At 71.3% G+C, this 57,671-nt stretch carries 57 protein-coding genes (2 of these 57 cut by a window edge); 6 read left to right on the forward strand and 51 right to left on the reverse strand.

Translation table 11 applies throughout. The annotated features are described in order from the left end of the window. The 12 genes from trpC to OE229_RS12340 form a co-directional block, all read right to left on the reverse strand. Positions 1 to 357, reverse strand: the beginning of a protein-coding gene (trpC, locus tag OE229_RS12285) for an indole-3-glycerol phosphate synthase TrpC (RefSeq protein WP_259578230.1). The gene continues 429 nt to the left of window position 1, outside the view; 357 of the gene's 786 nt are visible here — the first part of the coding sequence; its start codon is at positions 355 to 357; the stop codon falls past the left edge of the window. A 19-nt stretch (positions 358 to 376) separates the two neighbouring features. Beyond that, the gene (locus OE229_RS12290) at positions 377 to 616 is read right to left on the reverse strand and encodes an HGxxPAAW family protein (RefSeq protein WP_017887200.1); all 240 of its coding nucleotides are present in this window, start codon (positions 614 to 616) and stop codon (positions 377 to 379) included. Then, positions 613 to 1,311, reverse strand: a complete 699-nt coding sequence (locus OE229_RS12295; RefSeq protein WP_259577959.1) for a Trp biosynthesis-associated membrane protein — start codon at positions 1,309 to 1,311, stop codon at positions 613 to 615. Before OE229_RS12295 ends, OE229_RS12290 begins: the two co-directional genes overlap by 4 nt. Continuing rightward, a complete protein-coding gene (locus OE229_RS12300; protein WP_182066402.1) occupies positions 1,308 to 2,852 on the reverse strand; it encodes an anthranilate synthase component I in 1,545 nt (514 codons plus the stop codon). The genes OE229_RS12295 and OE229_RS12300 overlap by 4 nt, the downstream gene beginning before the upstream one ends. Next, complete coding sequence (gene hisI, locus OE229_RS12305; protein WP_027465725.1) at positions 2,849 to 3,247, reverse strand: phosphoribosyl-AMP cyclohydrolase; 399 nt, start codon at positions 3,245 to 3,247, stop codon at positions 2,849 to 2,851. The genes OE229_RS12300 and hisI overlap by 4 nt, the downstream gene beginning before the upstream one ends. Positions 3,248 to 3,272: 25 nt before the next feature. Beyond that, on the reverse strand, positions 3,273 to 4,043 hold the full coding sequence (gene hisF, locus OE229_RS12310; protein ID WP_071244758.1) for an imidazole glycerol phosphate synthase subunit HisF: 771 nt from the start codon (positions 4,041 to 4,043) through the stop codon (positions 3,273 to 3,275). Further along, the gene (gene hisG / locus OE229_RS12315; RefSeq protein WP_027465727.1) at positions 4,040 to 4,879 is read right to left on the reverse strand and encodes an ATP phosphoribosyltransferase; all 840 of its coding nucleotides are present in this window, start codon (positions 4,877 to 4,879) and stop codon (positions 4,040 to 4,042) included. Before hisG ends, hisF begins: the two co-directional genes overlap by 4 nt. 46 nt (positions 4,880 to 4,925) lie before the next feature. After that, entirely contained in the window at positions 4,926 to 5,189 is a 264-nt protein-coding gene (locus OE229_RS12320; RefSeq protein WP_027465728.1) for a phosphoribosyl-ATP diphosphatase, read from the reverse strand. Positions 5,190 to 5,290: 101 nt separating this feature from the next. Continuing rightward, on the reverse strand, positions 5,291 to 5,950 hold the full coding sequence (gene rpe, locus OE229_RS12325) for a ribulose-phosphate 3-epimerase (RefSeq protein WP_111029262.1): 660 nt from the start codon (positions 5,948 to 5,950) through the stop codon (positions 5,291 to 5,293). A 37-nt stretch (positions 5,951 to 5,987) separates the two neighbouring features. Further along, entirely contained in the window at positions 5,988 to 6,890 is a 903-nt protein-coding gene (locus tag OE229_RS12330; RefSeq protein ID WP_262138237.1) for an Abi family protein, read from the reverse strand. Positions 6,891 to 6,991: 101 nt separating this feature from the next. Continuing rightward, positions 6,992 to 8,560, reverse strand: coding sequence for an RsmB/NOP family class I SAM-dependent RNA methyltransferase (locus OE229_RS12335; RefSeq protein ID WP_259362894.1), 1,569 nt, complete (start codon positions 8,558 to 8,560; stop codon positions 6,992 to 6,994). After that, a complete protein-coding gene (locus tag OE229_RS12340; protein ID WP_262138239.1) occupies positions 8,557 to 9,492 on the reverse strand; it encodes a methionyl-tRNA formyltransferase in 936 nt (311 codons plus the stop codon). The genes OE229_RS12335 and OE229_RS12340 overlap by 4 nt, the downstream gene beginning before the upstream one ends. Positions 9,493 to 9,626: 134 nt before the next feature. Between OE229_RS12340 and OE229_RS12345 the strand changes: the two genes are divergently transcribed. Beyond that, positions 9,627 to 10,082, forward strand: a complete 456-nt coding sequence (locus OE229_RS12345; RefSeq protein WP_027465734.1) for a DUF4383 domain-containing protein — start codon at positions 9,627 to 9,629, stop codon at positions 10,080 to 10,082. A 122-nt stretch (positions 10,083 to 10,204) separates the two neighbouring features. Here the strand turns inward: OE229_RS12345 and OE229_RS12350 are convergent, their stop codons facing one another. The 14 genes from OE229_RS12350 to OE229_RS12415 all read right to left on the reverse strand — a co-directional run bounded on the left by OE229_RS12350 (position 10,205) and on the right by OE229_RS12415 (position 26,374). Further along, entirely contained in the window at positions 10,205 to 12,187 is a 1,983-nt protein-coding gene (locus tag OE229_RS12350) for a primosomal protein N' family DNA-binding protein (RefSeq protein ID WP_262138241.1), read from the reverse strand. An 8-nt stretch (positions 12,188 to 12,195) separates the two neighbouring features. Continuing rightward, positions 12,196 to 13,407, reverse strand: a complete 1,212-nt coding sequence (metK, locus tag OE229_RS12355; protein WP_262138243.1) for a methionine adenosyltransferase — start codon at positions 13,405 to 13,407, stop codon at positions 12,196 to 12,198. Between the two features lie 5 nt (positions 13,408 to 13,412). After that, positions 13,413 to 13,676, reverse strand: coding sequence for a DNA-directed RNA polymerase subunit omega (gene rpoZ, locus OE229_RS12360; RefSeq protein ID WP_017887186.1), 264 nt, complete (start codon positions 13,674 to 13,676; stop codon positions 13,413 to 13,415). A 27-nt stretch (positions 13,677 to 13,703) separates the two neighbouring features. Further along, positions 13,704 to 14,627 (reverse strand): guanylate kinase, encoded by a 924-nt coding sequence (gene gmk / locus OE229_RS12365; protein WP_259577967.1) that lies wholly within the window; start codon positions 14,625 to 14,627, stop codon positions 13,704 to 13,706. Further along, a complete protein-coding gene (gene pyrF, locus OE229_RS12370; RefSeq protein ID WP_259577968.1) occupies positions 14,624 to 15,508 on the reverse strand; it encodes an orotidine-5'-phosphate decarboxylase in 885 nt (294 codons plus the stop codon). Before pyrF ends, gmk begins: the two co-directional genes overlap by 4 nt. An 11-nt stretch (positions 15,509 to 15,519) precedes the next feature. After that, positions 15,520 to 18,798 carry a carbamoyl-phosphate synthase large subunit gene (carB, locus tag OE229_RS12375; protein WP_262138246.1) on the reverse strand — a complete coding sequence of 1,093 codons (3,279 nt, stop codon included), beginning with the start codon at positions 18,796 to 18,798 and terminating at the stop codon, positions 15,520 to 15,522. Beyond that, on the reverse strand, positions 18,798 to 19,997 hold the full coding sequence (carA, locus tag OE229_RS12380) for a glutamine-hydrolyzing carbamoyl-phosphate synthase small subunit (RefSeq protein WP_262138248.1): 1,200 nt from the start codon (positions 19,995 to 19,997) through the stop codon (positions 18,798 to 18,800). The genes carB and carA overlap by 1 nt, the downstream gene beginning before the upstream one ends. Beyond that, positions 19,994 to 20,557: a PH-like domain-containing protein gene (locus tag OE229_RS12385; protein WP_051596738.1), complete on the reverse strand. Its 564-nt coding sequence runs from the start codon at positions 20,555 to 20,557 to the stop codon at positions 19,994 to 19,996. Before OE229_RS12385 ends, carA begins: the two co-directional genes overlap by 4 nt. Then, positions 20,554 to 21,912, reverse strand: a complete 1,359-nt coding sequence (locus tag OE229_RS12390) for a dihydroorotase (RefSeq protein WP_262138249.1) — start codon at positions 21,910 to 21,912, stop codon at positions 20,554 to 20,556. Before OE229_RS12390 ends, OE229_RS12385 begins: the two co-directional genes overlap by 4 nt. Beyond that, positions 21,909 to 22,883 (reverse strand): aspartate carbamoyltransferase catalytic subunit, encoded by a 975-nt coding sequence (locus tag OE229_RS12395; RefSeq protein WP_110864574.1) that lies wholly within the window; start codon positions 22,881 to 22,883, stop codon positions 21,909 to 21,911. Before OE229_RS12395 ends, OE229_RS12390 begins: the two co-directional genes overlap by 4 nt. Beyond that, on the reverse strand, positions 22,883 to 23,482 hold the full coding sequence (gene pyrR / locus OE229_RS12400) for a bifunctional pyr operon transcriptional regulator/uracil phosphoribosyltransferase PyrR (protein ID WP_017887177.1): 600 nt from the start codon (positions 23,480 to 23,482) through the stop codon (positions 22,883 to 22,885). Before pyrR ends, OE229_RS12395 begins: the two co-directional genes overlap by 1 nt. A 24-nt stretch (positions 23,483 to 23,506) precedes the next feature. Next, a complete protein-coding gene (gene nusB / locus OE229_RS12405) occupies positions 23,507 to 23,959 on the reverse strand; it encodes a transcription antitermination factor NusB (RefSeq protein ID WP_182067095.1) in 453 nt (150 codons plus the stop codon). 11 nt (positions 23,960 to 23,970) lie between these two features. Next, complete coding sequence (gene efp, locus OE229_RS12410) at positions 23,971 to 24,534, reverse strand: elongation factor P (protein WP_027465745.1); 564 nt, start codon at positions 24,532 to 24,534, stop codon at positions 23,971 to 23,973. 148 nt (positions 24,535 to 24,682) lie between these two features. Next, positions 24,683 to 26,374 carry an ABC1 kinase family protein gene (locus tag OE229_RS12415; protein ID WP_262138253.1) on the reverse strand — a complete coding sequence of 564 codons (1,692 nt, stop codon included), beginning with the start codon at positions 26,372 to 26,374 and terminating at the stop codon, positions 24,683 to 24,685. Between the two features lie 154 nt (positions 26,375 to 26,528). Here OE229_RS12415 and OE229_RS12420 point away from each other — a divergent pair, with 154 nt between their 5' ends. Both OE229_RS12420 and OE229_RS12425 read left to right on the forward strand, forming a co-directional pair. Continuing rightward, a complete protein-coding gene (locus OE229_RS12420) occupies positions 26,529 to 26,819 on the forward strand; it encodes a hypothetical protein (RefSeq protein ID WP_259577974.1) in 291 nt (96 codons plus the stop codon). Then, on the forward strand, positions 26,819 to 27,013 hold the full coding sequence (locus OE229_RS12425) for a hypothetical protein (RefSeq protein ID WP_182067100.1): 195 nt from the start codon (positions 26,819 to 26,821) through the stop codon (positions 27,011 to 27,013). The genes OE229_RS12420 and OE229_RS12425 overlap by 1 nt, the downstream gene beginning before the upstream one ends. 9 nt (positions 27,014 to 27,022) lie before the next feature. Here OE229_RS12425 and aroB read toward each other — a convergent pair whose 3' ends face one another. The 9 genes from aroB to OE229_RS12470 all read right to left on the reverse strand — a co-directional run bounded on the left by aroB (position 27,023) and on the right by OE229_RS12470 (position 37,383). Next, complete coding sequence (gene aroB / locus OE229_RS12430) at positions 27,023 to 28,120, reverse strand: 3-dehydroquinate synthase (RefSeq protein ID WP_259577977.1); 1,098 nt, start codon at positions 28,118 to 28,120, stop codon at positions 27,023 to 27,025. Beyond that, positions 28,117 to 28,776: a shikimate kinase gene (locus tag OE229_RS12435; protein WP_262138255.1), complete on the reverse strand. Its 660-nt coding sequence runs from the start codon at positions 28,774 to 28,776 to the stop codon at positions 28,117 to 28,119. The genes aroB and OE229_RS12435 overlap by 4 nt, the downstream gene beginning before the upstream one ends. Continuing rightward, entirely contained in the window at positions 28,773 to 29,993 is a 1,221-nt protein-coding gene (gene aroC / locus OE229_RS12440) for a chorismate synthase (RefSeq protein ID WP_262138257.1), read from the reverse strand. The genes OE229_RS12435 and aroC overlap by 4 nt, the downstream gene beginning before the upstream one ends. A gap of 42 nt (positions 29,994 to 30,035) precedes the next feature. Continuing rightward, entirely contained in the window at positions 30,036 to 31,598 is a 1,563-nt protein-coding gene (gene mltG / locus OE229_RS12445; RefSeq protein ID WP_262138259.1) for an endolytic transglycosylase MltG, read from the reverse strand. A gap of 93 nt (positions 31,599 to 31,691) precedes the next feature. Further along, entirely contained in the window at positions 31,692 to 32,135 is a 444-nt protein-coding gene (gene ruvX / locus OE229_RS12450; protein ID WP_171907752.1) for a Holliday junction resolvase RuvX, read from the reverse strand. A gap of 8 nt (positions 32,136 to 32,143) precedes the next feature. Continuing rightward, positions 32,144 to 34,801, reverse strand: coding sequence for an alanine--tRNA ligase (alaS, locus tag OE229_RS12455; protein ID WP_262138261.1), 2,658 nt, complete (start codon positions 34,799 to 34,801; stop codon positions 32,144 to 32,146). 59 nt (positions 34,802 to 34,860) lie between these two features. Further along, positions 34,861 to 35,043, reverse strand: coding sequence for a hypothetical protein (locus tag OE229_RS12460; RefSeq protein WP_262138263.1), 183 nt, complete (start codon positions 35,041 to 35,043; stop codon positions 34,861 to 34,863). Positions 35,044 to 35,166: 123 nt separating this feature from the next. Then, on the reverse strand, positions 35,167 to 35,796 hold the full coding sequence (gene rpsD / locus OE229_RS12465) for a 30S ribosomal protein S4 (protein WP_017887166.1): 630 nt from the start codon (positions 35,794 to 35,796) through the stop codon (positions 35,167 to 35,169). Between the two features lie 234 nt (positions 35,797 to 36,030). After that, entirely contained in the window at positions 36,031 to 37,383 is a 1,353-nt protein-coding gene (locus OE229_RS12470) for a replication-associated recombination protein A (RefSeq protein WP_110891562.1), read from the reverse strand. Between the two features lie 129 nt (positions 37,384 to 37,512). On the opposite strand from OE229_RS12470, the gene OE229_RS12475 reads away from it, so the two are divergent. Together OE229_RS12475 and OE229_RS12480 are read left to right on the forward strand one after the other, a co-directional pair. Beyond that, positions 37,513 to 38,325: a peptidylprolyl isomerase gene (locus OE229_RS12475; RefSeq protein WP_182067173.1), complete on the forward strand. Its 813-nt coding sequence runs from the start codon at positions 37,513 to 37,515 to the stop codon at positions 38,323 to 38,325. 113 nt (positions 38,326 to 38,438) lie between these two features. Beyond that, positions 38,439 to 39,671 (forward strand): DUF349 domain-containing protein, encoded by a 1,233-nt coding sequence (locus tag OE229_RS12480; protein WP_262138265.1) that lies wholly within the window; start codon positions 38,439 to 38,441, stop codon positions 39,669 to 39,671. 98 nt (positions 39,672 to 39,769) lie between these two features. Here the strand turns inward: OE229_RS12480 and OE229_RS12485 are convergent, their stop codons facing one another. Genes OE229_RS12485 through OE229_RS12505 form a run of 5 tightly spaced genes read right to left on the reverse strand, consistent with a single transcriptional unit; the run spans position 39,770 to position 43,035 of the window. Beyond that, positions 39,770 to 40,732, reverse strand: a complete 963-nt coding sequence (locus OE229_RS12485; RefSeq protein WP_259577987.1) for a bifunctional riboflavin kinase/FAD synthetase — start codon at positions 40,730 to 40,732, stop codon at positions 39,770 to 39,772. An 8-nt stretch (positions 40,733 to 40,740) separates the two neighbouring features. Beyond that, positions 40,741 to 41,196 carry a hypothetical protein gene (locus OE229_RS12490; RefSeq protein WP_209134317.1) on the reverse strand — a complete coding sequence of 152 codons (456 nt, stop codon included), beginning with the start codon at positions 41,194 to 41,196 and terminating at the stop codon, positions 40,741 to 40,743. A 45-nt stretch (positions 41,197 to 41,241) separates the two neighbouring features. After that, the gene (locus tag OE229_RS12495) at positions 41,242 to 41,607 is read right to left on the reverse strand and encodes a hypothetical protein (protein WP_017887160.1); all 366 of its coding nucleotides are present in this window, start codon (positions 41,605 to 41,607) and stop codon (positions 41,242 to 41,244) included. After that, positions 41,604 to 42,566, reverse strand: a complete 963-nt coding sequence (gene truB / locus OE229_RS12500; protein WP_262138267.1) for a tRNA pseudouridine(55) synthase TruB — start codon at positions 42,564 to 42,566, stop codon at positions 41,604 to 41,606. The genes OE229_RS12495 and truB overlap by 4 nt, the downstream gene beginning before the upstream one ends. Before the next feature lie 22 nt (positions 42,567 to 42,588). Next, on the reverse strand, positions 42,589 to 43,035 hold the full coding sequence (locus OE229_RS12505; protein ID WP_051596740.1) for a hypothetical protein: 447 nt from the start codon (positions 43,033 to 43,035) through the stop codon (positions 42,589 to 42,591). 52 nt (positions 43,036 to 43,087) lie between these two features. Here OE229_RS12505 and OE229_RS12510 point away from each other — a divergent pair, with 52 nt between their 5' ends. Further along, a complete protein-coding gene (locus tag OE229_RS12510; protein WP_410007315.1) occupies positions 43,088 to 44,014 on the forward strand; it encodes an HhH-GPD family protein in 927 nt (308 codons plus the stop codon). On the opposite strand, the gene rbfA is transcribed toward OE229_RS12510, so the two are convergent. The 11 genes from rbfA to OE229_RS12565 form a co-directional block, all read right to left on the reverse strand. Beyond that, complete coding sequence (gene rbfA, locus OE229_RS12515) at positions 44,011 to 44,478, reverse strand: 30S ribosome-binding factor RbfA (protein WP_209134315.1); 468 nt, start codon at positions 44,476 to 44,478, stop codon at positions 44,011 to 44,013. The genes OE229_RS12510 and rbfA overlap by 4 nt on opposite strands. Before the next feature lie 113 nt (positions 44,479 to 44,591). Then, a complete protein-coding gene (infB, locus tag OE229_RS12520) occupies positions 44,592 to 47,444 on the reverse strand; it encodes a translation initiation factor IF-2 (RefSeq protein WP_209134314.1) in 2,853 nt (950 codons plus the stop codon). Positions 47,445 to 47,518: 74 nt separating this feature from the next. Continuing rightward, complete coding sequence (locus tag OE229_RS12525) at positions 47,519 to 47,830, reverse strand: YlxR family protein (RefSeq protein ID WP_182065805.1); 312 nt, start codon at positions 47,828 to 47,830, stop codon at positions 47,519 to 47,521. 68 nt (positions 47,831 to 47,898) lie between these two features. Then, complete coding sequence (gene nusA, locus OE229_RS12530; protein ID WP_031259736.1) at positions 47,899 to 48,894, reverse strand: transcription termination factor NusA; 996 nt, start codon at positions 48,892 to 48,894, stop codon at positions 47,899 to 47,901. Positions 48,895 to 49,037: 143 nt separating this feature from the next. Then, positions 49,038 to 50,789: a proline--tRNA ligase gene (locus OE229_RS12535; protein ID WP_262138274.1), complete on the reverse strand. Its 1,752-nt coding sequence runs from the start codon at positions 50,787 to 50,789 to the stop codon at positions 49,038 to 49,040. Positions 50,790 to 51,071: 282 nt separating this feature from the next. Beyond that, on the reverse strand, positions 51,072 to 52,226 hold the full coding sequence (gene ispG / locus OE229_RS12540; RefSeq protein WP_171907786.1) for a flavodoxin-dependent (E)-4-hydroxy-3-methylbut-2-enyl-diphosphate synthase: 1,155 nt from the start codon (positions 52,224 to 52,226) through the stop codon (positions 51,072 to 51,074). A 56-nt stretch (positions 52,227 to 52,282) separates the two neighbouring features. Beyond that, complete coding sequence (locus OE229_RS12545) at positions 52,283 to 52,843, reverse strand: cysteine hydrolase family protein (protein WP_259577999.1); 561 nt, start codon at positions 52,841 to 52,843, stop codon at positions 52,283 to 52,285. Further along, positions 52,840 to 54,318 (reverse strand): purine-cytosine permease family protein, encoded by a 1,479-nt coding sequence (locus OE229_RS12550; protein ID WP_182065802.1) that lies wholly within the window; start codon positions 54,316 to 54,318, stop codon positions 52,840 to 52,842. Before OE229_RS12550 ends, OE229_RS12545 begins: the two co-directional genes overlap by 4 nt. 24 nt (positions 54,319 to 54,342) lie before the next feature. Beyond that, complete coding sequence (locus tag OE229_RS12555) at positions 54,343 to 55,677, reverse strand: M50 family metallopeptidase (RefSeq protein WP_262138276.1); 1,335 nt, start codon at positions 55,675 to 55,677, stop codon at positions 54,343 to 54,345. A gap of 124 nt (positions 55,678 to 55,801) precedes the next feature. Then, positions 55,802 to 56,914: a 1-deoxy-D-xylulose-5-phosphate reductoisomerase gene (gene dxr / locus OE229_RS12560; protein ID WP_262138277.1), complete on the reverse strand. Its 1,113-nt coding sequence runs from the start codon at positions 56,912 to 56,914 to the stop codon at positions 55,802 to 55,804. Between the two features lie 2 nt (positions 56,915 to 56,916). Next, a protein-coding gene (locus OE229_RS12565) for an FKBP-type peptidyl-prolyl cis-trans isomerase (RefSeq protein ID WP_071404621.1) crosses the window boundary here: on the reverse strand, positions 56,917 to 57,671 show its 3' portion. 217 nt of this gene lie beyond the right edge of the window; only the last 755 of its 972 coding nucleotides appear in the window; the start codon falls outside the window, past its right edge; the stop codon is at positions 56,917 to 56,919.

A 57,671-nucleotide genomic window follows, 5' to 3' on the forward strand; every position in this document is an offset into this window, starting at 1 on the left:
GGCGATGAAGTCCTTGCGGAGCACGGGCACCCCGACACGAGCCTTCACGGCTTCGAGGTCGGCGAGGCTGCCGAGGAACTTGCGCCCCTCGGTCAGGACGCTGATCGTCGAGGCCCCGCCACGCTCGTAGTCGGCGGCCAGGGCTGCAGGATCGGCGATCGCGGCCATCGACCCGCGGGACGGGCTGGCTCGCTTGACCTCGGCGATGATCTTCACCCGGTCGCCCGGGCTGAGGAACGCGAGGGCGTCGAGCGGCGACGCCACCCGGTCGACGTCGCGTTCGACGTCCGAGTACGGACGGTCGACACGACGGGCGGCGGCGTCCTCGAGCGCGCCCGCGACGAGGGTCTCGAGCACGTTCGGCATCGGGAGGCCCCTACTCGCCGTGGTGCTTGGGGACGAACTTCGGACCGTCGACGCCGTAGCCGGCCTTCTTCATCACGCCACCGACGATGAGGCCGATGAGGACGACGCCAGCGGAGGCCCAGACGCCCCACGGCTGGTCGAACCAGAAGAACAGCGTGCCTGCCGCGAATCCGATCAGCATGATCACGACGGCGGTCCAGGCGGCCGGCGAGTGGCCTTCGCCGAGTTCTGCGGGCTCAGTGTTGCTCACGGTGCTCCTCGTTCTGCTCCGGCGTCGTCGGTCGAGCGACGCCCTGTCGATCCTACCGCGTCGTCACTCGGCACCCCCGCGCCCGCGCCGTCGGCGGTGGTCGGGTCCACGCCCGCGCTCAGGTCGTCCCAGTCGACGACCGCGTCGCGCTGGACAGGTGCTGCTGCGCGTGCCGCCGCGGCGGCTCCGGCGGTCGCGGCGCCGTACTTCCGGCTCGGGCCGGGCCAGGCGCGCTGGACCACGATGACGACCACGCCGAGCAGCACGGCGAGCACGCCGCCCGCGATCCCGACGGCGGGCCACGGGCTCACGGAGACGCTCGACACGACGCCGCGGACGGCGCCGAGGTCGCTGACCCCAGCGACCTCGCCGACGGCCCCGCGTGCAGCGGCGATCGGGTCACGGAGTGTGGTGATCCCACTGACGACCACGCCGAGGCCGAGCAGGATCTCGACGGCGGCGAGCACGATGCGCAGCACCCGTCCGGCGATGGTCATCGCCAGGAAGAGCGCGAGGCTCGCGATCGCCAGCGCGGTGTACTGCGGCACGACCGCAGCGCCGTCGGCCGAGACCGTCGAGGTGACGGCAGCGCCCGCGTGCAGGCGCACGGTGAACCAGGTCTGGGTCCAGGCGAGCATGACGACGCCAGCGACCAGGAGCCCGGCGACGACCACGATCGGACGCGAGCGCTTCACGAGCGGACCTCGCGCATCCGGTTGGCCGTGGCGACGGCACGCAACGGGGCGGCGGCCTTGTTGACCGCCTCGACGTGCTCGGTCTCCGGGTCGGAGTCCGCGACGAGTCCGGCACCGGCCTGCACGCGGGCGACGCCGTCCTTGATCAGGGCGGTACGGATCGCGATCGCCAGGTCGGCGTCACCGGCGAAGTCGAAGTACCCGACGACACCGGCGTACGCACCGCGCTTCGCCGGCTCGAGCTCGTCGATGATCTCGAGCGCACGCGGCTTTGGCGCGCCCGAGAGCGTGCCGGCCGGGAACGTCGCCCGGAACACGTCGATCGCCGAGGCGTCGGGACGCACCCGCCCCTCGACGCTCGACACCAGGTGCATGATGTGGCTGAACCGCTCGACGGTCATGAACTCGGTGACGCTGACGGTGCCCGGCTCGCACACCTTCTGCAGGTCGTTGCGGGCGAGGTCGACGAGCATCAGGTGCTCGGCGCGCTCCTTCGGGTCGCCGAGCAGGTCCTCGCCGAGGTGGACGTCCGCTTCGGGCGTCGCACCGCGCGGGCGGGATCCCGCGATCGGGTGTGTGATGGCCCGGTCGCCCTGCACCTTCACCAGGGCCTCGGGCGAGGCGCCGACGATCCAGAACCGCTCGTCGGCGGTGTCCGCGAGGGCGAGGAAGTACATGTACGGGCTCGGGTTCAGCGTCCGGAGCACCCGGTAGACGTCGAGCGGGTCGGCCGTGACCTCGTGGTCGAACCGCTGCGAGACGACGACCTGGAACACGTCACCGTCGCGGATGAAGCCCTTCGAACGCTCGACGGCCGCCATGTAGTCGGCCGGGCTCGTGCGGTGCGTCGGGGTCGGCTCCGCGATCTCGAAGGCCTCGGCGACGGTCGCGACGCTCGGCTGGACCAGGTCGCCCTGCATGCGGTCGAGGCGCTGCTGCGCGTCCGCCCAGAGGGTGTCAGCGTCGTCGGTGCCGTCGTTCAGGACGCTCGCGACGAGCAGCACGAGACCGGTGCGGTGGTCGAGCGCGGCGAGTTCGGAGACGAACGACAACGCCTGGCCGGGCACGTCGAAGTCGGCCGGCGGCACGTTCGGCAGGTGCTCGAGCTGCCGCACGGCCTCCCAACCGATGAAGCCGACGGTGCCGCCGACGAGCGGCGGCGAGCCGGGCACGCGGGGCGTGGCCCAGCGCTCGTGCAGCCGCGCGAGGACCTCGAGCGGGGCACCATCGAGCGACCCGACGGCGCGCTCGGCGTCGATGCCGGTGTCGATCCACGCCGCGCGGTCGCCGTCCTGCGTCAGGACGCCGAAGCTCCGCACGCCGACGAACGACCAGCGGGACCACAGGCCGCCCTGACCGGCGGACTCGAGCAGGAATGACCCGGGGCGGCCGTCGGCGAGCTTGCGGTAGACGCCGACCGGCGTCTCGCTGTCGCCGTACAGCGCGCGGACGACCGGCAGGACGCGGTGGTCGCCGAGCAGGCCGTCGAACTCGGGTCGGGACGTCGTGTGCGGGGTCTCGGAGATCGTCGCGGTGGTCATCGGGTCGGCTCCACGGCCGTGTCCGCCGGGGCGGACATGGTCACGGGCGCGAGCGGGTCCACGTCGAAGCACCGGTGCGCACCGGTGTGGCACGCCGCCCCGACCTGCTGCACGGTGACGAGGAGCGTGTCGTCGTCGCAGTCCAGCGCAGCGCCCCGGACGTACTGGGCGTGGCCCGACGTGTCGCCCTTCCGCCAGTACTCGTTCCGCGACCGCGACCAGAAGGTCACACGGCCTTCGGTGAGGGTGCGGCGGAGGGCTTCCCGGTCCATGTAGCCGAGCATGAGGACGTCCTTCGACGATTCCTCCTGCACGATGGCGGGGAGCAGGCCGTCCGCACCGAAGCGTGCGCGGTCGAGGACCGCCTCGGTGTCGGTGCTGGTGCTGTCGGTCATGAGGCTCCTAGCCTACGGCGGCGGATCAGCGGACGGCGTGGCCGGTCGCGCGGAGCGCGGCCTTGACGTCCCCCACGGTCATCTCGCCACGGTGGAAGACGCTGGCGGCGAGGACTGCATCCGCACCCGCGTCGACGGCGGGGGCGAAGTGCTCGACACGCCCCGCGCCTCCCGAGGCGATCACCGGGACGGACGAGACGGCGCGTACCGCGGCCACGAGTTCGAGGTCGAACCCGTTCTTCGTGCCGTCGGCGTCGATGGAGTTGACGAGCAGTTCCCCGGCGCCTCGCTCGACGGCCTCGCGTGCCCACGCGATGGCGTCGAGGTCGGACTCGGTCCGCCCGCCGTGGGTGGTGACCACGAAGCCCGACGGCATCCGGTCGGACCGCTTGACGTCGAGCGACAGCACGACGGCCTGGGCACCGAACCGGTCGGCGATCTCGCCGATGAGCTCGTGCCGGGCGATCGCTGCGCTGTTCACGCCGATCTTGTCGGCGCCGCACTGCTGCAGCCGCGAGACGTCGTCGACGCTGCGCACCCCGCCGCCGACGGTGAGCGGGATGAAGACCTGCTCGGCGGTCCGGGTCACGGTGTCGTACATCGTCGCCCGGTTCTCGACCGTGGCACCGACGTCGAGGAAGGTCAGCTCGTCAGCACCCTGCTCGTAGTACCGGGCCGCGAGCTCGACGGGGTCACCGGCGTCCTGGAGGTCCAGGAAGTTGACGCCCTTGACGACGCGCCCGCCCTTGACGTCGAGGCACGGGATGACCCGGACCGACACGCCCCCGGCGGTCACAGGCGTGCGGCGTGGATCGGGCTGACGAGGATCGCCCGGGCGCCGAGGTCGTAGAGCGCGTCCATGATGAGGTTCGCGTCGTCGCGCGGGATCATCACGCGGACCGCCGCCCAGTCGCGATCGTGCAGCGGTGAGACCGTGGGCGACTCGATGCCGGACGCCACCGCCGTCGCCTGCTCGAGCAGCGCCGTGGGGACGTCGTAGTCGAGCATCACGTAGCCACGGGCGACGAGCACGCCCTGCAGGCGTCGGCGGAGCACGTCGATACCGGGGATGGTCTCGTCGGTGCTGACGAGCACCGCGGTCGACTCGAGGATCACCGGGCCGAAGATCTCGAGGCCCGCCTGCCGGAGTGTGCTCCCCGTCGACACGACGTCGGCCACGGCGTCGGCGACCCCGAGCCGCACGGCGCTCTCGACCGCGCCGTCGAGCTTCACGAGCGTGGAGCTGACCCCGTGCTCGGCGAGGAACGCACCGACCAGGCCGGGGTAGCTCGTCGCGACCCGGACGCCGTCGAGGTCCTGCAGCGAAGCGAACCGACCGGGCGTGCCAGCGAACCGGAAGGTGGAGTCGGCGAAGCCGAGCGCGTCGACCTCGTGGGCCTCGGACCCGGAGTCGAGCAGCAGGTCACGGCCGGTGATGCCGACGTCGAGCGCGCCGGACCCCACGTACGTGGCGATGTCCCGGGGGCGGAGGAAGAAGAACTCGACGCCGTTGCGCTCGTCGAGCAGGTGCAGCGCCTTCGGATCGCGGCGGCCGGCGTACCCGGCCTCTCGCAGCATGTCGGACGCGGTCTCGGACAGGGAGCCCTTGTTGGGCACGGCGATGCGGAGCATCAGGGAGTCTGCTTTCTGGGAGGGGTGTCGGCGGCTGATCAGCGGATCAGAGATGTCGCCAGACGTCCGCCGGGGTGAGCCCCTTGGCGACCATGAGCACCTGGAGGTGGTAGATCAGCTGCGAGATCTCCTCCGAGGTGCGCTCGTCGCCCTCGTACTCGGCCGCCATCCAGACCTCGGCGGCTTCCTCCACGATCTTCTTGCCGATCTGGTGCACGCCGGCGTCCAGTTCAGCGACGGTGCCGGAACCCTCGGGGCGCGTGCGCGCCTTCTCGGTGAGCTCCTGGAACAGGTCGTCGAACGTCTTCACGGGGTCCAGGCTACCGGTCTCCGCTGACGCTCCCGACGCACCGTCCGGACGGGAGGCGGTGGTCGCCTCGGTGGTGCCGGTGCCGTCCCGCGCTCCCCCGGTCACGAGCGTGCTCGAGCGGCGGCTTCGCGCAGGTCGGCGATGCGCGCGGCGGGCTCGCCGCCGTACACGGCGGAGCCCGCGACCAGCGTGTCGGCACCGCTCCGCACGGCTTCGGGCACGGTGTCGACCGCGATCCCGCCGTCCACCTCGAGCCAGACGTCGAGGCCCGAGGCGTCGACCGCGGCGCGGGCGTCGGCGAGCTTCGGCATCACGGACGGCATGAAGGACTGACCGCCGAACCCGGGCTCGACGGTCATCAGCAGGATCATGTCGTAGGCGTCGAGGTGGTGCAGCACCTGCGTGATCGGGGTGCCGGGCTTCACGGCGACGGCGGCGCGGGCACCGTTCGACCGGATCGCGGCAGCGGTCGCCACCGGGTCGTCGGCTGCCTCGAAGTGGAACGTGACGCTCGAGGCACCGGTCTCGGCGTACTTCGGCGCGTTGCGGTCGGCGTCGGTGACCATCAGGTGCACGTCGAGCGGCACCGGCGACACCTGCTGCAGGCGCTGCACGATCGGCAGCCCGAGCGTCAGGTTCGGGACGAAGTGGTTGTCCATCACGTCGACGTGCACCAGGTCGGCGGTCTCGATGCGCTGGAGTTCGCGCTCGAGGTTCGCGAAGTCGGCGGACAGGATGCTCGGCGAGATGCGGATCGTCACCGGGCAAGCCTACCGGCGTGCCGCTGGAGGCCCGCGGTCATGCCCACAGCGACGTCGCGTTCCAGTCCGCTGGCGCCCCCGTCTGTTCGAAGGGGACCAGCGCGATCGGCGGGTAGGCGGCCAGCGTTCCGGCGAGCAGCCGGGATGGCCCGATGCCGCTGGCTTGGCGGAGGTACTGCACCAGCGTCAGCTGGCCGTAGGTCCGGTTCATCGCGTGGGCGGCGAGGTCGAGTCCGTCGTGCGTCCCTCCGCGCGGCAGGCGGGGGCGTTTCGGGTACACCCGGTTGAACAACCGCCCGTGGTGGGCACAGGCGTTGCGGACGACGTTCAGCGCACGGAGCCACGAGGAGAATTGCGGCGGCCTCAGCCCGAACGCTCCGGCGACCTCGGTCTGCACCATCGGCGGGGCGAACCCGAAGAGCCGGCTCAGACTCCCCCAGTCCATGAGCTCGACGGCGGCCCACACGGGCAGGGTCCCGCCGTACGCGAGCGGGTGGTGCTCCACGAAGTCCTCTCGGGACCGCCCGACCTCACGGTCGTGGCGACGGCGCCAGTCGGCGTACTGGTCACCCGACCGGGCGAGCACGCCGAGCAGCGCCGGTTCCAGGTGGGCACACGGATCGAGCCGCCCCAGTTCATGGCCGAGTGCGGCTCGGACGGCGAGTTCGATCGGCGCGATCGCGTCGAAGACCGTGGTCCGGAGGCGGGCGTCGAAGTCGGACAGGGAGACCACGTCAGCCAGGCGCGTGCCCGCCGCGAAGTCGTCGCTCCGGCGCCCGGACCGCAGCTGACGGAACGAGTACCAGTACCCGCTGAGGCGGTAGTAGCTGACCCGCCGCAGCAGTTCGACCGCGACGTCGTGGTCCCCGACGTCCATCCCGCGGGCCTCGAGCAACGCGACCTGTTGTGTGGTCGACCGGAACGCCTTGACCTCGCTCAACGCACCCCCACACGAAGAGGACCGGCCCTGGACCTGCTTTCGCAGGCGGAACCGGTCTTGTGGAACCAACATATCAGAAGCGTTCCAGTGGGGCAACCTCCTCAGTCGACGCGACGGAACAGCGCGATGAACATCGCGTCCGTCCCCACGCGGTGCGGCCAGAGCTGCACGGTGTCGCCGTCCGCCACCCGGGGGTCGCGAGCGGCGACGCCCCGGACGACCGACGCGGTGTCGAGCTGTTCGAGCAGGTCGCCGTGCCGCCGCATGAGCGCGTCGACCTGCCCCCGGGTCTCGGCCAGGTGCGGCGAGCAGGTCACGTACGCCAACGTCCCGCCCGGTGCGAGCACCCGGACGGCGGCGTCGAGCAGTTCGGTCTGCAGCCCGGCGAGCTCCTCGACGTCCTCGGGGAGCTTCCGCCAGCGTGCCTCCGGTCGGCGACGCAGCGCGCCGAGCCCGGTGCACGGTGCGTCGAGCAGGATGCGGTCGAAGGTCATCCCGGTGCCGTCGCGTCCGTACCGACGGGCGTCGCCCTCGACGACCCGCACGTGGTCGCCGAACACCTCGAGCGCGTTCCGCACGAGGCCGGCACGCGCCGGCACGAGTTCGTTGGCGACCAGGGTCGCCCCACCCTGCTGTGCCTCGGCGGCGAGGAGCGCCGCCTTCCCGCCGGGGCCGGCGCACATGTCGAGCCACCGCTCCCCCGCGCGCACGGCCGATGAGCGGCTCAGCGCCAGCGCCGCGAGCTGCGAGCCCTCGTCCTGGACGCGCAGGCGTCCCGCGGCGACGCCCGGCACGCGCGCCGGGTCGCCGCTGATGCCGCGGATGCCGACGGGCGACACCGGTGCGGCGTCCGCCTCCACGACGGGCTCGCCGGCCCGGACGGGAGGCACGGTCCCGGTTGCGCCGTCGGCCTCCGGTTCGTCGTCGGCGGGCACCAGGGCCGCGGGCACGTCGTCCGCACCGGTCGCGTCGGCGAACGCGGCGTCGGTGTCGTCGTCCGGGGCGGTGCGGGCGGTCGCGGTGGCGATGTCCTCGTCGGTGGCGAGTCCGGGCAGGGCCGCGAGCTGCACCCTGGGTGCGGCGTTGTCGGCAGCGAGCAGGGCGGCGAGCTCGTCGCGGGAGCGTTCGGCGGCCAGGGCGTCGCGGAGCGCCGAGACGACCCAGACCGGGTGCGACCAGCGGGTGGCGAGCAGGGCGTCCCCGGCGCGGCCCTCGGTGATCAGCGCATCCCACTCCTGATCGGTGCGGGCGGCGATCTTGCGCATCACGGCGTTCACGAACCCGGTCGCGCGGCGGGCTCCGACCTCGCGGGCGAGCTCGACCGTGGCGTCGACGGCGGCGTGCGTCGGGGTCCGCATCGCGAGCAGCTGGTGCGCGCCGAGGCGCAGGACGTCGAGCACGTCGGCCTCGATGTTCTCCGCTCGACGGCCGGACGCGAGGGCGATGACGACGTCGTAGCGACCGAGCATCCGGATCGACCCGTAGGTGAGCTCGGTCGCGAACCCGGCGTCGCGGGCGGAGAGGCCGGCGCGGCGGATGCGCGTCGGCAGCAGCAGGTTCGCGTAGGCGTCGTCGACCTGCACGGCGCGGAGGACGTCGAAGGCGACGCGACGGGCGTTCGCCGGACGGGGGCCGCGGCGGGCCCCCTGGTGCTTCGTCGGCTGGCTCATGCGAGGACCTTCCCGTCCAGTGCACCGAGGCCACGGGCCCAGGCGGCGGCGTCCATCGCCTTCTTGCCCGCGGGCTGCACCTCGAGCAGCACCAGCGGGGTGTCGGCGGTCCCGACCAGCAGCCGACCGCCGTGGAGTGCGAGGGCGCCGGGCGCGAGCTGCGGGGCGGGGTCCCCCGTGCCTCCCGACAGGCGGGTGCTGCGGAGCAGCTTCACGCGGGTCTCGCCCAGGTGGGCGAACGCGCCGGGCTCGGGCGTGACCCCGCGCAGCCGCGCGTGCACGGCGGTGGCCGGCGCTGCGAAGTCGATGCGGCCGTCGTCGATCGTGAGCTTCGGGGCGACCGTTGGCTCGCCGGACTGCTCGGTCGCGACGGCCGTGCCGGCGGCGATGCCGTCGACGACGTCCGCCACCACGTCGGCGCCGACATCGGCCATCGCGCCGAGGACCTCGCCCGAGGTCGCCTCGGGGTCGATCTCGAAGGGCAGGGCTGCGTAGACCGGGCCGGCGTCGAGCGCCTCGACCAGCTGGAACACCGTCGCGGCGGTGCGGGTGTCACCCGCCATCACGGCGCGCTGCACCGGAGCGGCGCCGCGGTACGCCGGCAGGTCGGAGAAGTGCAGGTTGATCCACCCGTGCCGCGGGGCGTCGAGGGCCGGGCGGCGGAGCAGTGCGCCGTAGGCGACGATCACGCCGAGGTCGACATCGAGGTCCGCGATCCGGGCGGTGACCGCGTCGTCGACGCGCGAGGCCTCGATGACCGGCAGCCCGAGCTCCTCGGCGACGACAGCCACCGGGGTGGGCGTCAGGACACGCTTCCGGCCCTGGGGCGTCGCCGGCCGCGTCAGGACCGCGGCGATCTCGTGGTCGGACGCCGCCAGACGGCGGAGGGTGGGGACGGCCGCAGCGGGGCTGCCGGCGACGACGAGACGCATGGGTTCGATCCTCCCACGGGCGAGCCGGTGCGCCTTGCCCGGTCGACACCGACCTGGTGCGCGTTCCGGCTCACCTTGGAGACAGCAGGGCAGCACCTGCGTACCGTCTCCATCACATCAGGAAAGGAACTCCCATGAGCGACGTCACCACCGCCACCAACCGCTACGCCGGTTCGTCCGTCCAGAAGGCCGCCCTCGTCGTCGGCATCGTGTTCCTGCTCGTCGGGATCGCCGGGTTCATCCCCGGCATCACGACCGGTGACCTGGCCGGGGCCGGACACGAGTCGATGGGCATGCTGCTCGGCATCTTCCAGGTGTCCGTGCTCCACAACATCGTGCACCTGCTGTTCGGCGTCGTCGGACTGCTCGCCGCCAACCGTGCCTCCGGCTCGCGGATGTACCTGGTGATCGGCGGGATCGTCTACTTCGTGCTGTGGATCTACGGCCTGTTCACCGCCGGCCACAGCTCGGGCGCGAACTTCGTGCCGCTGAACAACGCCGACAACTGGCTGCACCTGGTGCTCGCCATCGGCATGGTCGCCCTCGGCGTGGTGCTGCCGCGCGAGCGTCGCCGGCCCGCCAACGCCTGACCGGTCCACATCGGCCCGTCGCGGCAGCGCGGCGGACCCCGAACGACACCGCCGACGTCCGACGACGTCGGCGGTGTCGTGCTTCGTCGTGCAGCGGTCGGGCCCGGGCAGGCCTGCCCGGGTCAGACCTCGGAGAACGGTTCGGCGTCGTCCAACCGCACCCGCAGCGTCGGAGCCGCCCGTCGGCGGTTCCCGCCCTTGAGCACCCGCCGGGTCGACGAGCGCCGGATCACCTCGGCCTTGAGCGTCGCGGCGACCTCGGCCCCGTGCGCGTACGGGAACCGCACGATCGCCCGGACCGTGCCGGGCAGGGCGTCGTCCTCGACCGGGACCGGGCCGAGCACCGGACCGACGACGGCGTCGCCGAGCGCTTCGACCGCCGCCGTGACGGCTTCGTCGGTGCCGGTCATCGTCGCCACCCGGACGGCCGGTGGGAAGTGGAGTTCGCGGCGGTCGGTCAGCTCGTCGTGCGCGGGTCCGTCGAGTCGCCAGAGGGCCATCGCCGACGCCAGCCGGCCGCCGATCCCGACCAGGTACACCTCGGCACCGGGGGCTGATTTCGCCGCCGCGTTCGTCCAGAAGCGCAGGACGTCCTCCTGCACGCGGAGCCCCTCGCGGGCGAGCATCTTCTCGCCGTCGAGCAGCAGCACGCATGCGTAGCCGCCGGGCACCGACGGCTCGGCCCCGCGGGTGGCGACGACGACGGACGGGCGGGCGGGGACCTCGTCGAGCGGGCGTGAGCCGTCGGCGACGATGATCCGGGTACCGGGGAACGCCCGCCCGAGTTCCTCCGCTGTGCGCTGGGCCCCCTGGCCGACCGGCTTGACGGTGCCGTTGCCGCACGTCGGGCAGCGGAACCCGACGGCCAGTGCGCCGCAGAACCGGCACTGCGGCGTGGCGCCACGGTGCGGGCTCCCGAGCGGCCCACCGCAGACGCGGCAGTGCGCGCGTTCGCCGCACTCGGCGCAGACCAGCCCCGTGCCGAAGCCCGGGCTCGCGACCTGCACCAGGACGGCTCCGTGCTGGCTCGCCTCGCGCGCGGCACGCCAGGCGGAACTCGGGATGCGAGCCTGTGCGGCGAACCCCTCGGCCCCGGTCTGCTGCACGGTGGGGATGACCTTCGGGGTCTTCACGCGGTAGGGCACGACGTCCTGCAGCCAGTGCAGCTCCACCAGGCGCTGCACGTCGGTGCTGCGCGCGTGCGAGACGAACAGCAGGGCGGCACCCGACTGGGCGGCCCGCACCAGGGCGACGTCGCGCGTGTGGACGTAGGGCGCCCGCTGCTCGATGAACGAGGCGTCGCCGTCGTCCCACATCGCGATCAGCCCGAGCTCGGTCGCCGGCGCGTACATCGCCGTACGGTTGCCGATCGCGACCACCGGGTGCGTGCGGGCCTGCAGCAGTGCCTTCGCCCGCTGCCCGTTCGTCTGCTTGGCGTCGAACCGCACCACCCGCTCCGGTGGCAGCACGGCGAGCAGGGCACGCTCGAGGTCGACGACGTCGCGGAAGTCCGGCACGGCGATCACCGCGGACTGCTCGGCCGCCAGCGTGTGCGCGGCGGCCTGCGCGAGCGTCGCGGCCCACCCCGGCACCCAGACCGGTGCGTCCGCGTCACCCAACGCCACGGGCTGGGGCACGGCGGCGACCGCGGCGCGTCCGTGCTCCGTCACCACGGCCTCCAGGACGCCGTCGGCGTAGCCGGTGACGGGCGGGGCGATCACCGGCGGGGGCGACCACGCGGTGTCCCGGGCGAGCCAGGCCTTCTCGGCGCGCACCTGCCGCGGCGGCACGGCGAGGCGCAGCACGTCGGAGGCGACACCCGCGGCCCGGTCGGCGACGGCGCGCGCGAGGGTCCAGATCTCCGGCGCCAGGACGGGCACCGGGGACAGGACCGCCTCGACCTGGCTGAGCTCGCCCGGGTACTCACCCTCGCTGACGATCTCGACCACGTACCCGTCCGACATCCGGGCTCCGGTGCGCAGCGGCACCTTGACGCGGACCCCCGCGACGCAGTCGTCCTCGAGCTCGGCCGGCACCCGGTAGTCGAACAGACGGTCCAACTGCGGGAGCGGCGAGTCGAGGACGACGCGCGCGACGGTGGTCACGCGGTGCTTCAGACGGTCGCGGCGACGAGTCCTGCGGCGGCGCGGAGTTCCTCGACGCGGTCGAGCCGCTCCCACGTGAACCCGGGGAGCTCACGGCCGAAGTGGCCGTAGGTCGCGGTCTGCGCGTAGATCGGTCGGAGCAGGTCGAGGTCGCGGATGATCGCGGCCGGACGCAGGTCGAACACCTGGCGGATGGCTGCTTCGATCGTGGCGTCGTCCACGTGTCCGGTGCCGAACGTCTCGACGTAGAGCCCGACGGGCTTCGCACGGCCGATCGCGTAGGCGACCTGCACCTCGAGCCGGTCGGCCAGCCCTGCGGCGACCGCGTTCTTGGCGACCCAACGCAGCGCGTACGCCGCCGAACGGTCGACCTTCGACGGGTCCTTGCCGCTGAACGCACCCCCGCCGTGACGGGAGGCCCCGCCGTAGGTGTCGACGATGACCTTGCGGCCGGTGAGCCCGGCGTCGCCCTGGGGGCCACCGATCTCGAAGCGACCGGTCGGGTTCACGATGACGTCGACGTGCGACGAGTCGAGGTCGACCAAGTCGAGGACCGGACGGATCACGTGCTCGGTGATCGCCGCGGTGAGTTCGTCGAGCGTGACGCTCGGCGAGTGCTGCGTGGAGAGCACGACGGTCTCGACGGTCTTCGGCACGACGCCGTCGTACCCGATGGTGACCTGGGTCTTGCCGTCCGGACGCAGGAACGACAGCTCGCCCGACTTGCGGACCGCGGCGAGGCGCTCGGCCAGGCGGTGCGCCAGCCAGATCGCGACCGGCATGTACTCGGGGGTCTCGTTCGTCGCGAAGCCGAACATGATGCCCTGGTCGCCGGCACCCTGACGGTCCAGCGGGTCGACCGCACCGGTGCGGGAGTCGAGCGACTCGTCCACACCCTGCGCGATGTCGGGCGACTGGGCGCCGATCGAGACCTCGACACCACAGGTGGCGCCGTCGAACGAGACGTCCGACGAGTTGTAGCCGATCCCGGTGATGATGTCACGGACGAGCTTGGGGATCTCGACGTAGCCGGAGGTCGTGACCTCGCCGGCAACGTGCACGAGCCCGGTGGTCACCATCGTCTCGACGGCGACGCGCGCGTTCGGGTCGACCGTCAGCAGTGCGTCGAGGATGCTGTCCGAGATCTGGTCGCAGATCTTGTCAGGGTGCCCCTCGGTCACCGACTCGGACGTGAAGAGGCGGAGAGCAGCTGCAGTCACCGGGATCAGTCGGTGGGCTGCTGCTGCTTGGTGACGGTGAGCTTGTCCTCGTTGATCTCGTGGAGCGCGACGGACAGCGGCTTGTCGTCGATCGTCGAGTCGACCAGCGGTCCGACGTTGTCGAAGAGCGAGCCCTCGTGCAGGTCGGCGTAGTAGTCGTTGATCTGGCGGGCGCGCTTCGACGCGAAGATGACGAGCGCGTACTTCGACTCGACCTTGCTGAGCAGGTCGTCGATGGGCGGGTCGATGATGCCCTGGGGGTTGGCCATGGTGTCTCCTCGAAGTCAGTGCACCCGTCAGGGCGCAGAGAACAAGTCTACGACCTCACGTGCCGCGGTGCCGACATCGGAGTTCACGATCCGCACGTCGAACTCGTCCTGGGCGGCCAGCTCGACCTTCGCGGTCTCGAGGCGACGGGCCTGTTCCTCGGCGGATTCGGTCCCGCGGCCGATGAGCCGGCGCACCAGTTCCTCCCACGTCGGGGGCAACAGGAACACGAGCACCGCCTCGGGCATGGCGTCGCGGACCTGCCGGGCGCCCTGCAGGTCGATCTCGAGCATGACCTTCTCGCCCGCGTCGAGCGCACGGTCGATCGGCGGGCGCGGGGTGCCGTAGCGGTACGAGTTGTGGACGGTCGCCCACTCGAGCAGCTCGCGGTCGCGGATCATGCGGTCGAACTCGTCGTCGTCCACGAAGTAGTAGTGCACGCCGTCGACCTCGCCGGGGCGCGGCGTCCGGGTGGTGGCGGAGACGCTGAGGTTGACGTCCGGGTAGTGCTGTCGGATGTGCGCGCTGACCGTGCCCTTGCCGACCGCGGTGGGTCCGGCGAGCACGACGAGCTTCGAGGCACCACGCTTGCGACCGCGGGCGGCGAGCCAGTCGGCCAGGGCTGCGCGCTGCCGGGTCCCCAGGCCACCGAGACGCTTCGACGGTGCGATCCGCAGGGAACCCATGATCGCCTCCGCTCGCGCGGGGCCGATGCCAGGCAGGCTCACCAGCAGGTCACGGACCCGCAGCGAGCGTTCCGCCGAGGTCGTCTCGACCAGCGAGTCGTCCCACGCGGCACGGGCGACGTCGAGCGCGGAGCGCTCCCCCGACGCGATCGCGGCCTTCACTGCGGCCCGGGCGCGTCGCGCGGCGACGGCGGCCTTCGCCGCGGCGACGCGGTCGACCTCTGGCGGGGTGCGGTGGGCGGGCAGGCCCTCGTGGTCGTCGGTCACGCTGCCGCCGCCAGTGCGGTGCGGATGCGGTCGGCGCGGTCGGCGACGAGCGCCGCGACGCCGTCCGGACCGTCGGTCAGCAGGCCGCGCGACTCGCTCACTAGCACCTGCTCGGCACGCGCTCCGTACAGCGCACGGAGGTCCTCGATGCGGGCGCCCTGGGCACCGAAGCCCGGTGCGAGGACCGGCGCGGTGCCGATCGCGTCCGCATCGATGCCGAAGTCGTCGAGGTGAAGGGTCGCGCCGAGCACGAGCCCGACGTCGCCGAGGGCCTGATCACCCACGGACCGGTTGTCGTCTGCCACGTCCAAGACGATACCGGCCGCGACCGTCCGGCCGGTACGCGGTCCCTCGGCGAGCACCGCGGTCTGCAGCACCCGGGCCTCGGGGTTGCTCGTCGCCGCGAGCACGAAGACCCCGGCACCGTTCCGGCGCGCGACGTCGATCGTGCCCCGGAGCGAGCCGTACCCGAGGTACGGCGACACCGTCATCGCGTCGGCCGCGAACGGTCCGTCGCGCTCCAGCCACGCCAGCGCGTAGTCGTCACCGGTGGTCCCGATGTCGCCCCGCTTCACGTCGGCGACGACCAGGAGGCCCGCATCGCGTGCCCGGCGGATCGTCGCGTCGAGCGCACGGTAGCCCGCCACCCCCGCCGCCTCGAAGAAGGCGACCTGCGGCTTCACGATCGCCGCGCGGCCGGCGGCCGCGTCGACCAGGGTCGCGCCGAACGCCGTCAGGCCCTGCTCGTCGCGGGCGAGCCCCCACGCCGCCAGGGTGGCGGCGTGGGGGTCGATCCCGACGCAGAGCGGTGAACGCTCCCCCATGGCTGCCGCGAGGCGGACGCCGAAGGAGGCCGGGCCTCCCGACCGGGTCGTACCCACGCTGGCAGCCGTCACCAGGTCGCGCGCTCGAGCGCGTAGTCCTGCAGGCTGCGGACGTTGAGCGGCGAGCCGATCGTCTCGATCGCCGCGACGGCCGCACCGATCTGTGCGATCGTCGTGAACAGCGGCTTGTCCGCCGCCACCGTGGCCGCGCGGATCTCGTACCCGTCGGCACGACCGGCGGCACCCGACGGCGTGTTGATGACGATGTCGACCTCGCCCGTCGCGAGCAGGTCGACGACGCTCTCGCCGCCCTGGCTGTACTTGCCGACGATCCCGACCTCGATGCCGTTGCGGCGGAGGATCTCCGCCGTGCCCTCGGTCGCGATGATCGTGAAGCCGAGCTGCTGCAGACGGTGCACCGGCAGCACGATCGCGCGCTTGTCGGTGTCGGCGACGCTCACGAAGACCGTGCCGCTGGTCGGCAGGCCGCCGTACGCGGCGTCCTGCGACTTGAGGAACGCCCGCGGGAAGTCGCGGTCGATGCCCATGACCTCGCCGGTGGAACGCATCTCGGGGCTGAGCACCGAGTCGACGACCTGGCCCTCGCGGGTGCGGAAGCGACGGAAGGGCAGCACGGCTTCCTTGACGGCGACCGGGGACTGCGCGGGCACGAACGCCCCGTCACGCTCGGGCAGCATGCCCTCGGCGACGAGCTCGGCGACCGTGGTGCCGGTCATGATGCGGGACGCGGCCTTGGCCAGCGGGATGCCGAGCGCCTTCGAGACGAAGGGCACCGTGCGGCTGGCGCGCGGGTTCGCCTCGAGGACGTAGAGCACGCCGGCGCCGATGGCGAACTGGACGTTGAGCAGGCCCTGCACGCCGATGCCGCGGGCGATCTTCTCGGTCGCGTCGACGACGCCCTGGATCTCCGCGCGGCCGAGGCCGACCGGGGGCAGGGTGCAGGCCGAGTCGCCGGAGTGGATGCCGGCCTCCTCGAGGTGCTCCATGATGCCGCCGATGTAGAGCCGCTCGCCGTCGAAGAGCGCGTCGACGTCGATCTCCACGGCGTCGTCGAGGAACCGGTCGACCAGGAGCGGGAGCTCCGGGCCGATGATGGCCTGGTCGGCCATCCGGTCGAAGTAGTCCGCGAGCGACGGGGAGTCGTAGAGGATCTCCATGCCGCGGCCGCCGAGCACGAACGACGGGCGGACGAGGACGGGGTACCCGATCTCCTCGGCCACCGTGGTCGCGCTCGTCAGGTCGTGGGCCGTGCCGTTCCGTGGTGCGAGCAGACCGGCGGCGTCGAGGATGGCGGAGAACTGCCCGCGCTCCTCGGCCGAGTCGATCGCGGTCGGGCTGGTGCCGAGGATCGGGATGCCCGCAGCCTCGAGCGGCTTCGCCAGGCCCAGGGCGGTCTGGCCGCCGAGCTGCACGACGACGCCGACGAGCTCGCCGGACGCGGCCTCGGCCTCGATGACCTCGAGGACGTCCTCGGCGGTCAGCGGTTCGAAGTACAGGCGGTCCGAGGTGTCGTAGTCGGTCGACACGGTCTCGGGGTTGCAGTTGATCATGATCGTCTCGAACCCGGCCGCGCTCAGCGCGAACGACGCGTGCACGCAGGAGTAGTCGAACTCGACGCCCTGTCCGATGCGGTTCGGGCCGGAACCGAGGATGACGACCTTCTTGCGGTCGCTCGGCGTGATCTCGGTCTCGGTGTCGTACGACGAGTAGTGGTACGGCGTCAGGGCGGGGAACTCACCCGCGCAGGTGTCGACCGTCTTGAAGACGGGCCGGATGCCCTGCTCGTGGCGGGTCGCCCGGACCTCGGCCTCGGTGGAGCCGCGCAGGCTCGCGATCTGGGAGTCGCTGAAGCCGTGCTCCTTCGCCCAGCGCATCGTGTCGGCGTCGAGCGTCCCGGCGGCCCGGACCTCGTCCGCGACCTCGTTGATGAGCACGATCTGGTCGATGAACCAGGGGTCGATCTTGGTGGCCTCGAAGACCTCGTCCGCGGTGGCACCCGCGACGAGGGCCTGCTGGACCGTGACGATGCGGCCGTCGGTCGGGATCGACGACTTCGCCAGCAGGGCGTCCTTGTCGAGCTCGGCCGCCGGGGTGTCCCAGTGGAAGCTCGATCCGCGCTTCTCCAGCGAGCGCAGCGACTTCTGCAGTGCCGTGGCGTAGTTCCGGCCGATGGCCATCGCCTCGCCGACGCTCTTCATCGTCGTGGTGAGCGTGGCGTCGGCGGCCGGGAACTTCTCGAACGCGAACCGCGGGGTCTTCACGACCACGTAGTCGAGCGTCGGCTCGAAGCTCGCCGGGGTGACCTTCGTGATGTCGTTCTCGATCTCGTCGAGCCGGTAGCCGATGGCGAGCTTCGCGGCGATCTTGGCGATCGGGAAGCCCGTGGCCTTCGAGGCGAGGGCCGACGAGCGGGACACGCGGGGGTTCATCTCGATGACGATGACGCGGCCGTTGGACGGGTCGACGGCGAACTGGATGTTGCAGCCACCGGTGTCGACGCCGACGCGACGGATGATGTCGATGCCGACGTTCCGCATGTTCTGGTACTCGCGGTCGGTCAGGGTCAGCGCGGGCGCGACCGTGATCGAGTCACCGGTGTGGACGCCGACCGGGTCGACGTTCTCGATGGAGCAGATGACGACGGTGTTGTCGTAGTTGTCGCGCATCAGCTCGAGCTCGTACTCCTTCCAGCCGAGGATGGACTCCTCGAGCAGGACCTCGGTCGTCGGGCTGGACTGCAGCCCGTCGCCGACGAAGCGGACGAGTTCGGCCTCGTCGTAGGCGAAGCCCGAGCCGAGGCCGCCCATGGTGAAGGACGGGCGGACGACCAGCGGGTACCCGAGGTCCTTCGCGAACTCCTTCGCCTCCTCCAGGGTGTGCGCGATGTGGCTGCGGGCGACGTCGGCACCGGACTCGAGCACGAGCTCCTTGAAGAGCTGGCGGTCCTCGCCGCGCTGGATCGCCTCGACCTTGGCACCGATGAGCTCGACGCCGTACTTGGCCAGGATGCCGGCCTCGTCGAGCGCGATGGCCGCGTTCAGGGCCGTCTGACCGCCGAGGGTCGGCAGGACGGCGTCCGGCTTCTCGATGCGGATGATCTCCTCGAGCGACGCGTTCGTGATCGGCTCGATGTAGGTCGCGTCGGCGAAGTCGGGGTCGGTCATGATCGTCGCCGGGTTCGGGTTGACCAGGATGACCCGGACGCCCTCGGCCCGGAGGACGCGGCACGCCTGGGTGCCGGAGTAGTCGAACTCGGCGGCCTGACCGATGACGATCGGGCCGGACCCGATGACGAGGACGGAGTTGATGTCTGCGCGCTTGGGCATCAGTTCGCTTCCTTGGTGATGTCTGCTGCGGGGGTCGTGGCATCGGCGGTGGCCGCGTCGAGCGGCTCCCCGTCGCGACGCTCACGCACCATGTCCGCGAACCGGTCGAAGAGGTACATGCTGTCGTGCGGTCCGGCGGCGGCCTCGGGGTGGTACTGCACGCTGAACGCCGGCACGTCGAGCGCGCGGAGGCCCTCGACCACGTTGTCGTTCAGCGAGTAGTGCGAGACCTCGACCCGACCGAACCCGGCCGGCGACTCGAGCACCTCGCCGAGGGGCGCGTCGACCGCGAAGCCGTGGTTCTGGCTCGTGATCTCGACCTTGCCCGTGGTCGTGTCGAGCACCGGCTGGTTGATCCCGCGGTGACCGAAGGGCAGCTTGTAGGTGCCGAAGCCGAGGGCGCGGCCGAGCAACTGGTTGCCGAAGCAGATGCCGAAGAACGGCCGGCCGGTGCGCAGGCTGTCCTGCAGCAGTTCCACCTGCGCGTCCGACGCGGCGGGGTCGCCGGGGCCGTTCGAGTAGAAGAGCGCGTCCGGTGCGAGGGCTTCCAGCTCCGGCGCGGAGATGTCCTGCGGCACCACGTGCACCTCGAAGCCGCGGGCGGCGAGGTACCGGGTGGTCGAGGCCTTCACGCCGAGGTCGAGCACGGCCAGGGTGCCGATCTGCTCGCCGACGGCCGGGACGACGTAGGTCTCCGGGGTGGACACGACCGACGAGAAGCTCGCCCCGGCCATGCCGGCCTGGTCACGCACGAGCTGCTCCTGCTCGGGCGCCGGCAGCGCCGCGTCCGCACCGCTGAAGACGCCGCCCTTCATGGCGCCGGCGTCACGGATGCGACGGGTGAGTGCGCGGGTGTCGATGCCGGAGATGCCGACGATGCCGTCGCGCACCAGGTGGTCGTCGAGCGTGGCGTTCGCGCGGTGGTTCGACACCACGCGGCTGGGGTCGCGCACCACGTACCCGGCGACCCAGATCCGACGGGACTCGGGGTCCTCGTCGTTCACCCCGGTGTTCCCGATGTGCGGCGCGGTCTGCACCACGATCTGTCCGGCGTAGGAGGGGTCGGTCAGCGTCTCCTGGTAGCCGGTCATGCCGGTCGCGAAGACCACCTCGCCGAGCGTGCGCCCACGGGCGCCGTAGGCCCAGCCGTCGTACCGGGTGCCGTCTTCGAGGACCAGGACGGCCCGTTCGCGTGTCATGCTTTCTTCCCTTCGCCCGCGGTTCGCGGAGCATCGGCCGCAGTTGCCTGCGGCCCGGTCTCGGTCAGTCCCTGCAGGGCGTGCAGCGCGGCTGCGTCGCCCTCCGGGAACCGGAAGTAGGTGTCCAGGTCCGTCGCACCTGCGGCGCCGGTCGCCGTCCATCGCAGACGGACCAGTCCCCCGGGTTCGACCACTCGGTCGATCGCCCACGTGGAGCGGTCGGCGCCGCGGACCGCGTCACGCGCGATCCAGCGGTCGTCGGTACCGGCGAGGCGCATCACCACGCCGGTCGCGTGGACCGTCACCCCGCCACGGCCGCGGAACCCGAGGCCGCCTGCGGTGATGCGTTCCAACGGCTGGTCAGCGCGGGTCGTCGCGACGGTGAACCCGTCCCACGACCCGACCGCCGGTGCGAGGTCGGCCGGCACCCGGACCGGAGGCACGGCTTCCGCCTGCTTCCTGGTCCGCGTCCGCCAGGTGCGCGCCATCGCCACGAACAGGGCGGCGACCGCGAGCAGGATCACCGCGCCGAGGAGCCACCGCTGGGCGTCGCCGCTCATGCGCGCGCCCCCGTCCGGAGCGCCGCGGCGTGCGCCGCGATCGTGTCCGCGTCGACGACCCGGCCGTCGAGCACCGTCGCGTACCCCTGGTGGAAGGTCGCGACGACCCGGCCCGGCAGGGTCATGCCGAGGTACGGCGAGTTCTGCGACTGCCCGGCGAGGTCGGTGACCGCGAACGCACGGCTGGCCGACGGGTCGTAGAGCGTGATCTCGGCGGGTGCTCCCTCGGCGATGCGCTGCCCGTGCCCCTCGACCTGACCGATCCGCGCCGGCGCCTCGGACAGCACCCGGGCGACGTCGGCCCAGTCGAGCCGGCCGTCGTCGACCACGGCCGCCTGCACGACGCTCAGCGCGGATTCGAGGCCGACCATGCCGTTCGCGGCGGCGGGCCACTCGCAGCACTTCGCCTCGGCGGTGTGCGGTGCGTGGTCGGTCGCGACGATGTCGATGGTGCCGTCGGCCAGGGCCGCACGGAGTGCCTCGACGTCCTCGCGGGCGCGGAGCGGCGGGTTCACCTTGTAGCGGGCGTCGTAGCCGGGCGCACCGTCGTTGCCGGCGATGAGGTCCTCGGTGAGCACGAGGTGGTGCGGGGTGACCTCGGCCGTGACGTCGATGCCACGGGACTTCGCCCACCGGATCACCTCGACGCTGCCGGCCGTCGAGACGTGGCAGACGTGCAGGCGTGCCCCGACGTGGTCGGCGAGCAGGACGTCGCGGGCGATGATCGCCTCTTCCGCGACGGCGGGCCAGCCGGCGAGGCCGAGCTCCGAGGACAGCCGGCCCTCGTTCATCTGCGCGCCGATGGTCAACCGGGGCTCCTGGGCGTGCTGCGCGAGCACCCCGCCGAAGCCCTTGATGTACTCGAGTGCGCGGCGCATGAGCAGCGGGTCGGCGACGCACGAGCCGTCGTCCGAGAACACCCGGACCTTCGCCCGCGACGTTGCCATCGCACCGATCTCGGACAGGTGGGTGCCCTGCAGCCCCTGCGACACGGCACCGATCGGGCGGACCGTGACGTAGCCGGCGTCGTCACCGAGCGCTTGGACCTGCTCGACGACCCCGGCGGTGTCGGCGACGGGACTCGAGTTCGCCATGGCGTTCACGGCGGTGAACCCGCCGGCAGCCGCGGCACGCGAGCCGGTGAGGACGGTCTCGGACTCCTCGTGACCGGGCTCACGCAGGTGCGTGTGGAGGTCCACGAGGCCGGGCAGGGCGATGAGGCCGTCCGCGTCCACGGTCGTGGCGCCGGCCGTGTCGAGACCGGACCCGACCGCGGTGATGCGCCCACCCTCCGTTCGGATGTCGGCGCGCGAGCCGTCGACCAGCTGCGCGCCACGGATCAGGTGAGCGGTCATGCGGCGGACTCCTTCGCGTCGGTGCCGGTGCCGGCACTGCCCGTCAGGGCGAGGTAGAGGACGGCCATCCGGACCGAGACGCCGTTCTCGACCTGCTCGACGACGGTCGAACGGGGGTCGTCGGCGGCGACGCCGGCGATCTCGAGCCCGCGGTTCATCGGACCGGGGTGCATGATCAGCGTGCGCTCGGACAGTCGCCCGAAGCGGGCCGCCGTCAGGCCCCAGTGCCGCGTGTACTCGCGCGGGTTCGGGAAGAAGGCGTCGTTCATGCGTTCCTGCTGGATGCGGAGCGTCATGACGACGTCCGGGTCCTCGGCCAGGGCGGTGTCGAGGTCGTGGTGCACCGCGGCGCCGAACGGGGTCGGGGTGGCGGGCAGCAGCGTCGGCGGCGCGGCGAAGGTCACGCTCGCCCCGAGGGTGCGGAGCAGCCACGCGTTCGACCGGGCGACCCGGCTGTGCAGCACGTCGCCGATGATCAGGACGCGCACGCCGTCGAGGCCCTGGCCGCGCGAACCGGCACCGTGCAGGCGGCGACGCATGGTGAAGGCGTCGAGCAGTGCCTGCGTCGGGTGTTCGTGGGTGCCGTCACCGGCGTTGACCACCGGCACGTCGATCCAGTCGGCATCGGCGAGCACCCGCGGGGCGCCCGATGCACCGTGGCGCATGACGATGCCGTCGATGCCCATCGCGCCCAGGGTCTGCACGGTGTCCTTCAGGGATTCGCCCTTCGAGACGCTCGAGCCCTTCGCGGCGAAGTTCAGGACGTCGGCGGACAGGCGCTTCGCTGCGGCCTCGAACGAGATGCGCGTGCGCGTGGAGTCCTCGAAGAACAGGTTCACCACGGTCTTGCCGCGCAGGGCCGGGAGCTTCCGGACCTCGCGCGTGTTGACCTCAGCCATCTCCTCCGCGACGTCGAGGATGTGCACGGCCTGGTCGCGGGACAGGTCGGCGGTGGAGAGCAGGTGCCGCATCACGCCACCCCCTGCTCGATGAACACGGTGTCGTCGCCGTCGGTCTCGGCCAGGTGCAGGGTGACCCGCTCGTCGGACGCGGTCGGCAGGTTCTTGCCCACGTGGTCCGCGCGGATCGGCAGCTCGCGGTGGCCGCGGTCGACGAGCACGGCGAGCCGGACGGCACGCGGCCGGCCGATGCCCTGCAGCGCGTCGAGCGCGGCGCGGACCGTGCGACCGGAGTACAGCACGTCGTCGACGAGCACGACGACCTTGCCGTCGATGCCGCCGGCGGGGATCACCGTCCGGTGCGGCGCGCGGCCGATGCCGTGGCCGAGGTCGTCGCGGTGCATGGTCACGTCGAGCGTGCCGACACGCTCCGTCCCGATGCCGCCGGCTGCGGAGGACCACTCCGGCTCGATGCCGGCCAGGATCCGGCCGAGGCGTTCCGCCAGGACGGCGCCGCGGGTCGGGATGCCGAGGAGCACGAGGTCCGAGCCCCCGTGGTTGGCTTCGAGGATCTCGTGCGCGATGCGTGTCAGGGCACGCGTGATGTCGGGCTGTTGCAGGACCGTTCTGGTTCCCACGTCGACCCCCTTCCCCGCCTCACTGGACGGCATTAAAGGATGCTGACGTGGTCAACCCTACCGGGACTCCTGGTCTCCTGCGACCGTCCGACCGGACGGTGCGCGACCACCAGCGACGGCCCCGAGCACGCCGTTGACGAAGCCCGCGGAGTCCTCGGTGGACAGCGACTGCGCGAGCTCGACCGCCTCGGCGATGGCGACGGCGTCGGGGACCTCCGGGTTGAACCGGAGCTCCCAGACAGCCATCCGCAGGATGCAGCGGTCGAGGACCGGCATCCGGGCGATCGACCAGCCCTGGGCGTGGTCGACGATGACGGAGTCGATCTCGTGACGAGCTTCGTCGACACCGGTGACGATCTGGCGCGCGTAGTCCCAGCTCGAGGCACGCTCCGGCTGGTCCAGGTGCCGGACCGTCTCGGTGGCGAGCACGTCCGCGATCGGCAGGTCGCGCACCTCGGCCACGTACAGCATGTCGAGGGCGCGCTTGCGGGCTTTCGAACGAGCACTCATACGGTCAGCACCTAGGAGTTGACGCGGCCGAGGAAGCTGCCGTCGCGCGTGTCGATCTTCACCAGGGTTCCGCTCTCCAGGTACAGCGGGACCTGGATGCGGTGGCCGGTCGCGATGATGGTCGCGTCCTTGGTGCCGCCGGAGGAACGGTCGCCCTGCAGGCCGGGCTCGGTCTCGACCTCGGTGACGATCGACGTCGGGAGCTCGACGTACAGCGGGTTGCCCTCGTTCATCGCGATGGTGACCATCGCGGACTCGAGCAGGTAGTTCTTGGCGTCGCCGACCACGGTCGCGGAGACCGGGATCTGGTCGTACGTGTCGGTGTCCATGAACACGTAGGAGTCGCCGTCCTCGTAGAGGAACTGGTAGTCACGACGGTCGACGGTCGCGGTGTCGATCTTCGCGCCGGCGTTGAACGTGCGGTCGACGACCTTGCCGGAGACGACGTTCTTGAGCTTCGTGCGGACGAACGCGCCGCCCTTGCCCGGCTTGACGTGCTGGAACTCGACGACCGACCACAGCTGGCCGTCGATGATGAGAACGGCGCCGTTCTTGATGTCTGTGGTACTGGCCATGAGTCGTCGGTGTCCCGTTCGGTCGTGTTGTGAAGTGTCCTCGGGCCGCGGACGGCCCCGGACGAGTGTAGCGGACGCCCGCCCGGCGGCCGGAGCGGTGCTCGTGCGTGCCGGACGCATCGGTCCCGGGCGAGCGTCCGGCTCGCGGTCAGCGCCGCCGTCGAGCGAGCCAGGCGTCGATCGCTGCCCAGGCGAGCAGCACCACCGCCGCTCCCCCGAGCAACCCGCCCGCCACCCCGGTGGACAGGGCCGCCGTCGGTCGCGCCGGCAACGACAGGTAGACGATCGCCAGGATCCCCGCCCCCGCACCGAGCAGCACGAGCAGGATGCGCCGGATCATGCCGGACACGAGCTGCCGGTCGCGGCTGTCCGCGAAGAGCCGGATGTTCACGGTGAACCGGCCGGTCTCGATCGCCTCGCCGATGCGGTCCACCCGTCGGGGCAGCCGACGGGCAGCGGACACGACGCCGAGCAGTTCCTTCGCCGCGAGGTCCCGGAGCTTGCCCGGCCGGAGCTGGTCGGTGATCTGCTCCCGGGCCAGTCCGCGGGACTCCTCGAGCAGGTCGAACGACGGCGCGAGCGTCCGGAGCGTGCCCTCGAAGATGGCCAGGGCGCGGGCCGCGGCGACGAAGTCCGGCGGCGGCTTCAGCCGGTACCGCCCGAAGACCTCGACCGCGTCGTCCACGGTGTCGACACCGATGCGCGCACCAGGGCCGAGCTCGTCCGCGACGAAGCGGGCGATGTCCCGACGGAAGTCGGGCTCGTCGTGCGCATCGCGCACGGGTGCCATCCGCAGGACCGCATCGGCGATCCGCGACGTGTCGTCCTGCAGGTAGGCGGCCAACAGGTCCTGGACCGTGTCCCGGAGACCCGGGTCGAGCCTCCCGACCGATCCGAAGTCGATCAACGCGGGCCGCCCGTCGGGCAGCACCAGGACGTTCCCCGGGTGCAGGTCCGCGTGGTACAGGCCGTCGAAGACGACCTGGCGCAGGAACGCGCGGAGGATCGCGCGCATCGGCGCGTCGAGGTCACGCTCGGAACGCTCGGCGCGGATCGCGCTGAGCGTGTCGCCCTCCAGGAACTCCATCACGAGCACGCGCCGGCCCGACAGGTCCGGGTAGGGATCCGGGAACCGGACCTCGTCCGGTCGCGCGCTGCGGGCCTGGGCCGCTCGCAGCGCCGTGAGGTTGCGGAGCTCGGAGACGAAGTCGACCTGCCTGATCAGGTCGTCCGCGTACTGGCCCGCGATGTCCTGCACGCCGACCTGTCGCGCCTCGGTCGACCACCGGGCCATGAACCGGACGACCCGCAGTGCGATGTCCACGTCGCGGCGCACCGCGGCGTCGATCCCCGGCCGCTGCACCTTGACGGCGACCGCGGTGCCGTCGGGCAGCCGGGCGCGGTGCACCTGCGCGATGGACGCCGCTGCGACGGGCACCGGGTCGAAGGTCGCGAAGACCTGGTCGACCGGGGCGCCGAGCTCCCGCTCGAGGAGCGCACGGACCTCGTCCGCCGGTGCCGCCGTGACGTTCCGCTGCAGGTGTGCGAGTCCCTCGGTCCACTCCTCGGGCAACAGGTCGTCTCGGGTGGAGAGCAGCTGGCCCATCTTCACGAACCCGCCACCGGCTTCCTCGAGCGCCCGGCGCAGGTGCTCGGCCTGGTCGCGACGCAGCACCGCGGTGGCCGGGTCGTGCGAGAAGTCGAGACGACGGAACGGCACCAGGTGGTGGCGGCGGGCGATCGAGAGGAGTTCGGTGAAGCGCCGACCACGGGAGCGCAGGGTGCCGGTGTCGGCGTCGCGCGGGCCGGAGAGGTCGCTCAGTCGGGGTGGGGTGGGCACGCCCGCCAGTCTGCTCCCCGGTGCTGTGGCCCCGCTCCCGGCCGGCTGCGTCGCGTCGTCCTCCTGTTCCTCCACAGCCTGGAGGCGCGGTGCGGCCTCCACAGGTCGGCCGGCGCCCGGCCACCGGGCGCGTTCCCTGCGCCACGCTGCCGGCATGGAGACAGCACTGGTCGCGGCGTGCATCGCCGCAGGGGCGGCGATCGTGGCGGCCGTGGTCAGCTGGTTCGGGGCGTTCCAGAACCGCCGCGCCGCGGACCGCGACCAGGCCCGGAGGCGACTCACCTGGGCGCCGCGGGCCGATCGCTCCCAGGCGGAACACAACATTTCAAGAGCTGTCCTCGAACGGCTCATGACCGTACGGTGGGCGTCGAAGTCCGACCAGGACCTCGCACGTCGCGCCCTGCGTCGACACGTCCGCTCCGACCCCAGGATGGAGGATCCCTGATGCACCTGTTCGCACCGCTGCCGGACCGGCCGGCCTGCAAGATCGACGGCACACCCGAAGACGACGCCGCAGTCGACGCGTGGTCGGAGGGCGCGACGGTCGACGAATGGCTCGAGTCCGAACGGACGGGCGTCGTCACCCTGTCGATGCGCGTGAAGTGGTGGTGGCGCCGGACCAGGCGGGTCCTGCGCTGACCCGTCGGGTCAGACGCCGACCTCCTGGTAGGCGGTGAAGAGCAGGTGGTCCTCAGGGCCCTCGAGCACGACGGGCTTGCCGACGCCGTCCAGGATGATGAACCGCAGCATGCCGGCACGCGCCTTCTTGTCGCGACGCATCGTGGCGAGCAGCCCCTGCCACCGTCCGACACCGTACGAGGTCGGCAGGTCGAGCGACTCGAGGATTGCCCGGTGCCGGTCGACCGTGGCGTCGTCCAGGTGCCCGGTGAGTCGGGCGAGTTCGGCGGCGAACACCATGCCGACCGACACCGCCGCCCCGTGGCGCCACTGGTACCGCTCGGCGTGCTCGATCGCGTGCCCGAGGGTGTGCCCGTAGTTCAGGATCTCGCGTCGGCCCTGCTCCGTGAAGTCGTCCGAGACGACCTCGGCCTTGAGCGCGATGGCGAGCTCGACGACCCGGCGGAACTCCGGCGTCGTCGGGTCGGTGACCCGGTCGACGTCCGCCTCGACGATGTCCAGGATCTCGGGCACGGCGATGAACCCGGCCTTCACGATCTCCGCGAACCCGGTCAGGATCTCGTTGCGGGGCAGCGTCCGGGCGAGGTCGAGGTCCACGACGACGGCGCGGGGGGCGAAGAAGGCGCCGACCAGGTTCTTGCCCTCGTTCGTGTTGATGCCCGTCTTCCCGCCGACGCTGGCGTCCACCATGCCGAGCACGCTCGTCGGGACGGCCACGTACGGCACACCGCGCAGCCAGGTCGCGGCGACGAAGCCGGCCAGGTCGGTGACGGCACCGCCACCGAGGCCGATGACCGCGTCGGTGCGGGTGAAGTCGGCCTGCCCCATGATCTGCCAGCAGAACGCCGCGACCTCGACGCGCTTGGCGCCCTCGGCGTCGGGGACCTCGGCGATCAGGGCCTCGAGCCCGGCCTCGACCAGCAGCGCACGGAGCTCGTTCGCCCGGGCACCGAGCGTCGGCGAGTGCACGATGAGGACCTTGGCGACACGCGGGCCCAGGATCGCGGGCAGGGCACCGAGCAGGCCCGTGCCGACGGCCACCGTGTAGCCGTCGTCACCGCCGACCCGGATCTCGGTGGTCCCGGCGGGCAGGGTCGACTCGGTCACGGTGCTCCTTCGGTGCTGGTGGTCGTGCTGCCGGGCGCGGTGGTGCTGCCGGGCGCGGTGGTGCTGCCGGGCGCGGCGGTGCCGCCGCGCTCGGTGGTGCCGCCGCGCTCGGTGGTGCCGCCGCGCTCGCTGGTGCCGGCATCGCTGCGCAGCCACGTGACGACCTCGTCGACCACGCGGGACATCGGCCGGCGCGACGTGTCGACCACGACGTGCGCGAGTTCCGCGTAGGTCGCCGCCCGCTCGTCCATGATCGTCTGCCAGGCGTCGATCCCGCCGTTCGCCAACAGTGGCCGGTCGGACCCGGCGATCCGGTCGGCGACGGCTTCGGGCGAGACGGTGAGCAGGACGATGCGCGCCCCGCCCAGGGCCTGCCGGGTGTCCGCGTGGGTGACGGCTCCCCCGCCCACGGCGATCACGCCGCCGGTGGCCAGCGCTGCTCGGACCGCCTGGGCCTCGAGCGCACGGAACGCCGGCTCACCGCGGTCGGCGAAGATCCCGGGGATCGGCCCGTGCTCGCGCACGATGACCCGGTCGGTGTCCGTGAACGGGACGCCGAGGGCCTTCGCCACCCGCTTGCCGACGCTCGACTTGCCGGCGCCCATCGGGCCGATGACGACCACGGGCGCGTCGGCGCGTCGGACGTCGGTGCTCACAGGTCGGTCGACGTCGCCGACGGCTCGGTCCGGCGCGTGCGCAGGGTCTCCGGGATCGCCGCGAGGTAGGCGTCGAGGTTGCGCTTCGTCTCGTTGACGTTGTCGCCGCCGAACTTCTCGAGCACCGCGTCGGCGAGCACCAGGGCCACCATCGCCTCGGCCACGACACCCGCAGCCGGTACGGCGCAGACGTCCGAGCGCTGGTGGTGCGCCGAGGCGTCCTCGCCGGAGACGACGTCCACCGTGTGCAGGGCGTGCGGGATGGTCGCGATCGGCTTCATCCCGGCGCGGACCCGCAGCACGGTGCCCGTGGATATCCCGCCCTCGGTCCCGCCGGCGCGGTCGCTCGTGCGGTAGATCTCGCCGTCCTCGCGGTACAGCTCGTCGTGCGCGGCGGAGCCCCGGCGTCCGGCGGTCGCGAAGCCGTCACCGACCTCGACCCCCTTGATGGCCTGGATCCCCATGATCGCCGCGGCGAGGCGAGCGTCGAGCCGGCGGTCCCAGTGGACGTGCGAGCCGAGGCCCGGCGGGACGCCGTAGAACAGCACCTCGACGACGCCGCCGAGGGTGTCGCCGTCCTTCTTCGCGGCCTCGACCTCGGTGACCATGCGTGCGGAGGTCTCGGCGTCGAAGCACCGCAGCTGGTCCTCGTCGAGGCGGTCGACGTCGTCGGGCAGCGGCAGGTCCGTTCCGTCGGGGACCCGGACGGTCCCGACCTGCAGCGTGTGCGCCACCGAGCGGATGCCGAGTTCGGCCAGGAACGACTTGGCGACGGCGCCGAGCGCCACGCGTGCGGCGGTCTCGCGGGCGCTCGCACGCTCCAGGATCGGGCGCGCTTCGTCGAAGCCGTACTTCTGCATGCCGACCAGGTCGGCGTGCCCCGGTCGCGGTCGGGTGAGCGGGGCGCTCCGACCGCGGGACATCTCGGTGGACTCGATGGGCTCGGGGTTCATGACCTCGACCCACTTCGGCCACTCGGTGTTGCCGATGCGGATCGCGATCGGGCTGCCGAGCGAGTAGCCGTGCCGGACACCGCCGGACACGTGCAGCTCGTCCTGCTCGAACTTCATCCGCGAGCCACGGCCGTAGCCGAGCTTGCGGCGCGCGAGATCGGCACGGATGGACTCGAACGACACCGGGACGCCCGCGGGCAGGCCCTCGAGCATGGCGATCAGTTCGGGTCCGTGGGACTCACCAGCAGTCAACCAACGAAGCATGCCGCAATCCTCCCACAGCGTTCGTCCGTGCGACGTCGTCGCCTACTGGTAGTCGGGGTGCGCCCGCAGCCAGGACCGGAACTGCTCGACCGCCACCAGGTGCTGGTCGTAGGTGTCCGAGAAGACCGTCTTGCCCGACTCCAGGTCGACCGTCACGAAGTACAGCCACTTGCCGGTGGCCGGAGCCGTGACCGCCTTGATCGCGATGTCACCCGGGTTGGAGATCGGTGCCGGCGGCAGCCCCTCGTGCACGTAGGTGTTGTACTCGTTCGACGCGTCCGCTCGCTCGGCGTCCGTGGTCGTCACGGTGTGCGTGTTGCCCGTGCCGTAGGCGACCGTGGCGTCGGACTGCAGCTTCATGCCCTGGTCGAGGCGGTTCTGGAACACGCGCGCGACCTTGGGGTAGTCGGCCGCGAGACCGGCTTCCTTCTGCACCAGCGACGCGAAGACGATCGTGCGCTCCTGGTCGGCCTCCTTGACGCCGGCGGCGGCCAGGTGCTCCTTCATGGTGTCGACCATCGACCCGAAGTACTGCTCTGCGGTCCAGCCCGGGTTGATCGGGTAGGTCGCGGGGAAGAGCCAGCCCTCGAGCGTCGTGACACCGGACGGCAGGTCGTACGCGGACAGGTCCTTCGCGGCCGCGTCGACCTGCTTCTCGGTCAGGCCGGCCTTCGAGACCATCCCGGCCTTGATGTCGGCGAGTGCGGTGCCCTCCGGGATGACGATCGACGCCTGGACCCGGTTGTCCTTGTCCTGCAGGGCCGCGAGCGCGGACTTCGAACTCATCTGCTTCTTCAGGGCGTACGAGCCGGGCTGGAACTGCACGTCCGGCGAGGCCAGCAGGAGCTTGTAGAACACCTTCGAGTCCTTGACGACGCCGCTGCGCTGCAGCGTCGCGGCGACGTTCTCGCCGATGTCGCCCTGCTTGATGGTGATGGTCACCTTCGAGGTGCCGTCGCCGGTGTAGTCGTCGGGCTCCTGCGCGCCGCTGATCGCCGCGACGAGCTGCTGGATCTTGGGTGCGGCGAAGGTGTACGCCCCGACCCCGGCAGCGAGCACGACCGCGACGATGACGAGCCCCGCGACGAGCGGTCCGCGTCGGCGCTTCGGCCGTGGCTCCCGGGGCGGCCTGGAGGCGCGTCCTCCGCCGCCTCGTCCCCCGCGTCCGCCGCCTCCCGCGGCACCACCGCCGCCGGTCGCGTCAGCGTCGTCCGTCCCGTCCGCGCCGGAGCCGCCGGCCGCGGCGGTCGCCGCGGACTCGGTCGGCAGCTCGCCGGTCAGCAGTGCGGCGACCTCGGGGTGGAGGTCTTCCGGGCGGGTTGCGATCGGTGCGTCTGCGGGGGACGCCGGGCGTTCGTCGCGGGCGACCGCCGGCGCGGCGGTGGTCCGTTCGACGGCCGACGCCTCGTCGGTGGCTGCGACGCGGGCTCGCTCGGACTCGAGGGCGCGGGCTTCGCGTCGGGACATCGGAGGCACCGGCGGTGGGGTCACCCGACCAGCGTCGTCGCGGTCATCGGTGCCTGTCGTGCGGTCGGAAGTCGCCTTCCGCCGCTCGGCGTCGTTGCCGGGCGCGATGATCGCGTTCCAGTCCAGATCGTCTGCCAACGTCCTCGGTCTCTCGGTCGGGAACTCCACCTGGGCACCGTCGTCCTCGCAGCTGACGACGAGAGCACCCATGTGCGGTACCGGGCAGCCCTGTCAGGGAAGCGTGGTGCCCGGAGGGGCACCGGCACTGCGCTCGTGGTCGAGCGCGTGTTGCAGAATGATAACAGCGGCTGCTTGGTCGATCACGGCGCGGGACTTCTTCGTGTTCTTGCCGGCCTGGTGCAGCCCTCGCTGGGCGGTCACGGTCGACAACCGTTCGTCGACCAGGCGCACCGGTCGACGCGCCGCGATCCGGGCGGCGAAGACGCGGGCGTCCTCGGTCGACGCCGTGTCCCCACCAGACATCGACAGCGGCAGTCCGACGACGACCTCGAGCACGTCGTACTCGTCCGCGAGCTCGAGGATGCGCCGGAGGTCCTTCGAGTCGTCACGACGGACGGTCTCGACCGGCGTCGCCAGCAGGCCGTCGCGGTCGCACACGGCGACCCCGATCCGGGCGCGTCCGACGTCGACGCCGAGCCGCCGCCCGGACCGGATGCCCACCGTCAGCCCGCGAGCCGTGCGGTCACGGACCGCAGCGCCGCGGGGAGCGCTGCGGCGTCGGTCCCGCCGCCCTGCGCCAGGTCCGGCTTGCCGCCGCCGCCACCACCGAGCACGCCGGCGGCCTCCTTCGCGAGGGGGCCCGCCTGCACGCCCGCAGCACGGGCGGCGTCGTTGGTCGCGACGATCACGATCGGCTTGCCGCCCACGACGGCCCCGAGCACGACGACGGCCGCGCCGTCACCGAGCTGGCCCCGCACGCCGGTGGCGAGCGAGCGCAGGTCGTCGCCGGACTGCAGGCCGTCGACCGTCTCGGCGACCACGGTGGTGGCGCCGACGGTCGTGGCGTTGCGGGCGATGGCGGGCACGCGCTGCTGCAGGTTCGCCGACTCGTACTCGGCGAGCTTCTTCTGGGCGGACCGGAGGTCCTCCATCAGGTTCTGCACGCGGGCCGGCAGGTCGGCACGGGGAGCCTTGAGCGCGCTGGAGAGCTGCGACACGATCGTGCGCTCGACCGCGAGGTCGCGGAACCCCTCGAGCCCGACCAGTGCCTCGACGCGGCGGTTCGTCGAACCGACGCTCGACTCCCCCACCAGGTTGACGAGCCCGATCTGCGCGCTCGAGGCGACGTGTGTGCCACCGCAGAGCTCGCGGGACCACGGGCCGCCGATGTCGACCATGCGGACCTCGGCGCCGTACTTCTCGCCGAACAGGGCCTGCGCCCCGAGGGCCTTCGCCTCGTCGATGGGCAGGATGCGCGTGGAGACCTCGAGGTCGGTGCGGATCGCGGTGTTCACGACCTCCTCGATCTCGGACCGCGTCTCGAGCGAGACCGGCTGCGACCACGAGAAGTCGAGGCGCATGTAGCCGGACTTGTTGTACGACCCGGCCTGCAGCGCCTCCGGTCCGAGTATGTCGCGGAGTGCCGCGTTGACCAGGTGCGTCGCGGAGTGCGCCTGGGTCGCACCGCGGCGGTACTCCGCGTCGACGACGGTGCTCGCGGCGTCGCCGACACCGACCTCGCCGGAGCGGACCTGCACGGTGTGGCTCCACAGTCCGGAGACCGGTCGCTGGACGTCGAGGACCTCGAGGTCGAACCCGTTGCCGACGATCGCCCCCTGGTCGGCGTCCTGGCCGCCCGACTCGGCGTACAGGGAGGTCTCGCCGAGGATGACCTCGGCGATGTCACCAGCGACCGCACGGTCGACGCTCACACCGCCGACGATGATGCCGAGCACGCGCGTCTCGGCCTCGAGGGTGTCGTAGCCGAGGAACGTGGTCTCGCCCTCGGCCCGGAACGCGCTGTAGACGCTCAGGTCGGCGATCGCGGTCTTCTTGCTCTTCGCGTCGGCCTTCGCCCGGGCACGCTGCTCGGACATCAGGGTCTCGAACGCCGTGCGGTCGACGTGGACCCCGGCTTCCTCGGCCATCTCCATCGTCAGGTCGATGGGGAACCCGAAGGTGTCGTGCAGCAGGAACGCCGTGTCGCCGCCGATGGACGGGGCGCCGTCCTGCTTCGCACGTTCGACGGCGACGTCGAGGATCGTCGTGCCCTGCGCCAGGGTCCGGAGGAAGGTCTCTTCTTCCGCGTAGGCGATGCGGGAGATCCGGTCGTAGTCGGACGCCACCTCGGGGTAGGCGTCGCGCATGGCGTCGCGGGACGCCGGGAAGAGCTCGGGGAACGTGGGCGCCTCGACACCGAGCAGGCGCATCGCGCGGACGGTGCGACGGAGCAGACGACGCAGGATGTACCCGCGGCCCTCGTTCGACGGGCTCACGCCGTCGGCGATGAGCATCAGCGAGGAACGGACGTGGTCGGCGATGACGCGCATCCGCACGTCGTCCTCGTGCACGGCGCCGTAGCGTCGGCCGGAGATCTCGGCCGCGCGGTCGAGCACCGGGCGTACCTGGTCGATCTCGTACATGTTGTCGACGCCCTGCTTGATGAAGGCGACGCGCTCGAGCCCCATGCCGGTGTCGATGTTCTTGTTCGGCAGCTCGCCGGTGATCTCGAAGTCGTACTTCGACCGCACGTCGGCGATCTGGTACTGCATGAAGACGAGGTTCCAGATCTCGACGTAGCGGTCGTCGTCTGTCGCCGGGCCGCCGTCGATGCCGTACTCGGGGCCACGGTCGAAGAAGATCTCCGAGCAGGGACCCGCGGGGCCGGGCTGTCCGGTCGACCAGTAGTTGGTGTCCTTGCCGAGGCGCTGGATCCGTTCGTCGGGCAGCGAGGAGTGCTGCTTCCAGAAGCCGATCGCCTCGTCGTCCTCTTCGTAGACGGTGACCCAGAGGTCATCGGGCGAGAAGCCGAGTCCGCCCTCGGTCTCGGGCTTGGTCAGGAACTCCCAGGCGAACTGGATCGCCTGCTCCTTGAAGTAGTCGCCGAACGAGAAGTTGCCGTTCATCTGGAAGAACGTGCCGTGGCGCGGGGTCTTGCCGACCTCTTCGATGTCGTTCGTACGGATGCACTTCTGCACGCTCGTCGCCCGCGGGAACGGCGCCGGGATGAGACCGGTCAGGTACGGGATGAACGGCACCATGCCGGCGACCGTGAAGAGGAGCGACGGGTCGTCCGAGACGAGGGAAGCGGACGGGACGACGGTGTGGCCGCGGTCACCGAAGTACTGGAGCCAACGGCGGCGGATCTCTGCGGTCTGCATGGTGCTTCCTGGGTTCAGGTCGTGGGTGGAGGAGGGTCGTGGCTGCTCGGTCGGAGCGCTCAGACGTCGGTACGGAGCTCGGCCTCGCGCGACCGGTAGCCGTCCGCGACGGCACCCGTGAAGGCCTTCGTCTTGGCGTTCACCTCGGCGAAGAGCCGGGCACCACCGGAGGTCTGGGCGACCCGGTGTGCGACGGCGAACCCGATGACGATGCCGACGGCGACGAAGTACAGCTGCTTCACGGTGCCTCTCCCTCTGTGCACCCGGGCGGTGCATGCCCCGACAAGCTTAGTCGCCGGTGCCGGAACGCCGAACGGCGGGTCGCCCTCGAGAGGACGACCCGCCGTTCGGGTGTGATCAGTGGATCAGCGAGCTGCGTAGTACTCGACGACGAGCTGCACTTCACAGGTCACGGGGACCTCGGCGCGCTTCGGGCGACGCACGAGGCGGGCCTGGAGCTTCTCGATCTCGACCTCGAGGTAGCCCGGGACCTTCGGGAGGACTTCCTGGTGGCCACCGGCAGCGGCGACCTGGAAGGGCTCCATCGACTCGGACTTCGCCTTGACGTGGATCAGCTGGCCCTCCTTGACGCGGAAGGAGGGACGGTCGACGAGCTTGCCGTCGACCAGGATGTGGCGGTGCACGATCAGCTGACGGGCCTGCGCGGTGGTGCGGGCGAAGCCGGCACGGACCACGAGGGCGTCGAGGCGCTGCTCGAGGAGCTCGACCAGGTTCTCACCGGTCAGACCCTTCGTCTTGCGGGCCTCTTCGAAGACGATGCGGAGCTGCTTCTCGCGGATGCCGTACTGGGCGCGCAGACGCTGCTTCTCACGGAGACGGACGGCGTAGTCGCTGTCCGCACGACGGCGCGTACGGCCGTGCTCACCGGGCCCGTAGGGGCGCTTCTCGAGGTAACGGGCAGCCTTCGGCGTCAGCGGGATGCCGAGTGCGCGCGACAGGCGGGTCTTGCTGCGGGTACGTGACTTGGTAGACACAGGGTCCTTTTCTCTGTTCGAACTGAATACTCACCGGAGGCCGGGCACGCGAGTGCCGGTGGCCCCGACGACGGGATCCAGAGGGATGAGCCTGTGGGATCGGACGGCTACAGTCCGAACCTCTGCCCCCGTACCACCGGAGTGGCACTCTGTCATCGACGCAGCCGTGCTCGAAGACCAGGACGTAGGCCCGCCAATGCTAGCAGCATCGGGGCGAGCGCAGAAGCACCGCCACTAGTGTCCGCGTGTGATCTTCCGGAGTCGTTCGAGCCGGGGTCCGACCTCGCGCTCGTAGCCGTTCGCCGTCGGCGTGTAGTACTCGGTGCCCTCGAGGGCGTCGGGCAGGTACTGCTGCTCGGCGACCCCGTGCTCGGCGTCGTGCGAGTAGACGTACCCCTTGCCGTGCCCGAGGCGCTTCGCCCCGGCGTAGTGCGCGTCGCGCAGGTGCATCGGGACCGTGCCCATGCGCCCCGCCTTGACGTCGGCCATCGCCTGGTTCACGCCGTTGTAGGCGGCGTTCGACTTCGGCGCCGTCGCCAGGTACACGACGGCCTCGGCCAGCGGGATCCGTCCCTCGGGCATCCCGATGAGCTGCACGGCCTGGGCCGCGGCGACCGCGATGGGCAGCGCCTGCGGGTCGGCCATGCCGATGTCCTCGGACGCGGAGATGATGATGCGCCGCGCGATGAACCGGGAGTCCTCGCCCGCCTCGATCATCCGGGCGAGGTAGTGCAGGGCGGCGTCGACGTCGCTCCCCCGCACGGACTTGATGAACGCACTGATGACGTCGTAGTGCTCGTCACCCTGGCGGTCGTAGCGCAGCAGGGCCCGGTCGACCGCGGCCGCGACGGTGTCGGCGTCGACGACGGGCACGGTCTCGTCGTCCTCGTCCTGCGCGGCGGTGGCCGACGCCGCCGCGGCCTCGAGCGCGGTGAGCGCACGTCGGGCGTCGCCGGACGCGAGCCGGATGATCGCGCTGCGCGCTTCGTCTCCGAGGACGACGGCACCGCCGAGCCCGCGGGGGTCCTCCACCGCGCGGTCGACGAGCATGCCGAGGTCGGGGTCGGTGAGCGGTTTGAGCGTCAGGAGCAGCGAACGGGACAGCAGCGGCGAGATGACCGAGAACGACGGGTTCTCGGTGGTGGCCGCGATCAGGATCACCCACCCGTTCTCGACCCCGGGCAGCAGCGCGTCCTGCTGGGCCTTGCTGAACCGGTGGATCTCGTCGAGGAACAGCACCGTGGTCGACCCGTACAGGTCACGGTGGGTCAGGGCCTTCTCCATGACCTCGCGCACGTCCTTCACGCCGGCGGTCACGGCGGAGAGCTCGACGAACTCACGACCGGACTGCCGGGCGATGGCCTGTGCCAGCGTGGTCTTGCCGGTGCCGGGTGGGCCCCACAGGATCACGGAGACCCCGCCGGGGTTCTCACGCGTGCCGGTGGCGAGCTGCACCAGGGGCGAACCCCGGCCGAGCAGGTGCTGCTGACCGGCGACCTCGTCGAGGCTGGTGGGGCGCATCCGGACGGCGAGCGGGACGGAACCCTGCGCGAGACCGGCGCGGCCACCCGTGGTGGGCGCGTGCATTCCCGAACGATCCGCTGCCATCCTGCAATCGTAGGCCGGTCCACCGACGCAGGCCGCGCCTCCCGCCAGGTGGTGGTGACCGTTCGGCTACGCTCGTTGCACACTGCGACGAGAGGGCAGACCAGCACCGTGGCACCGAAGAACCCAGCGCGTGACAACCGCGAGGCGCGCGAGCGCCTCCGCCTCTACCAGGCCCGCCAGGGCCTCCACGAGCGGCAGCGACGCCGCCGCGTGCGGGACAACCTGATCGGCGCCGGTGCCCTCGTCCTCGTCGCGGCCCTCGCCACCGGATCGCAGCTCGCCTTCGCCGGGTCGCGGGGCTCGGACGCCCCGTCCCCGACCGCTTCCACGTCGTCGTCGGCCACGCCGTCGGCCAGCGCCACGGCAGGCAACACCGGCGACGTGCCGAGCAAGTCGATCGCGAAGGGCACGACCTGGACCGGCACCCTCACGCTCAACAAGAGCATCGACCTCGGCATCGAGCTGGACGGTGCGAAGGCGCCGCAGGCCACGAGCGTCGAGATCTCGCTGATCCGTGAGCAGTTCTACAACGGCACCACGTGCCACCGGCTCGCCGACAGCGACGGGCTGAAGTTCCTGCAGTGCGGCTCCGCGAACGGCGACGGCACCGGCGACGCCGGCTTCGAGTACGGCCCGCTGGAGAACGTGCCGGAGGACGGCGTCTACGAGAAGGGCACGATCGCGATCGCGCGGTCGGACTCCCCGTACTCGCAGTCGACGCAGTTCTTCATCGTCTACGGGGACACCACACTCGACGGCTCCACGGGGGGCTACACGGTTGTCGGCAAGGTCACGAGCGGTCTGTCCGAGCTCGAGTCGAAGGTCGCCTCGAAGGGCATCGCGTCCCCCGGCAGCGACGGCACCGGTGAGCCGGAGGTGGCGACGAAGATCACCGACGCGACCATCGCGGAGCAGGAGTAGTCCACAACCCGTCGCACCGGTCGGGCGGCGGAGCCCGTCCGTGCAATAGGCTGACGACCTGACCGTGCCGACGGTGACGTCGGCGATGCACGACCACGATCGAGGCGAGACCTGTGGGATCTGACGAAGCAACGACCTGGGGGCGGGTCGACGAGAACGGGACCGTGTACGTCCGGTACGAAGAGACCGAACGTGCTGTCGGTGAGTACCCGGACGCAACCCCTGAAGAAGCCCTCGCCTACTTCGCACGGAAGTACGCCGACCTCGAGGGGCAGGTGAAGATCGCCGAGCAGCGCGTCCAGCGCGGCGCGTCGGCGAACGACGTCGCCCGGACGGTCGAGCACCTGACCGCGCTGGTCGCCGACGCGCGGGTGGTGGGTGACATCAAGTCACTCGAGACCCGCGTGGGCGCACTCGCCGAGCAGCTCGGCTCGCTCACCAAGGAGCAGGCGGAGCAGGCGCAGCAGGCCCTGCAGGACGCTCTGGCGCACCGCACCGCCCTGGTGGAGGAAGCCGAGGCACTCGCCGCGGTGGACCCCGCACGCGCGCAGTGGAAGCAGATCACGGCGCAGCTCGACGACGTGTTCGCGCGCTGGCAGCAGCACCAGCACGACGGACCGCGGATCCCCAAGAACGAGGCGAACGACCTGTGGAAGCGGTTCCGCGCGGCGCGGTCCACCGTCGACCAGCACCGTCGTGCCTTCTACTCCGAGCTGGACGCACAGCACCGTGACGCCCGGACCCGCAAGCAGGAGCTCGTGGCGCAGGCCGAGGCCCTCGCGCCCCGCGGTTCCGATGCGATCCCGGACTACCGCCAGCTGCTCGACGACTGGAAGAACGCCGGGCGTGCCGGCAAGCGTCACGACGACGCACTCTGGGCGCGCTTCAAGGCCGCCGGAGACGTGCTGTTCGAGCAGCGCCACGCCGAGAGCGCAGCCGAGAACGAAGAGTTCTCCGCCAACCTCGAGGCGAAGCAGGCCCTGCTGACCGAGGCTGAGCCGCTCCTGCAGGCGACCGACCGGGTCGCCGCGCGCAAGGCCCTCACCGGCATCCAGCGCCGATGGGACGAGATCGGCAAGGTCCCCCGCGGGGACGTCCGTCGGGTCGAGGACCGGCTGCGTGCCGTCGAGGACCACGTCCGTGGGCTCGAGGACGCGCACTGGAAGGAATCGAACCCGGAGCGCAAGGCCCGTCAGAACGGCCTCGCGAGCCAGCTCGAAGACGCGATCGGCAAGCTCCAGTCCGAACTCGCCGCGGCGCAGGCCACCGGCGACGCCCGGAAGATCAAGGACGCGCAGGAAGCCCTCGACGCCCGCAAGATCTGGCTCGACGCCCTGGGCGGCTGAGCCTCGCACCACGAACGACGCCCCCGTGCCCGATCGGTCACGGGGGCGTCGTCGTACGGGGGAACCAGCAGGGGAACCGAGTCGGCGAGCTCGGCAGGTCAGACCGGCGCGGGCAGTCCGAGCAGCAGCCGGATGTCGAGGTCGTCCTGCCGCATCTGTGCGGCGAGCTCGTCCATCGACGAGAACTTCACCATGCCGCGCACGTACGACACGAAGAGCACCGAGATCCGATCGCCGTACAGGTCGATGTCGACGTCGAGCAGGTGCGCCTCGATCTGCTTCGCCGGGACGCCCTCGAACGTCGGATTGTTGCCGACCGACACCGCTGCCGGGTAGACCGTGCCGTCGTGCAGCACCCGGGCAGCGTAGACGCCGTCGGCGGGGACGAAGCCCTCGCACGCCGGATCGAGGTTCGCGGTGGGGTAGCCCATCGCCCGGCCGCGTTGGTTGCCGTGCACCACGACGCTCCGCACGGCGTGTTCCCGCCCGAGGAGTCGAGCGGCCTCGGCCACGCGGCCCTCGCCCAGGAGCTCACGGATCCAGGTGGAGGACACCCGTCGCTCACCGTCGGGTCGGACGTCGTCGATGAGGTCCACGTCATCGATGAGCTCGACGGTGAAGCCGTGCTGCTCCCCGAGGGCACGCAGCAGCGCGACGTCACCGGCGCCCTTCGCACCGAAGCGGAAGTCGCTGCCGACGAAGACGAGCCGGGCGTGCAGCGTGTCGACGAGGATCTCGGACACGAACGCCTCGGGCGACTTCGACTGCAGTTCCTCGTCGAAGCGGAGCAGCAGGGTCGCGTCGACCCCGGCGTCCTCGAGCAGTTCGCGGCGCTGCGCGGTGCTCGTCAGGGCCGGCGGGACGTGCGGCGGGTCGATGACGTTGAGCGGGTGGCGGTCGAACGTGACGACGGTCGCCACGAGGTCGTGCTCGCGGGCGGCGCGCTCGAGGTGCGCGATGACGGCTCGGTGCCCGACGTGCACGCCGTCGAACTTGCCGATGGTGACGGCGCTCGGCCCGAACCCGTCCGCCACGTCGGCGGTGTCCTCGTAGAACTGCACGGTGGCTCCTACTCGCTCGCCGGGGCGGTGGTGGAGGACGCAGCCGGCGCCGACGGCTCGGTGCCCGCGGTGCGGTGGTGCTTGCGGAGCCACCAGAGCCCGGCGATCGGCAGCACGAGCGGCGCGAAGGCGTAGCCCAACCCGTAGTACGACCAGATGGTGTCGTCCGGGAACAGCTGGCGGTCGAACAGCGACAGCGTGCCGATGACGAGCACGCCGGTCATCTCGAACACGATCGTGACGCAGGCAACCCGGTACCAGAACCGGCCGGGCACGATGAGGGCGATCATGGCGACGATGTAGACGACGGCAGCGACGGCACTGAGCGTGTAGGCGAACGGCGCGAACGAGAACTTCTCGATGATCTGCACGACGCTGCGACCGGTCGCCGCCAGCGCGAGGATGCCGTACACGGCGATGAGGACGCGGCCGATGCCGGTCGCGAGTGAGGATCTGGTCGCCATTGCACCGATTCTACCGACGCGCGGCCGCGCGCATGACCTCCGGCGTCAGTTCAGCGCGAACCAGATCTGGTACATCCGGTAGACCATCACCGCGACGGTGAAGGCCCCGGCACCGAGCACCACGGTGCTCCACTTCGTGCGGTCGATCAGTGCCCACACGACCGCGGCCGGTGGGACGAGCAGCACCGAGACGGCGTACACGCCGAACTCGAGCGCGTTGCCGTCGGGCGGACTGCCCGTCGCCGGGAGCACGATCGAGATGACGCCCTGCACCAGGAGCAGCAGCTCGATGAGCACGAGGGCGCCGACGGTGTAGTCGTTCGGCTTCCACCCGATGAACCCCACGACGACCGCGAAGAGACCCACCACCACGGCGAGCACCAGCTGCACCCACATGAACCACTCGATCACGCGCGCGCTCCGGTCTGCGAGGAGGACGACGCCCCGGGCGTCGGGAAGTTCGTGATGACGCGGAGCAGTCCGCGGCGGACGGAGACGAGGCCGACCAGCCGGTCGTCGGACGCGGCGACCGCGGCGACCGGACCATCCGAGTCGGGGTGCTCGGCCGCCACGCGCTTGCCGTCGGTGAGGTCCTTCGCCGAGGCTGCGTCGAGGGTCACGGACGAGAAGAGTCGCCGGGCGACGTCCGCCGGACGCGCGAGCGCCGCGCGGACGTCGACGGTGTCGTCCTCGAGGTCGATGGCGTCGTGCACGTCAAACGGTCCGACGCGGGTCCGACGGAGGGCGACGAGGTGCGCCCCGGTGCCGAGGGCCGCGCCGACGTCACGGGCGAGCGCGCGGACGTAGGTGCCCGACGAGCAGGTCACGACGACGTCCAGGTCCACCACGGCGACGTCGGTGCCGTCGACGGGGACGGTCCGCTCGTTCCGCGTCGTGACGTCGAACTGCGAGACGGTCACCGTGCGGGACTTCAGCTCCACCGCCTCGCCCTTGCGCGCCAGGTCGTACGCACGGCGCCCGTCGACCTTGATCGCACTGACCGTGGAGGGGACCTGGTCGATCACGCCCCGCTGTGCTGCGACGGCGGTCTCGACGGCGTGGTCCGAGACGTCGGCACCGGCCACACCGACAGCGGCCGTCGGCGTGCCGTCGGCGTCGTCGGAATCCGTCGAGACGCCGAGCCGGATGGTCGCCGTGTAGGTCTTGTCGAGGCCCACCAGGTGCGTCAGCAACCGCGTGGACGGCCCGACGCCGAGCAGCAGCAGCCCGGTGGCCATGGGGTCGAGCGTGCCGGCATGGCCGACCTTCTTCAGGCCGAGGCGCCGACGGGCGATGGAGACCACCCGGTGGCTGGAGATCCCCTGTGGTTTGTCGACGAGGAGGATGCCGTCCGGCGCGGTTTCGAGCACCAGGCGAGATTACCAGCGCCGGTCAGCAGGCGTCGTTCCACTCGCGACGGGGGTGCTCGGGATCGGTGACGTCGAGCACCGCGGAGGCCGCGATCTTCACGTCGGCACGGCGCTCGAGCCGGCCGGACTCCTGCTCCACCCACAGCGACCAGCGCCACAGGGTACGCACCCCGGGGGCCAGGACACCCCGTCCGTGCACGATCAGGACACCGTCACCGGCCCCGGTCGTGCGGAAGGGCGTCACCAGGTCGGACCGCAGCGTGTCCTGGTCGGCGGACGGTGCGGCGGCCGCCATCGCGGAGACCCCGTGCTGCTCGAAACCGGTGACGAGCGCGGCCGCGACCCGCTCGAGGTCGGTGCCGTCCTGCCCGTCGACGCCGATGACGGTGCGGTTCGTGCCGACCTGCGCGATCGCCTCTGCAGCGATCGCAGCCATCGTGTCGGTCTCTTCGGGTGCCCAGCGTGCCATGCGTCCACCGTAGGCTGTCGAGGTGAACGCGAGTCGGGCCTCCAGACCGGATGTGGACAACCCGACCGCGCGACGCGGTGTGCAGGAGCCGGCCACGCCGGAACGGCCCGACATCGCGACCCCGCTGATCGCATGGTTCCGGCAGCAGGCGCGGGACCTGCCGTGGCGCCGCCCCGGCTTCCCCGCGTGGGGGACGCTCGTCAGCGAGATCATGCTGCAGCAGACGCAGGTCGCGCGCGTGGTCCCCCGTCTGGAGGCGTGGCTCACCCGGTGGCCGACGCCTCGCGACCTCGCGGACTCGCCCCCGTCCGAGGCGGTGCGTGCCTGGGACCGGCTCGGCTACCCGAGACGCGCGCTCGCGCTGCACGCGGCAGCGACCGTGATCGCGACCGAGCACGGCAACGTCGTGCCGCGCGACGTCGACGCCCTGCTCGCGCTGCCGGGCATCGGTGACTACACCGCGCGGGCTGTCGCGGTCTTCGCGTACGGCGACCGGCACCCGGTGGTGGACGTCAACGTGCGCCGCGTGCTCGCACGTGCGGTCCTCGGCCAGGGCGAACCCGGGCCGGCGAAGGCGAAGCAGGACCTCCCGCTGATGGAGTCCGTACTGCCGGCGGACCGCGACGACGCAGCCGCCACGAACGCCGCCGTGATGGAGCTCGGCGCGCTCGTGTGCGTGTCCCGCTCCCCCGCCTGCGATGCGTGCCCGATCGCGGACCGCTGCGCCTGGCGTGCGGCCGGGTACCCGGAGCACGACGGGCCGCGGGCTCCGCGGCAGGCGAAGTTCGCCGGCAGTGACCGCCAGGTGCGCGGCCTGATCATGGCCGAGCTGCGCGCCAGCGACGTGCCGGTCAGCCGGTCCGAGATCGAGCCGGTGTGGCCGGACGCCGACCAGCGCGACCGGGCGCTCGCGTCGCTGCTGCGTGACGGACTGGCCGTCGGCGACGACGCGAGCGGCTACCAGCTGCCCGGGGTCTAGGAACGGGCTTCGGCGGAGCCGTCGTCCTCGGCTTCGTCGTTCTCGTCCTCGTCGCGCTTGTACGGGTCGGCGTCGCCGGCGTACGTCGCGCCGACCGACGCGGCTCGGACCTGCTCGTCGCGCACCTGGGCCTGCACGAGCAGGTCCTCCATGTGCGCCGAGGTCTCCGGCAGTGCGTCGGCGATGAACTCGAGCGACGGCGTGAGCCGGGCGGTGATGTTCTTGCCGACCTCGGACCGGAGCATGCCGGTCGCCGCCTTGAGCGCCGCGGCGGAGTCCGCCCGCTCCTCGTCGGTGCCGTACACGGTGTAGAAGATCGACGCGTGCTGCAGGTCACCGGTCACACGGACGTCGGTGATCGTGACGAACCCGAGTCGCGGGTCCCGCAGACCCTTGTCGAGTCGACGAGCGACGACTTCCTTGATGCGGTCCGCCATCTTGCGTGCGCGCTGCGGATCGGCCATTGGGTGCCTCCTGAGGCAGTGGCGGGACGCTTCCCGCCGGTGGTCCTGCGTGGGAAAGGGGTCGGGCCCCGGCCTCCCGCACGGGGAGGCCGGGGCCCAGAGGAGTCACGCGATCAGTCGCGCGGCTTCTCGACGAGTTCGGTCGTCTCGACCTCGTCGCCGATCTGGATGTCGTTGAACTTGCCCAGACCGATACCGGCTTCGAAGTCCGTGCGGACCTCGGTCACGTCGTCCTTGAAGCGACGCAGCGACTCGATGGCCAGGCCATCGGCGATCACCACACCCTCGCGGATGACGCGCGCCTTGGCGTTGCGCGTGATCGTGCCGGAGCGGACGATGACACCCGCGATGTTGCCGAACTTCGAGGAACGGAACACCTCGCGGATCTCGGCGACGCCCGACTGGACCTCTTCGTACTCGGGCTTGAGCATGCCCTTGAGGGACTGCTCGATGTCGTCGAGTGCGTTGTAGATCACCGAGTAGAAGCGCACGTCGATGCCTTCGCGCGCCGCACGCTCACGGGCCTTGACGTCCGGACGGACGTTGAAGCCGATGACGATGGCGTTGTCGATCGTGGCGAGGTCGATGTCCGACTCCGTGATCGCACCGACACCGCGGTGCAGGATGCGGAGCTGGACGCTGTCGTCGACCTCGATGTCCAGGAGCGACTGCTCGAGCGCCTCGACGGCACCGGAGACGTCACCCTTGATGATGAGGTTGAGCGACTCGACCTTGCCCTCTTCGAGCGCACGGGTGAAGTCCTCGAGCGAGATGCGCTTGCGCGACTTCGCCAGCAGGGCGTTGCGCTCGGCGGCCTCACGCTTCTCGGCGATCTGACGCGCCGTGCGGTCCTCTTCGGTGACGAGGAAGGTGTCGCCGGCGCGGGGCACCGAGGACAGACCCTGCACCTGGACCGGGCGGCTCGGCGTCGCGGCCTTGACCGCGACCCCGTTCTCGTCCGTCATCGCACGGACTCGGCCGTAGGCCGTGCCCGCCACGATGGCGTCACCGACGTGGAGCGTGCCGGACTGGATGAGGACCGTGGCGACTGCACCGCGACCCTTGTCGAGCCGGGCCTCGATCGCGACACCACGGGCGTCCTTGTCGGGGTTCGCACGCAGGTCGAGACCGGCGTCCGCGGTGAGCAGCACGGCGTCCAGGAGCTCCTGGATGCCGATGTTCTGCCGCGCCGACACGTCGACGAACATGACGTCGCCGCCGTACTCCTCGGCCACCAGGTTGTACTCGGTGAGCTGCTGGCGGACCTTGGCGGGGTTCGCGCCTTCCTTGTCGATCTTGTTGACCGCGACGACGATCGGCACACCGGCCGACTGCGCGTGGTTCAACGCCTCGATGGTCTGGGGCATGATGCCGTCGTCCGCCGCGACCACGAGGATCGCGATGTCCGTCACCTGGGCACCACGGGCACGCATGGCCGTGAAGGCCTCGTGACCCGGGGTGTCGATGAAGGTGATCGGGCGGTCGATGCCCTCGTGCTGCGCGACGATCTGGTACGCACCGATGTGCTGGGTGATGCCACCGGCCTCGCCCTCGACGACCTTCGAGTTGCGGATCGCGTCGAGGAGGCGGGTCTTGCCGTGGTCGACGTGACCCATGACGGTGACCACCGGCGGCCGCTGCTGCAGCACGTCGTCGTCTTCGTCCTCGAGTTCTGCGTCGAGGTCGATGTCGAAGCCCTCGAGGAGCTCCTTGTCCTCGTCCTCGGGGGAGACGATCTGGATCTTGTAGCCCAGCTCGTCGCCGAGGACCTCGAACGTGGCCTCGTCCAGCGACTCGGTCGCGGTCGCCATCTCACCGAGGTGGAACAGCACCGTCACGAGGTTGCCGGGCATGGCGTCGATCTTGTCCGCGAAGTCCGAGATGCTCGCACCACGACGGAGTCGGACGACCGTGTTGCCGTCGCCGCGAGGGACCTGCACACCGCCGAGCGACGGGGCCTGACGCATCTCGTACTCGGCGCGCTTCGTCCGCTTCGACTTGCGGGCACGGCTCTTGCCGCCACCGCGACCGAACGCACCGGCGGTACCACCACCGGGGCCACGACCACGGCCACCGCCACCGGCGGGACGCGGGCCGCTGAAGGCCGGACGCGGGAAGCCGCCACCGGCACCGCCGCCGGCACCCGGACGGGCACCGGGGCCGCCACGGCCACCACCCTGGCCCGGGCGCTGCCCGAAGCCGTTGGGACGGTTGCCCTGACCGGGACCACCCGGACGCGGAGCACCCGGACGGGGCGTGCCCGGACGCGGGGGCTGCGGACGCGGGATGCCACCGCCACCAGCTGCGCCGGCGGCCGGGCGCTGGCCCATGCCCTGGTTGGACGAGTACGGGTTGTTGCCGGGGCGCGGCGGGCGCGAGCCCATGCCCTGGTTCGACGAGTACGGGTTGTTGCCCGGACGTGCACCGGGCTTCGGGCCACCCGGCTTCGGACCGGCGGCCGCGGGAGCCTTCGGGCTGGTGCCCGGCTTCACGGCGTCGGACTTCGGCGACGCGTCGGTCGACCCGCCTGCCTGCTCGGCGGCCTGCTTCTCAGCGGCCTGCTTCTCGGCGCGGGCCTTCTGCGCGGCCTCTGCCTCGGCCTGTCGCTGCGCGACGGACTTCGGTGCGGCCGGTGCGGGCACGTCGGCAGCGGGTGCTGCCGGGGCCTCGGGCTCGGGAGCCGGTGCCGGACGAGCCGGACCCGGACGGGGGCCGCCGGGCTTGGGTGCACTCGACTTCGGCGCGCTGGCCTTGGCGGGTGCGCTCGGCGCGGAGGCCGAGGCGGCGGGCTTCGCCGCGGGGGCGCCGTCTGCCTGGAGGGCGGCACGGAGCTTCCGTGCCACGGGGGGCTCGATGCTCGAGCTGGCACCCCGGACGAACTCGCCGAGCTCCTTGAGCTTCTCGAGTGCGGTCTTGCTGTCGACGCCGAGTTCGCTTGCGATCTCGTGTACGCGTGGTTTAGCCACTGTTCTCCTTCACGGGCCCCACCCCGTGAAGGGGCAGGACTCAATGGATGACGGGTCTCATTTCGAGCCGCTCATCAGTTGTCCATAAGCCGTTCAGCCTGTTCTGTCATGTCCGGGCGCTCGGTCGGTTCCTGTGGGAGACCGATGATGTGGTCGAGCACCGCGGACGTGTCGGGATCGCGATCCAACCGGAGCGCACGGCGGAAAGCCCTGCGCTTGACGGCCAGATCGTAGGCATCGACGGTCGGTGTGAGCCATGCTCCCCGGCCCGGCATGACTGCCTTCGGATCCGCCACGACACGACCGTCGCTCAGGGCGACGACTCGGAGGAGGGAGGATCGGGAAGCGCGACGGCGACTGCCGATGCACGTTCTGACGGGAACCACTCTACTCCTTGCCTCGGACGTGCGCGATCCGGCGCGCCCTCGCAGGGCGCGCCGGGAGCGAAATCGTCCTAGTCCTCGCCGTCCAGGATGGAGTCCGGCTGGATGTCAATGCGGGCACCGGTGAGCTTCGCGGCCAGGCGGGCGTTCTGCCCCTCCTTGCCGATCGCGAGCGACAGCTGGTAGTCCGGCACGAGCGCGCGGACGGCCTTCGTCGAGGCGTCGAGCACGAACGCACTCGTCACCTTCGCCGGCGACAGGGCGCTCGCGACGAACGACGCCAGGTCGGACGAGTAGTCGACGATGTCGATCTTCTCGGCACCGAGCTCGTTCGTGACGGACCGGACACGTGCGCCGAGCTCGCCGATGCAGGCACCCTTCGCGTTCACGCCCGGCTCGTTCGCCTTGACGGCGATCTTCGTGCGGTGACCGGCCTCGCGGGCGAGCGAGGTGATCTCGACGACACCGGACGCGATCTCCGGGACCTCCAGCGCGAAGAGCTTCCGGACCAGGCCCGGGTGTGTGCGCGACACGGTGATCTGCGGGCCCTTGTTGCCCCGGGCGACGCTCGTCACGTACACGCGGATGCGGGAGCCGTGCGTGTACGACTCCCCCGGCACCTGCTCTTCGGGCGGCAGGATCGCCTCGATCGTGCCGAGGTCGACGTGCACCATCTTCGGGTTCGGGCCCTGCTGGACCACGCCCGCGACGATGTCGCCTTCCTTGCCGCGGAACTCGCCGAGGATCTTGTCGTCGCCGATGTCGCGCAGACGCTGGTTGATGACCTGCTTCGCCGCGAAGGCCGCGATGCGTCCGAAGTCGCTCGGCTGGTCGACGGCTTCGCCGATGACGGTGCCCTCGTCGTCGAGCTCGGGGACGTAGACGCTGACCTCGCCCGACTTCCGGTCGAGCTCCACACGCGACTGCGCGTGGGCCGGCTCGCCGTTCTCGTCGGCGTGCTTCTGGTACGCGGTCAGGATGGCAGATTCGATGATCTGGACGAGCTCGTCGAACGGGATCTCCCGCTCGCGCTCCATGAGTCGCAGGACTGCGAGATCGATCTTCACCGAGGTGCCTCCGTATTCAGATGAGTCGCTCCTGCGGGGTGGAACTGCGCAGAAGTCGGCCACAAGCCTACCCCAGAACCACGAGACGGACTGGAGGCCCGTGGCGGCGTCGCCACGGGCCTCCAGTCCGTCAGGGGTCGCGTCTAGATCGCGCGGACCGCGTCGAGCAGGTCGGCCACCGGCACGTCGCGGCGGTCGCCGGTCGCGCGATCCCACAGCTCGACGACGCCCTCGGCGGCGCCGCGGCCGGCGACGACGACGATCGGCATGCCGAGCAGTTCGGCATCGCGGAGCTTCACGCCGGGCGAGACCTTCGGGCGGTCGTCGTACAGCACGTCGAACCGCTCGCCCTCGAGCTCGGCGACGACCGAGGCCGCCAGATCGTAGGCGACCTGGTCACGGCCCGTGGCGACGATGTGCACGTCGAACGGCGCGACGTTCTTCGGCCAGACCAGGCCCTTCTCGTCGTTGTGGGACTCGGCCAGGATCGCGAGGATGCGGGTCACGCCGATGCCGTACGAGCCCATCGTGACCGTCGCGAGCTTGCCGTTCTCGTCCTGCACCTTGAGACCGAGCGCCTCGGCGTACTTGCGACCGAGCTGGAAGACGTGCCCGATCTCCATGCCGCGCGCGGTCTCGAGCGGACCGGAGCCGTCCGGGGACGGGTCACCGGCCCGGACGTCGGAGACCTCGACGACACCGTCGGCCACGAAGTCACGGCCGGCGACGAGGCCGGAGACGTGCACGCCGCGCTCGTTGGCGCCGGTGATCCAGCTCGTGCCGTCGACCACGCGCGGGTCGACGAAGTAGCGGAGGCCAGTGGCGCTGTCGGCACCGAGGACCTGCGGTCCGATGTAGCCCTTCACCAGGCCCCGGTGCTTCTTGAAGTCATCGTCGCCGGCGGCCTCGACCTCGGCCGGGGCGAAGGACACTTCTGCGCGCTTCAGGTCGACGTCGCGGTCGCCGGGCAGGCCGACGACCACGACCTCGCGTGTGCCGTCGAGGTGGGTGAGCGCGAGGACGACGTTCTTCAGCGTGTCGGCCGCGGTCCACGGGGCGCCCTCGCGGGGCGCGACCTGGTTCGCGTGGGCGACGAGCGTGTCGATCGTCGGGGTGTCCGACGCCGGCAGCAGCACGGGCTCGGGCTGGCCCTCGATCGGCAGCGACTCGGGGACGGGGGTGACGTACGCCTCGACGTTGGCCGCGTAGCCGCCTGCGCTGCGGACGAAGGTGTCCTCGCCGACGCCGATGGGGTGCAGGAACTCCTCGGACTTGGAGCCGCCCATCGCACCGGCGTCGGCCTTGACGATGACGTAGTCGAGGCCGAGGCGGGCGAAGATCTTCTCGTACGCGTCGCGCATGACCTGGTAGCTGCGCTCGAGGCCCTCGTCGGTGAGGTCGAACGAGTACGCGTCCTTCATCGTGAACTCGCGGCCGCGCAGGAGGCCGGCGCGGGGGCGGGCCTCGTCGCGGTACTTGTCCTGGATCTGGAACAGCGTGACCGGCAGGTCCTTGTAGGACGAGTACAGGTCCTTCACCAGGAGGGCGAACATCTCCTCGTGCGTGGGTGCGAGCAGGTAGTCGGAGCCCTTGCGGTCCTGCAGGCGGAACATGCCGTCGCCGTACTCGGTCCAGCGGTTCGTCGCCTCGTACGGTTCGCGCGGCAGCAGCGCCGGGAGCAGGACCTCCTGCGCACCGGCAGCGATCATCTCGTCGCGGATGATCGCCTCGATCTTGGCGCGCACCCGGAGTCCGAGCGGCAGCCAGGCGAAGATCCCCGGGGACTGGCGCCGGACGTAGCCGGCGCGGACGAGCAGCTTGTGGCTCGTCACCTCGGCGTCGGAGGGGTCGTCGCGGAGCGTACGGAGGAACAGATGCGAAAGCCGTGTGACCACGGGGCAAGCCTAGTGGCGGCGGACCGACCGCGCGGGCTCCCTGCGGGGTCCCCCGCCCCGCGCCCCGCGCCGGGCTCGAGCGACGCGGGCGGCACGGTGCGAGGCTCACTCGCTCGTGCGGACCAGCTGCTCCGTGCGCGGCCGCAGGCTCCAGGGAGCGATCAACCCGGCACGGAAGCGCGGAGTCCGCACCGTGCGGTACCAGCGCCGGCACCCCACCACGACGGACCGGAGGCCCGGTGCCAGCTGGCACCGGGCCTCCGGTCCGGAGGGTGGTCGCGCCTACGGCGCCATGATCACCTGGGGCGTACCGGTGGCGGCGGCCGGCCCCATCTCGTCCGCGATGCGGTTCGCCTCGTTGATCAGGGTCTGCACGATCTCGGCCTCTGGCACGGTCTTGACGACCTGGCCCTTGACGAAGATCTGCCCCTTGCCGTTGCCCGAGGCCACGCCCAGGTCAGCCTCGCGCGCCTCACCGGGTCCGTTCACGACGCAGCCCATCACGGCGACACGGAGCGGGACGGTCATGCCCTCGAGCCCCTTCGTGACGTCGTTCGCGAGCTGGTAGACATCGACCTGCGCGCGACCGCAGCTCGGGCAGGAGACGATCTCGAGCTTCCGCTCGCGCAGGTTGAGCGACTGGAGGATCTGCAGGCCGACCTTGACCTCCTGCGCTGGCGGGGCGGAGAGCGACACGCGGATGGTGTCACCGATGCCCTCGGCCAGCAGGATGCCGAACGCGGTGGCGCTCTTGATCGTGCCCTGGAACTCCGGGCCGGCCTCGGTCACGCCGAGGTGCAGCGGCCAGTCGCCGGCGGCGGCGAGCTGCCGGTAGGCCTTGACCATCACGATCGGGTCGTTGTGCTTGACCGAGATCTTGAAGTCGTGGAAGTCGTGCTCCTCGAACAGGGAGGCTTCCCACACCGCGGACTCGACGAGCGCCTCGGGGGTGGCCTTGCCGTACTTCTGCAGCAGGCTCGGCTCGAGCGATCCCGCGTTCACGCCGATCCGGAGGGAGACGCCGGCGTCCTTGGCGGCCTTGGCGATCGCGCCGACCTGGTCGTCGAACTTGCGGATGTTGCCCGGGTTGACCCGGACGGCAGCACAGCCGGCGTCGATCGCCTGGAAGACGTACTTCGGCTGGAAGTGGATGTCGGCGATCACGGGGATCTGCGACTTCTTCGCGATGATCGCCAGCGCGTCGGCATCGTCCTGCGTGGGCACGGCGACCCGGACGATGTCGCAGCCCGACGCCGTGAGTTCGGCGATCTGCTGCAGCGTCGCGTTGATGTTGGTGGTCTGCGTCGTGGTCATCGACTGCACGGACACCGGGGCGTCGCCACCCACGAGCACCTTGCCGACCCGGATCTGCCGCGACTTGCGACGCGGAGCGAGGGTTTCGGGGGACTTGGGCATACCGAGGTTGACTGCGGGCACGTGAGCACTCTACGCGCTCGATCTGACCGTGCTGGGTCCGGTCCCCGTGCGTCTGTTCAGAGCTCCCTGACCGAGTCGACGACCGTGATGAGCGGGGCGTAGAGCCGCATCACCGCGAGCGCACGGTCGTGGTCCGCGTCGGTCCCGCCGGCGCAGGCGTCGGCCACGACGGTCACCGTCGCACCGGCGTCGGCCGCCGCCAGCGCGGTCGACAACACGCAGCAGTCGGTCGACACCCCCGTGAGCACCAGGTGCGGGTGGTCGCCGACGACCGCCTGGAGGCTCGTCCCCCACTTGCCGAAGGTCGGTTCCGTCACGACGGGGTCGTTCCGGTCCGCGGCAGCTGACGCGAAGGGCTCGGTGAGCGCGTAGAGGGGGTCGGCGTCCGGGACCAGTGCGAAGGGCCAGTCGCGGTAGTACGGCACCCACGCCCCCTCGGGCTGCGCCGGCGCCACGAAGCGGGTGAAGACCGTGCGGCCCGTGAACCGCGGCAGGAGCCGCTCGATGCCGGCGCCGGCATGGTCGTACCGCGGGGCGGCCCACGGGTTCTCGCCCGTGAAGACCTGCTGCATGTCGATGACGACGAGCCAGGCGTCGTCGGGGATCTCCGCGCTCATCGCAGGTCGTCCGGCGTGCCGAGCGCTTCCTGGTGGCGGATCGACCCGCGCGCGAACAGCAGCGTGCCGAGGAACCCGACGAGCAGGGCGACGAGGACGCCGAGGTTCGCGTAGGCCCACGGCCCCTTGCGTCCGCCGAGGCCGAACGGCTCGAGCAGGTAGCCCTGCCAGTTGAGCCAGGACGGCACGCCGAGGGTGTTCGTGACCAGACCCCAGCCGAGCGCGGTGCCGAGCACGACGAGCACGATCGGCAGCCACCGGACGTCGCCGTAGCGTCCGTGACGGTCGTCGAGTTCGGCCTCCGCGTACGCGCGGCGTCGCAGGACGACGTCAGCGACGAAGATGCCGGCCCAGGCGGCGATCGGCACGCCGAGGGTGATGAGGAAGGCCTGGAACGGCGCGACGAAACTCGAGGCGAAGAACGCGATGTACACGGCGCCGGCGACCATGAACAGGCCGTCGACCCCGGCGGCGACCGGACGCGGGATCTTCACGCCGACGCTCAGGAGCGCCAGTCCGGACGAGTAGATGTCGAGCACCGCGCCGCCGACGAGCCCCAGGATCGCGACGATCGCGAACGGGATCAGGAACCACACCGGCAGGATCGTCGTCAGGGCGCCGATCGGGTCGTTCGCGATCGCTGCCTGCAGGTCCGGCGACGACCCGGCGAGCATGACACCGATCACCACGAGGATCGCCGGCGCGAGGGCGCCGCTGAACGTGGTCCACCCGACGACGCCACGGGTCGAGGCCGAACGGGGCAGGTACCGGGAGTAGTCAGCCGCGGCGTTCACCCAACCGAGTCCGAAGCCGGTCATCACCAGGACGAGGGCCCCGGTCACGCTCTGGGCGCTGCCCGACGGCAGAGCACCCAACGTCGCGAAGTCGATCGTCGGCGCAGCGAGCACGATGTAGACGACGGTGAGCACGGCCGTGACGACGGTGATGACGGCCTGCAGACGCATGATGACGTCGAACCCGGCGATCCCGGCGCCGACGATGAGGGCCGCGACCACGACGAGGGCGACGACCTTCGTCAGCACGCCGCCGTCCCACCCGAGTTCGGTGAACACCGTCGAGGTGGCGAGCACGGCCGCCGCGGCGAGCGAGGTCTCCCACCCGACGGTCAGCACCCAGCTGAGGAACGAGGGCAGTCGGTTCCCGCGGACCCCGAAGGCCGCGCGGCTGAGGACCATCGTCGGCGCCGACCCGCGCTTGCCGGCGATCGCGACGATGCCGCACAGCAGGAACGAGAAGGCGACCCCGACGACCGAGACGATCGTCGCCTGGGCCAGCGAGATCCCGAAATCGAGGACGAACGACCCGTAGGCGAGGCCGAGGACGGAGATGTTCGCCGCGAACCACGGCCAGAACAGTCCCCGTGGGGTGCCCTTCCGATCGGACTCGGCGATGACGTCGAGGCCCTGGCGCTCGACGGTGCGAACCTCGGGAGGGTTCGGGGCGGCTGTGGTCATCCGCTGATCGTAACGCCGGAGCGACTACCCGAACAGGTTCACCGGCCGCACGATGTCGGCGTAGATGAGCAGCGCGCTCATGCCCGCCAACAGCACCACGACGACCATCGTCAGCGGCATCGTCTTCGCCAGGTCGATGGGCCCCGGATCCGCCTTGCCGACGAGCTTGAACGACCGCCGCTTGATCGCTTCCCAGAGCGCACCCGCGATGTGTCCGCCGTCGAGCGGCAGCAGCGGGACCATGTTCAGCACGAACAGGCCGATGTTGAGCGAGGCCAGCAGCCCGAGGATCGTGTACGCCTTGTCGACCACGGGGACACCGCTCATCGACGAGACCTCGCCGATCGCACGGCCCACGCCCACCACCGACACGGGGCTGTCCTGCGACCGCTCCTGGGCACCGAACGCGGCGTTCCACACCGCGACCAGGCGCTGCGGCAGGTCGATGATCAGGTGCGCCGACGCCGCGATCTGGGCGCCGGTCGCGGGCAGCACCTCGGCTGGGGACTGCCGCACCAGGGACTGCCCGATGCTGACACCGACCACGCCGACGCGCTGGGTCTTCGTGGTGCCGTCGTCGTTCTTGACGAGCTTGCCCTCGGCGTCGTAGACGTCGCGGGTGGCGGTCGTCGGGGTGATCTCGAGGGTCTTGCGGGCGCCGTCGCGCTCGACGACCACGGTGACCTGCTCACCGGCGGACTCCTGGAAGACCTCGGAGACACGGGTGATCGTGGGGTCCTGCTCACCGTTCACCGAGAGCACCACGTCGCCGGACTCGATGCCCGCCTGCTTCGCCGGGGACACCGCGTCGCCCGGCGAGCACTCGGTCGTCTGGCTGTTCGGCAGCACGCACCCGACGCTCGACGTGAAGGTCGTCGTCGGCGCCCCGAACCCGCACAGCAGCACACCGAAGAGCACGATGCCGATCACCAGGTTCATGGCCGGACCCGCGACCATCACGATGATCCGCTTCCACGGCGTCAGGCGGTAGAAGGCACGGGAGTCGTCGCCACCGGAGTCCGCGATCTGCTCGGCGCTGGCCTGGCGGGCGTCCTGCACGAACGCGCCGTACATGCCGGTGTTCGTGATCGCGTCGGCCCGGCCCGACGCCCGCGGCTTGAGCATGCCGACCATCGAGATGTACCCACCGAGCAGGATCGGACGGATCCCGTACTCGGTCTCACCCCGCTTGAACGACCACATCGCCTTGCCGAAGCCCAGCGAGTACTGCGTCACTTTGACGTTGAAGAGCTTCGCGAAGGACAGGTGCCCCAGCTCGTGGAGTCCGATCGAGACCAGCAGGCCGATGATGAAGACGACCACGCCGAGGACGAAGAGCAGGACGGATTCGACGGTCACCGGGAAAGAGTACGGGACTGATTCCATGACGGAGCCGAGCGCCGTCTGAGAGGTGATCCGGGCCTCCCGTCCATCGCCGTCCGCGGTCTGCCGCCGCTGCGTCGACCGGGAGGCGCGACTCGCGTCAGCGGGTCAGCGCGCGGTCCGCAGCGGTGCGCGCCCACTGCTCCGCGGCGAGCACGCCGTCGAGTGACGACTCACCCGCGGTGTGCTCCTCGACGACGCGCTCGACCGTGTCGACGATGTCGAGGAAACCGATCGCGCCGGCGTGGAACGCGGCGACGGCCTGCTCGTTCGCGGCGTTGAACACGGCCGGGAACGTCCCGCCCAGCTCGCCGACGCGCTTCGCGAGGGCGACGGCGCCGAAGGCGTCCCCGTCGAGCGGCTCGAACGTCCACGTGCTCGCGGTCGTCCAGTCGAGCGGCACACCGACGCCGCGCACCCGGTCCGGCCAGGCCAGGCCGAGCGCGATCGGCAGACGCATGTTCGGCGGCGACGCCTGGGCGATGGTGGAGCCGTCGACGAACTCGACCATCGAGTGCACGATCGACTGCGCGTGCACGGTGACGTCGATGCGGTCGTACGGCACGTCGAAGAGCAGGTGTGCCTCGATGACCTCGAGCCCCTTGTTGACCAGCGTCGCGGAGTTCGTCGTGACGACGAGACCCATGTCCCAGGTCGGGTGCGCCAGGGCCTGGGCGGGGGTGACGTCGCGGAGCTGCTCGCGGGTGCGCCCACGGAACGGACCGCCGCTCGCCGTGAGGACGAGCCGCTGCACCTCGGCGTCGGAGCCGGAGCGCAGCGCCTGCGCGATGGCGGAGTGCTCGCTGTCCACGGGCACGATCTGCCCGGGCGCTGCGGCCTGCTGCACGAGGGAGCCGCCGACGATCAGGCTCTCCTTGTTCGCCAGGGCGAGCGTGGCACCGCTCTCGAGCGCCGCAAGCGTCGGGCCGAGGCCGACCGAGCCGGTGATGCCGTTCAGGACGACGTCGGCCTCGACGCTCCGGACGAGCTGCTCCGAGTCGGCCGCGCCGAACGCCGTGTCGCGGACCCCGAACCGGGCGGCTTGCTCGGCGACGAGTTCGCGGTTGCTGCCGGCGGTGAGCCCGACGACCTCGAACCGGTCGGGGTTGCGAGCGACGACGTCGAGCGCCTGGGTGCCGATCGAGCCGGTGCTGCCGAGGACGACGATCCGCCGACGATCCGGACCGGTGCTGCCGAGGCGGCCGTCCGTCACGGTCAGCCCTTGGCGAGGATGTCGACCACGAAGACGAGCGTGGCGTTCTTCGGGATGCCCGAGCCCTCCTGCGGGTTCGCACCGTAGGCGTCCTCCGGCGTGGCGACGATCAGGACCTGTGAGCCGACCTTCTGCCCGACGAGCCCGGTGACGAAGCCCTTGATGAGCGCGCTCTCCGACACGGTGAAGGTGGTGGGGACACCCTTCGACCACGAGGAGTCGAACTCCTTGCCGGTGTCGTACACGACGCCCTTGTACTGCACGAGGGCGGTGTCGCCGTCGGCGATCTCGGTGCCGTCGCCCTGCTTGAGCACCTCGACCGTGGTCTTCGTGGGCGCCTTCACACCGTCGGGGACCGTGATCTCCGGCTCGCCCGAGGCCTTGTCCTTGACCGTGGGCAGGCCCGGGTCCTGGTCCTGCGGGGTGCCGGTCGCCTTGGTCGGGGTCTGTGCGACGACGTCGGCGACCACAACGATCTCGCCGCCGGTGTTGAAGCCGAGTGCGGAGGACTGTCCGACCGCGGCGACCCGGTCGCCCACCTTCGAGCAGGCGAGGAGCGCGCCGAAGCCCGATCCGCCGACGGAGAGCACCTGCGGGTTGCCCTCGTCGAAGCCGACGGTGCCGAGCTTCTTGGCGTCCGATGCCTCGTACACGCTGTAGGAGACCTGCGCGTAGTCGCCCTCGTCGAGCGCCGCGCCCTTGCCCTTCACGAGGCGGGTGGCCTGCGGCGTCTTCGCGGACAGGCCGGACGAGAACT

The organism is Curtobacterium poinsettiae (assembly GCF_025677645.1).
Lineage (GTDB): Bacteria > Actinomycetota > Actinomycetes > Actinomycetales > Microbacteriaceae > Curtobacterium > Curtobacterium poinsettiae_A.

Coding starts and splice junctions, on each gene's coding strand:
- OE229_RS12490 (WP_209134317.1), bottom strand. CDS start 41,196: ATGGCGACCAGATCCTCACTCGCGACCGGCATCGGCCGCGTCCTCATC.
- OE229_RS12300 (WP_182066402.1), bottom strand. CDS start 2,852: ATGACCACCGCGACGATCTCCGAGACCCCGCACACGACGTCCCGACCC.
- OE229_RS12395 (WP_110864574.1), bottom strand. CDS start 22,883: ATGCGGCACCTGCTCTCCACCGCCGACCTGTCCCGCGACCAGGCCGTG.
- OE229_RS12425 (WP_182067100.1), top strand. CDS start 26,819: ATGCACCTGTTCGCACCGCTGCCGGACCGGCCGGCCTGCAAGATCGAC.
- alaS (WP_262138261.1), bottom strand. CDS start 34,801: ATGCAGACCGCAGAGATCCGCCGCCGTTGGCTCCAGTACTTCGGTGAC.
- OE229_RS12390 (WP_262138249.1), bottom strand. CDS start 21,912: ATGACCGCTCACCTGATCCGTGGCGCGCAGCTGGTCGACGGCTCGCGC.
- carB (WP_262138246.1), bottom strand. CDS start 18,798: ATGCCCAAGCGCGCAGACATCAACTCCGTCCTCGTCATCGGGTCCGGC.
- OE229_RS12340 (WP_262138239.1), bottom strand. CDS start 9,492: ATGCGTCTCGTCGTCGCCGGCAGCCCCGCTGCGGCCGTCCCCACCCTC.
- OE229_RS12545 (WP_259577999.1), bottom strand. CDS start 52,843: ATGAGCGCGGAGATCCCCGACGACGCCTGGCTCGTCGTCATCGACATG.
- OE229_RS12385 (WP_051596738.1), bottom strand. CDS start 20,557: ATGAGCGGCGACGCCCAGCGGTGGCTCCTCGGCGCGGTGATCCTGCTC.
- carA (WP_262138248.1), bottom strand. CDS start 19,997: ATGACACGCGAACGGGCCGTCCTGGTCCTCGAAGACGGCACCCGGTAC.
- OE229_RS12420 (WP_259577974.1), top strand. CDS start 26,529: ATGGAGACAGCACTGGTCGCGGCGTGCATCGCCGCAGGGGCGGCGATC.
- hisI (WP_027465725.1), bottom strand. CDS start 3,247: ATGACCGACAGCACCAGCACCGACACCGAGGCGGTCCTCGACCGCGCA.
- hisG (WP_027465727.1), bottom strand. CDS start 4,879: ATGCTCCGCATCGCCGTGCCCAACAAGGGCTCCCTGTCCGAGACCGCG.
- rpoZ (WP_017887186.1), bottom strand. CDS start 13,676: ATGGCCAACCCCCAGGGCATCATCGACCCGCCCATCGACGACCTGCTC.
- OE229_RS12505 (WP_051596740.1), bottom strand. CDS start 43,035: ATGGCACGCTGGGCACCCGAAGAGACCGACACGATGGCTGCGATCGCT.
- rbfA (WP_209134315.1), bottom strand. CDS start 44,478: ATGGCCGATCCGCAGCGCGCACGCAAGATGGCGGACCGCATCAAGGAA.
- OE229_RS12335 (WP_259362894.1), bottom strand. CDS start 8,560: ATGAGCCAGCCGACGAAGCACCAGGGGGCCCGCCGCGGCCCCCGTCCG.
- nusB (WP_182067095.1), bottom strand. CDS start 23,959: ATGAGTGCTCGTTCGAAAGCCCGCAAGCGCGCCCTCGACATGCTGTAC.
- OE229_RS12470 (WP_110891562.1), bottom strand. CDS start 37,383: ATGCACGCGCCCACCACGGGTGGCCGCGCCGGTCTCGCGCAGGGTTCC.
- OE229_RS12550 (WP_182065802.1), bottom strand. CDS start 54,318: ATGACCACAGCCGCCCCGAACCCTCCCGAGGTTCGCACCGTCGAGCGC.
- aroC (WP_262138257.1), bottom strand. CDS start 29,993: ATGCTTCGTTGGTTGACTGCTGGTGAGTCCCACGGACCCGAACTGATC.
- OE229_RS12345 (WP_027465734.1), top strand. CDS start 9,627: ATGAGCGACGTCACCACCGCCACCAACCGCTACGCCGGTTCGTCCGTC.
- pyrR (WP_017887177.1), bottom strand. CDS start 23,482: ATGCCGTCCAGTGAGGCGGGGAAGGGGGTCGACGTGGGAACCAGAACG.
- efp (WP_027465745.1), bottom strand. CDS start 24,534: ATGGCCAGTACCACAGACATCAAGAACGGCGCCGTTCTCATCATCGAC.